Source organism: Pseudoxanthomonas mexicana, from assembly GCF_010093385.1.
GTDB lineage: Bacteria > Pseudomonadota > Gammaproteobacteria > Xanthomonadales > Xanthomonadaceae > Pseudoxanthomonas_A > Pseudoxanthomonas_A mexicana.
Genome location: NZ_PDWV01000003.1, coordinates 1 through 57,671 on the forward strand (window position 1 = coordinate 1; position 57,671 = coordinate 57,671).

General features: G+C 66.6%; 47 protein-coding genes (1 of these 47 running past the window's edge). 19 read left to right on the forward strand and 28 right to left on the reverse strand.

Features of this window, described 5'->3' with window-relative positions:
• The 6 genes from CSC76_RS01790 to CSC76_RS01815 form a co-directional block, all read left to right on the forward strand.
• Positions 1 to 1,039: NHL repeat-containing protein (locus CSC76_RS01790; protein ID WP_162108354.1), on the forward strand; the 1,039-nt coding region annotated here is incomplete at its 5' end.
• Complete coding sequence (locus tag CSC76_RS01795; protein ID WP_425500829.1) at positions 1,027 to 1,962, forward strand: peptidoglycan DD-metalloendopeptidase family protein; 936 nt, start codon at positions 1,027 to 1,029, stop codon at positions 1,960 to 1,962. The genes CSC76_RS01790 and CSC76_RS01795, both read left to right, overlap by 13 nt.
• Before the next feature lie 72 nt (positions 1,963 to 2,034).
• A complete protein-coding gene (locus CSC76_RS01800) occupies positions 2,035 to 3,651 on the forward strand; it encodes a peptide chain release factor 3 (RefSeq protein WP_162108355.1) in 1,617 nt (538 codons plus the stop codon).
• A 141-nt stretch (positions 3,652 to 3,792) separates the two neighbouring features.
• A complete protein-coding gene (locus tag CSC76_RS01805) occupies positions 3,793 to 4,035 on the forward strand; it encodes a hypothetical protein (protein WP_162108356.1) in 243 nt (80 codons plus the stop codon).
• A 108-nt stretch (positions 4,036 to 4,143) separates the two neighbouring features.
• Positions 4,144 to 4,839: a PAQR family membrane homeostasis protein TrhA gene (gene trhA, locus CSC76_RS01810; protein WP_162108357.1), complete on the forward strand. Its 696-nt coding sequence runs from the start codon at positions 4,144 to 4,146 to the stop codon at positions 4,837 to 4,839.
• Between the two features lie 88 nt (positions 4,840 to 4,927).
• Complete coding sequence (locus CSC76_RS01815; RefSeq protein WP_162108358.1) at positions 4,928 to 6,871, forward strand: AsmA family protein; 1,944 nt, start codon at positions 4,928 to 4,930, stop codon at positions 6,869 to 6,871.
• Between the two features lie 9 nt (positions 6,872 to 6,880).
• Here the strand turns inward: CSC76_RS01815 and CSC76_RS01820 are convergent, their stop codons facing one another.
• The 3 genes from CSC76_RS01820 to mtgA all read right to left on the reverse strand — a co-directional run bounded on the left by CSC76_RS01820 (position 6,881) and on the right by mtgA (position 9,076).
• Positions 6,881 to 7,309 carry a CBS domain-containing protein gene (locus tag CSC76_RS01820; protein ID WP_162108359.1) on the reverse strand — a complete coding sequence of 143 codons (429 nt, stop codon included), beginning with the start codon at positions 7,307 to 7,309 and terminating at the stop codon, positions 6,881 to 6,883.
• A complete protein-coding gene (locus CSC76_RS01825; RefSeq protein ID WP_162108461.1) occupies positions 7,269 to 8,240 on the reverse strand; it encodes a glycosyltransferase family 2 protein in 972 nt (323 codons plus the stop codon). Before CSC76_RS01825 ends, CSC76_RS01820 begins: the two co-directional genes overlap by 41 nt.
• Before the next feature lie 65 nt (positions 8,241 to 8,305).
• Positions 8,306 to 9,076: a monofunctional biosynthetic peptidoglycan transglycosylase gene (mtgA, locus tag CSC76_RS01830; protein ID WP_162108360.1), complete on the reverse strand. Its 771-nt coding sequence runs from the start codon at positions 9,074 to 9,076 to the stop codon at positions 8,306 to 8,308.
• Between the two features lie 145 nt (positions 9,077 to 9,221).
• Here mtgA and CSC76_RS01835 point away from each other — a divergent pair, with 145 nt between their 5' ends.
• From CSC76_RS01835 to CSC76_RS01850, 4 genes are all read left to right on the forward strand, one after another.
• Positions 9,222 to 10,460 (forward strand): aspartyl/asparaginyl beta-hydroxylase domain-containing protein, encoded by a 1,239-nt coding sequence (locus CSC76_RS01835; protein ID WP_238394846.1) that lies wholly within the window; start codon positions 9,222 to 9,224, stop codon positions 10,458 to 10,460.
• A complete protein-coding gene (hslO, locus tag CSC76_RS01840; protein WP_162108362.1) occupies positions 10,457 to 11,350 on the forward strand; it encodes an Hsp33 family molecular chaperone HslO in 894 nt (297 codons plus the stop codon). Before CSC76_RS01835 ends, hslO begins: the two co-directional genes overlap by 4 nt.
• A gap of 112 nt (positions 11,351 to 11,462) precedes the next feature.
• On the forward strand, positions 11,463 to 12,332 hold the full coding sequence (locus tag CSC76_RS01845; RefSeq protein ID WP_379605586.1) for an XOO1806 family protein: 870 nt from the start codon (positions 11,463 to 11,465) through the stop codon (positions 12,330 to 12,332).
• Between the two features lie 237 nt (positions 12,333 to 12,569).
• Positions 12,570 to 14,117 carry a tetratricopeptide repeat-containing sulfotransferase family protein gene (locus CSC76_RS01850; protein WP_162108363.1) on the forward strand — a complete coding sequence of 516 codons (1,548 nt, stop codon included), beginning with the start codon at positions 12,570 to 12,572 and terminating at the stop codon, positions 14,115 to 14,117.
• Between the two features lie 464 nt (positions 14,118 to 14,581).
• On the opposite strand, the gene CSC76_RS01855 is transcribed toward CSC76_RS01850, so the two are convergent.
• From CSC76_RS01855 to sucC, 6 genes are all read right to left on the reverse strand, one after another.
• Entirely contained in the window at positions 14,582 to 17,158 is a 2,577-nt protein-coding gene (locus CSC76_RS01855; RefSeq protein WP_162108364.1) for a TonB-dependent receptor plug domain-containing protein, read from the reverse strand.
• Between the two features lie 314 nt (positions 17,159 to 17,472).
• Positions 17,473 to 18,366, reverse strand: a complete 894-nt coding sequence (locus tag CSC76_RS01860) for a DUF4097 family beta strand repeat-containing protein (protein WP_162108365.1) — start codon at positions 18,364 to 18,366, stop codon at positions 17,473 to 17,475.
• Positions 18,367 to 18,376: 10 nt separating this feature from the next.
• Positions 18,377 to 18,859 carry a hypothetical protein gene (locus tag CSC76_RS01865; protein ID WP_162108366.1) on the reverse strand — a complete coding sequence of 161 codons (483 nt, stop codon included), beginning with the start codon at positions 18,857 to 18,859 and terminating at the stop codon, positions 18,377 to 18,379.
• Positions 18,856 to 19,431, reverse strand: a complete 576-nt coding sequence (locus CSC76_RS01870) for an RNA polymerase sigma factor (RefSeq protein ID WP_238394843.1) — start codon at positions 19,429 to 19,431, stop codon at positions 18,856 to 18,858. The genes CSC76_RS01865 and CSC76_RS01870 overlap by 4 nt, the downstream gene beginning before the upstream one ends.
• Positions 19,432 to 19,553: 122 nt before the next feature.
• Positions 19,554 to 20,432: a succinate--CoA ligase subunit alpha gene (gene sucD, locus CSC76_RS01875; protein ID WP_162108368.1), complete on the reverse strand. Its 879-nt coding sequence runs from the start codon at positions 20,430 to 20,432 to the stop codon at positions 19,554 to 19,556.
• A gap of 96 nt (positions 20,433 to 20,528) precedes the next feature.
• Positions 20,529 to 21,698 carry an ADP-forming succinate--CoA ligase subunit beta gene (gene sucC / locus CSC76_RS01880; RefSeq protein WP_162108369.1) on the reverse strand — a complete coding sequence of 390 codons (1,170 nt, stop codon included), beginning with the start codon at positions 21,696 to 21,698 and terminating at the stop codon, positions 20,529 to 20,531.
• 200 nt (positions 21,699 to 21,898) lie between these two features.
• Between sucC and CSC76_RS01885 the strand changes: the two genes are divergently transcribed.
• The 4 genes from CSC76_RS01885 (at position 21,899) to CSC76_RS01900 (ending at position 28,004) form a co-directional block, all read left to right on the forward strand.
• The gene (locus CSC76_RS01885) at positions 21,899 to 23,518 is read left to right on the forward strand and encodes a sensor histidine kinase (protein ID WP_162108370.1); all 1,620 of its coding nucleotides are present in this window, start codon (positions 21,899 to 21,901) and stop codon (positions 23,516 to 23,518) included.
• 187 nt (positions 23,519 to 23,705) lie between these two features.
• Positions 23,706 to 25,106 carry a sigma-54-dependent transcriptional regulator gene (locus tag CSC76_RS01890; protein WP_162108371.1) on the forward strand — a complete coding sequence of 467 codons (1,401 nt, stop codon included), beginning with the start codon at positions 23,706 to 23,708 and terminating at the stop codon, positions 25,104 to 25,106.
• A gap of 459 nt (positions 25,107 to 25,565) precedes the next feature.
• Positions 25,566 to 26,000 carry a pilin gene (locus tag CSC76_RS01895; protein ID WP_162108372.1) on the forward strand — a complete coding sequence of 145 codons (435 nt, stop codon included), beginning with the start codon at positions 25,566 to 25,568 and terminating at the stop codon, positions 25,998 to 26,000.
• A 66-nt stretch (positions 26,001 to 26,066) separates the two neighbouring features.
• A complete protein-coding gene (locus tag CSC76_RS01900; protein ID WP_162108373.1) occupies positions 26,067 to 28,004 on the forward strand; it encodes a hypothetical protein in 1,938 nt (645 codons plus the stop codon).
• Here CSC76_RS01900 and CSC76_RS01905 read toward each other — a convergent pair.
• The 3 genes from CSC76_RS01905 to CSC76_RS01915 are packed head-to-tail and all read right to left on the reverse strand — an operon-like array spanning position 28,001 to position 30,886.
• Complete coding sequence (locus tag CSC76_RS01905; RefSeq protein ID WP_162108374.1) at positions 28,001 to 28,948, reverse strand: lysylphosphatidylglycerol synthase domain-containing protein; 948 nt, start codon at positions 28,946 to 28,948, stop codon at positions 28,001 to 28,003. The two genes, CSC76_RS01900 and CSC76_RS01905, sit on opposite strands and share 4 nt — an antisense overlap.
• Complete coding sequence (locus tag CSC76_RS01910; protein ID WP_274382081.1) at positions 28,945 to 30,042, reverse strand: UDP-N-acetylglucosamine 2-epimerase; 1,098 nt, start codon at positions 30,040 to 30,042, stop codon at positions 28,945 to 28,947. Before CSC76_RS01910 ends, CSC76_RS01905 begins: the two co-directional genes overlap by 4 nt.
• Entirely contained in the window at positions 30,035 to 30,886 is an 852-nt protein-coding gene (locus CSC76_RS01915) for a glycosyltransferase family 2 protein (RefSeq protein WP_162108376.1), read from the reverse strand. Before CSC76_RS01915 ends, CSC76_RS01910 begins: the two co-directional genes overlap by 8 nt.
• Positions 30,887 to 31,102: 216 nt before the next feature.
• Here CSC76_RS01915 and pilB point away from each other — a divergent pair, with 216 nt between their 5' ends.
• The 4 genes from pilB (at position 31,103) to coaE (ending at position 35,849) form a co-directional block, all read left to right on the forward strand.
• Positions 31,103 to 32,845, forward strand: a complete 1,743-nt coding sequence (gene pilB / locus CSC76_RS01920) for a type IV-A pilus assembly ATPase PilB (protein ID WP_162108377.1) — start codon at positions 31,103 to 31,105, stop codon at positions 32,843 to 32,845.
• Positions 32,846 to 33,068: 223 nt separating this feature from the next.
• On the forward strand, positions 33,069 to 34,325 hold the full coding sequence (locus CSC76_RS01925) for a type II secretion system F family protein (RefSeq protein WP_162108463.1): 1,257 nt from the start codon (positions 33,069 to 33,071) through the stop codon (positions 34,323 to 34,325).
• 9 nt (positions 34,326 to 34,334) lie between these two features.
• Positions 34,335 to 35,198, forward strand: coding sequence for a prepilin peptidase (locus CSC76_RS01930; RefSeq protein WP_162108378.1), 864 nt, complete (start codon positions 34,335 to 34,337; stop codon positions 35,196 to 35,198).
• A 33-nt stretch (positions 35,199 to 35,231) separates the two neighbouring features.
• On the forward strand, positions 35,232 to 35,849 hold the full coding sequence (gene coaE / locus CSC76_RS01935; RefSeq protein ID WP_162108379.1) for a dephospho-CoA kinase: 618 nt from the start codon (positions 35,232 to 35,234) through the stop codon (positions 35,847 to 35,849).
• Positions 35,850 to 36,090: 241 nt separating this feature from the next.
• On the opposite strand, the gene CSC76_RS01940 is transcribed toward coaE, so the two are convergent.
• The 4 genes from CSC76_RS01940 to CSC76_RS01955 form a co-directional block, all read right to left on the reverse strand.
• Complete coding sequence (locus tag CSC76_RS01940; protein ID WP_162108380.1) at positions 36,091 to 36,597, reverse strand: REP-associated tyrosine transposase; 507 nt, start codon at positions 36,595 to 36,597, stop codon at positions 36,091 to 36,093.
• Between the two features lie 295 nt (positions 36,598 to 36,892).
• Positions 36,893 to 37,843, reverse strand: a complete 951-nt coding sequence (locus CSC76_RS01945; RefSeq protein ID WP_162108381.1) for a Nudix family hydrolase — start codon at positions 37,841 to 37,843, stop codon at positions 36,893 to 36,895.
• Between the two features lie 112 nt (positions 37,844 to 37,955).
• A complete protein-coding gene (gene secA, locus CSC76_RS01950) occupies positions 37,956 to 40,709 on the reverse strand; it encodes a preprotein translocase subunit SecA (protein ID WP_162108382.1) in 2,754 nt (917 codons plus the stop codon).
• Positions 40,710 to 40,977: 268 nt separating this feature from the next.
• Complete coding sequence (locus tag CSC76_RS01955; protein ID WP_162108383.1) at positions 40,978 to 41,931, reverse strand: M23 family metallopeptidase; 954 nt, start codon at positions 41,929 to 41,931, stop codon at positions 40,978 to 40,980.
• Positions 41,932 to 41,939: 8 nt separating this feature from the next.
• On the opposite strand from CSC76_RS01955, the gene CSC76_RS01960 reads away from it, so the two are divergent.
• Entirely contained in the window at positions 41,940 to 42,407 is a 468-nt protein-coding gene (locus tag CSC76_RS01960; RefSeq protein ID WP_162108384.1) for a DciA family protein, read from the forward strand.
• Between the two features lie 201 nt (positions 42,408 to 42,608).
• Here CSC76_RS01960 and lpxC read toward each other — a convergent pair whose 3' ends face one another.
• The 12 genes from lpxC to CSC76_RS02020 form a co-directional block, all read right to left on the reverse strand.
• A complete protein-coding gene (lpxC, locus tag CSC76_RS01965) occupies positions 42,609 to 43,523 on the reverse strand; it encodes a UDP-3-O-acyl-N-acetylglucosamine deacetylase (RefSeq protein WP_162108385.1) in 915 nt (304 codons plus the stop codon).
• 219 nt (positions 43,524 to 43,742) lie between these two features.
• On the reverse strand, positions 43,743 to 44,969 hold the full coding sequence (gene ftsZ / locus CSC76_RS01970; RefSeq protein ID WP_162108386.1) for a cell division protein FtsZ: 1,227 nt from the start codon (positions 44,967 to 44,969) through the stop codon (positions 43,743 to 43,745).
• Between the two features lie 84 nt (positions 44,970 to 45,053).
• A complete protein-coding gene (ftsA, locus tag CSC76_RS01975; protein ID WP_055940270.1) occupies positions 45,054 to 46,289 on the reverse strand; it encodes a cell division protein FtsA in 1,236 nt (411 codons plus the stop codon).
• Positions 46,286 to 47,068, reverse strand: coding sequence for a cell division protein FtsQ/DivIB (locus CSC76_RS01980; protein WP_162108387.1), 783 nt, complete (start codon positions 47,066 to 47,068; stop codon positions 46,286 to 46,288). The genes ftsA and CSC76_RS01980 overlap by 4 nt, the downstream gene beginning before the upstream one ends.
• Positions 47,065 to 48,027 (reverse strand): D-alanine--D-alanine ligase, encoded by a 963-nt coding sequence (locus tag CSC76_RS01985; RefSeq protein ID WP_162108388.1) that lies wholly within the window; start codon positions 48,025 to 48,027, stop codon positions 47,065 to 47,067. The genes CSC76_RS01980 and CSC76_RS01985 overlap by 4 nt, the downstream gene beginning before the upstream one ends.
• A complete protein-coding gene (gene murC / locus CSC76_RS01990) occupies positions 48,024 to 49,475 on the reverse strand; it encodes a UDP-N-acetylmuramate--L-alanine ligase (RefSeq protein ID WP_162108464.1) in 1,452 nt (483 codons plus the stop codon). The genes CSC76_RS01985 and murC overlap by 4 nt, the downstream gene beginning before the upstream one ends.
• Entirely contained in the window at positions 49,475 to 50,545 is a 1,071-nt protein-coding gene (gene murG, locus CSC76_RS01995; protein ID WP_238394847.1) for an undecaprenyldiphospho-muramoylpentapeptide beta-N-acetylglucosaminyltransferase, read from the reverse strand. The genes murC and murG overlap by 1 nt, the downstream gene beginning before the upstream one ends.
• Positions 50,546 to 50,616: 71 nt before the next feature.
• Positions 50,617 to 51,915: a putative lipid II flippase FtsW gene (ftsW, locus tag CSC76_RS02000; RefSeq protein ID WP_162108390.1), complete on the reverse strand. Its 1,299-nt coding sequence runs from the start codon at positions 51,913 to 51,915 to the stop codon at positions 50,617 to 50,619.
• Positions 51,915 to 53,000: a phospho-N-acetylmuramoyl-pentapeptide-transferase gene (gene mraY, locus CSC76_RS02005; RefSeq protein ID WP_162108391.1), complete on the reverse strand. Its 1,086-nt coding sequence runs from the start codon at positions 52,998 to 53,000 to the stop codon at positions 51,915 to 51,917. The genes ftsW and mraY overlap by 1 nt, the downstream gene beginning before the upstream one ends.
• Complete coding sequence (locus CSC76_RS02010) at positions 52,990 to 54,369, reverse strand: UDP-N-acetylmuramoyl-tripeptide--D-alanyl-D-alanine ligase (RefSeq protein ID WP_162108392.1); 1,380 nt, start codon at positions 54,367 to 54,369, stop codon at positions 52,990 to 52,992. Before CSC76_RS02010 ends, mraY begins: the two co-directional genes overlap by 11 nt.
• A complete protein-coding gene (locus CSC76_RS02015) occupies positions 54,366 to 55,850 on the reverse strand; it encodes a UDP-N-acetylmuramoyl-L-alanyl-D-glutamate--2,6-diaminopimelate ligase (RefSeq protein ID WP_162108393.1) in 1,485 nt (494 codons plus the stop codon). Before CSC76_RS02015 ends, CSC76_RS02010 begins: the two co-directional genes overlap by 4 nt.
• On the reverse strand, positions 55,847 to 57,671 hold the 3' portion of the coding sequence (locus CSC76_RS02020; protein WP_162108394.1) for a peptidoglycan D,D-transpeptidase FtsI family protein. 23 nt of this gene lie beyond the right edge of the window; only the last 1,825 of its 1,848 coding nucleotides appear in the window; the start codon falls outside the window, past its right edge; its stop codon occupies positions 55,847 to 55,849. Before CSC76_RS02020 ends, CSC76_RS02015 begins: the two co-directional genes overlap by 4 nt.

Sequence of the window (57,671 nt, forward strand, 5' to 3'; positions counted from 1 at the left end):
CTCCACCGCCCCCCTGCATACCTCCACGCCCCCCGCTCCGGCGCCGAAAACCGCCGCGGACGCCATCCTCCAGGAGGCCTGGGTCTCCGAGCCGGTCCCCGGCGACGAACTGGACTCACTGGTCGCGTGGCCGACGGAGGACGGCCGGGTCTGGCTGATCGCCACCGCCAAGGCCACCCACCATCTGGCCCTGTACGACGCCGACACCGGGCAACGCCTGCGCACGGTCGGCGGCCCGGGCACGGCCGTGGGCCAGTTCAATCGCCCCAACGGCATTGCGGTGTTCGGCGACCTGCTGTTCGTGGCCGAGCGCGACAACCACCGCGTACAGGCCTTCCGCCTGCCGGAGTTCGCGCCGCTGGGCGCCTTCGGCGCCGACGTGCTGCGCTCGCCCTACGGCCTGTGGGTGCACGAGCCCGCGCCCGGCGAACTGGAACTGTTCGTCACCGACAGCTTCATGGCCGATTTCCGCACCATGACCCTGCCGCCGATGGCGGAACTGGCGGGCCGGGTGAAGCGCTTCCAGGTACGCATCGAAGACGGCGGCAAACTGGAAACGCGGCTGCTGGGCCAGTTCGGCGACACCGGCACGGCCGGCGCGCTGCGCATGGTGGAATCCATCGCCGGCGACCCGGCGCACGGGCGCCTGCTGATCGCCGAGGAAGACCGCCGCGTGGGCTCCACGCTGCGCGACTACACCCTGGCCGGCCACTACAACGGGCGCAGCCTGGCCACGTTCGATGCCGACGCCGAAGGCATCGCGCTGTGGGCCTGCAGCGCCGAGGACGGGTACTGGGTGGCGGTGGACCAGCTGACGCCCACCCGCTTCCGCGTGTTCGACCGCGCCACGCTGGCCCCGGCCGGCGTGTTTTCCGGCAAGGTCACGTCCAACACCGATGGCGAGACCGTGTACGCGATGCCTACACCGCGTTTCCCCGCCGGCGCCCTGTTCGCCCTGCACAACGACGTATCGCTGGCCGCGTTCGACCTGCGCGACATCGCCCGCGCACTCGACCTGAAGGGCGATTGCCCGCGGTGAACGCGCGCGCGCTGGCCCTGGCCTGCGGCGTCGCCGTGCTGCTCGGCAGCCTGGGCGAGGCGGCCGCGGCGCGGCTGTATCGCTGGAAGGACAAGCAGGGCTACACCCAGTACGGCGACCAGCCGCCCCCGCCCGACCAGCTGGCCGGCAGCAGCCTGGATGTCCTGCGCTTCCGCAATCCGCCCAGCGCGCTGGTGCGGCTGCGCCTGGAGAAACAGGGTCTGCGGTACCAGGCCTGGGCCGACAACCTGATGCACGGGCCGGTGGAGGTGCAGTTGGACTTCCGCCGCCAGCGCGACGTGCGCAGCGCCCCCACACTGCCGGCACGCGCGGTGGTGCCGGCGCGCAGCAGCGTGCTGGTGGCCGACATCAGCGTGACCGACCCGCTGCGCGGGGGCGACTTCGAACTGACCCTGGACGGCATGCCGGGCGATCCCGCCAGCCGCCCCCAGGACTACGATTACCGGCTGCCGTTCGACTACGGCCGCGTGCGCGTGGACCAGGGTCCCGGCGGCCGCTTCAGCCATGGCGACGCGCAGAACCTGCACGCGGTGGATTTCGCGGTGCCCGAAGGCACGCGGATCGTGGCCGCGCGCGAGGGACTGGTGATGCAGGTCGAATCCGACTTCGACAAGGCCGGCCTGAATCGCGAGAAGTACGGCGGCCGCGCCAACTTCATCCGCATCCTGCACAGCGACGGCAGCATGGCGCTGTACGCACACCTGAGAGCCGAGGGCGTGCAGGTGCGCGTAGGCCAGTACGTGCGCAAGGGCCAGTACATCGGCCTGTCGGGCAACACCGGCTTCTCCACCGCGCCCCACCTGCATTTCGTCGTGCAGGCCAACCGCGGCATGCGGCTGGAGTCGGTGCCGTTCCGGATGTTCGGCCCGCTGGGCCAGCTGCAGTTCCCCTCGGCACGGTGACCGGCACCATCTCCGCAGCCGGTATAATCGCGCCCTTCCCGCTTCTTCCGCGCCCGTCCGGGCGCCCGCCCCATGTCCGATCCGAACAGCGCCGTGGCCCACGAGGCCAGCCGCCGCCGCACCTTCGCCATCATCTCCCACCCCGACGCCGGCAAGACCACGCTGACGGAAAAGCTGCTGCTGTTCGGCGGCGCGATCCAGATGGCCGGCTCGGTGAAGGGCCGCAAGGCCGCGCGCCACGCGACCTCCGACTGGATGGCGCTGGAGAAGGAACGCGGCATCTCGGTGACGTCGTCCGTGATGCAGTTCCCGTACGAGGGCAAGATCGTCAACCTGCTGGACACCCCGGGCCACGCCGACTTCGGCGAGGACACCTACCGCGTGCTGACCGCGGTGGACAGCGCGCTGATGGTCATCGACGTGGCCAAGGGCGTGGAAGAACGCACCATCAAGCTGATGGAAGTCTGCCGCCTGCGCGACACACCCATCATGACCTTCATCAACAAGCTGGACCGCGAAGGCAAGGATCCGATCGAGCTGCTGGACGAAGTCGAAAGCGTGCTGGGCATCCAGTGCGCGCCGGTCACCTGGCCGATCGGCATGGGCCAGCGCCTGAAGGGCGTGGTGCACCTGATCACCGGCGAAGTGCACCTGTACGAACCGGGCCGCAACTTCACCCGCCAGGATTCCACCATCTTCCCCTCGCTGGATGCGCCGGGGCTGGAGGAGAAGATCGGCACGGAGATGCTGTCCGCGCTGCGCGACGAACTGGAACTGGTGCAGGGCGCCAGCCACCCCTTCGACAAGCAGGCCTACCTGGACGGCAGGCAGACGCCGGTGTTCTTCGGCTCGGGCGTCAACAACTTCGGCGTGCAGCCGCTGCTGGACTTCTTCGTCGAGCACGCACCGTCGCCGCAGCCACGCGAGACCACCGGCCGCAAGGTGCAGCCTGCCGAGAACAAGCTGACCGGCTTCGTCTTCAAGATCCAGGCCAACATGGATCCCCAGCACCGCGACCGCGTGGCCTTCATGCGGGTGTGCTCGGGCCGCTTCGAGGCCGGCATGAAGACCTTCCACGTGCGCAGCGGCAAGGAGATGAAGCTGGCCAACGCGCTGACCTTCATGGCCAGCGACCGCGAGATCGCCGCCGAAGCGTATCCGGGCGACGTGATCGGCATCCACAACCACGGCACCATCTCGATCGGCGACACCTTCACCGAAGGCGAGGCGCTGTCGTTCACCGGCATTCCCAACTTCGCGCCGGAACTGTTCCGCCGCGCGCGTCTGCGTGACCCGCTCAAGCTCAAGCAGCTGCAGAAGGGCCTGGCGCAGCTCTCCGAGGAAGGCGCCACCCAGTTCTTCCGCCCGCTGATGAGCAACGACCTGATCCTCGGCGCGGTCGGCGTGCTGCAGTTCGACGTGGTGGCTTACCGGCTGAAGGACGAATACGGCGTGGATGCCTCGTTCGAGAACGTCAGCGTCGCTACTGCGCGCTGGATCCGCTGCGACAACGCGAAGAAGCTGGAGGAGTTCCGCGACAAGAACGCGATGAACCTGGCGCTGGACGCCGCCGGCCAGCTGGTCTACCTGGCGCCGACGCGGGTCAACCTGCAGCTGGCGCAGGAGCGCGCCCCGGACGTGCAGTTCCTGGCCACCCGCGAGCATGCGCACAGCGTCGACCTGGGCTGACCGCGCCGCCAGAGAACAGCCCCGCAGGCCGCGTCTTGCGGGTTACGTTCCCCCCGTCCGCCCCCTCGCGCCATTCCGCCCGCCACGGTGATCCGATAGGCTTCCCGAGCCGCCATCCGGCGGCGTCAAGGGGAGATGTCCATGTATTTTCTGGGGGCCGTACTGCTGCTGGCGGGGGCGATCTGGATGACGGTGAACGCGGCAAAGAAGGATGGTGCGCTGGCGGCCATCTTCTGTTTCATCTGCGGTTTCTACACGATCTATTACGGCATCAAGAACTTCGCCGAGAACAAGATCCCGCTGATCATGTTCGTGGCCGGCCTGGTGCTCTGCCTGGTGTTCCGCCCCGACATGGCGGCCCTGAGCGGGGGCGTCGCGATCTGATTGCGGCGGGCTTTCGGCGGACTGCCGGGACATCCGGCAGCCCGCTGCCGGCTGACCGGCCGCCGTGCGGCCGATGCACGGCGTGCTGCGTTGCGGTAACGTGACGGCATGAGTGAACAGACCTCTTTCGAAGCCCTGCGCGCCCGCAAGCGGGCCGACCATTTAATCGACCTGCGCGACGAGATCGCCAGCGCACTGACGCACGGCCTGGGCGCCGTCGCCGCCTTGGCCGGCGGCGCCGTCCTGATCACCCTCGCCGCGATCTACGGCGACGGCTGGCAGCTGGGCGCCTCCATCGTGTTCGGCGTGACCCTGCTGCTGCTGTACACCGCCTCCACGCTGTATCACGCCATCCAGCATCCGGTGGCGAAGGGGCGTCTGAAGGTCTTCGACCACTGCGCCATCTACCTGCTCATCGCCGGCACCTATACGCCGTTCACCCTGATCGGGTTGCGCGGACCCTGGGGCTGGGGCCTGTTCACCGCCATCTGGACGCTGGCGATCGCCGGCGTGATCTTCAAGCTTTTCTATACCGGCCGCTTCAAGGTGCTTTCCACCGCCATCTACATCGCGATGGGCTGGCTGGTGATCGTGGCGGTCAAGCCGCTGCTGAATGCCGTCGATCCGGTGACACTGGGCTGGATGCTGGCCGGCGGCCTGTTCTACACGCTGGGCACATTCTTCTATCACCGCGAATCGATCCGCTATTCGCACGCCATCTGGCACCTGTTCGTGCTCGGCGGCAGCGTCTGCCATTTCGTGGCGGTGACCCAGCAGATCCTCATGCCGCGCCTGTCGTCGTAGACGCCCCCTGCACGTTCGTGTCCCTCGCGTGAACCGCTGAGGCCGCGTTTCGCGGGGCCTGAACACCGCGCGTCCAACCATGCACGCCATGGACGACGCGCACCGCTCCCGCCGCCGCTCTGTCTTGCGCCCGCTGACGCGGACGCGCGCCATCGTCTTTGGCGCGCTGGCCGCGTTGCTGGCGGTGCTGGCCGTGCTGTTCCAGTGGAACTGGTTGCGTGGCCCCGTCGAGCGCCTCGTGGCATGGCAGACCGGGCGCAGCTTCGACATCGCCGGCGATCTGGATGTCGACCTTGGGCGCGTGACGACGATCCGCGCGGATGCGCTGCGCTTCGGCAACGCGGACTGGTCTCGGTCGCGCACGATGGCATCCGCCGATCGTGCGGAGCTGGATGTGCGTCTGTGGCCGTTGCTCAGCGGCGAGATCAGACTCGAGGCGATCCGCCTGACACGACCGCGGCTGCGGCTGGAGTTCGGTCCCGACGGACGCGGCAACTGGATCTTCGGCGAGCGCAAAGGCGAAAGCCGGGTCCGCTACACCGGCCTGTGGATCGACGACGGACGCCTGGTGTTCCTCGATCCGCGCCGGCGCACCAACTTCGACATCGCCCTGGACAGCGTCAGCACAGGCGACGCCTCGGCCTCGCCCGTCGACCCCGAGGGCAAGGGCCGGTGGGCAGGCAACGCGTTCACCATTGCGGGTCGGGTGGAATCGCCGCTGGCGCTGCGGCAGACGGACAGGCCGTACCGCATCGACCTGCGCGCCACCGCGGGCCCCACCCGCGCGCGCGCGCGCGGCACGCTGCTCGATCCGTTCCGCCTGCGCGACTTCGACCTGCGGCTGCGGCTCGTCGGCGAGGATCTGGAAGACCTGTTTCCGCTGATCGGTATCGCGACGCCGTCCACGCCCCCCTATCGCCTGGATGGTCGCTTCACCCGTGACGGCGATACGTGGCACTACGACGATTTCACCGGCCTCGTCGGCGACAGCGACCTTGGCGGGTCGGCCGCGGTCACCGTGGGGCGCAAGCGCCCCCTGCTGGAGGCCAATCTCGTGTCCAAGCGGCTGGATTTCGACGATCTTGCCGGCTTCGTGGGCGCACCGCCGCAGACGGGCGGCGAGGAAGCGGCCAATGCGGAACAGCGCGCGAAAGCAGCGGCGCTTGCGGCGGATGCGCGCGTGCTGCCCGACACACCGTACGACCTGACCAAGCTGCGCGCGATGGATGCCGACGTGCGCTGGAAGGCGCACCGCATCAACGCGCCCACGCTGCCCATCGAGGACATGGACGCGCACCTGCTGCTGGAGGCCGGGCTAGTGCGGCTGGAGCCACTGAACTTCGGCGTCGCAGAAGGCGACATCCGCTCGACGGTCCGCATGGATGCGCGCAGCGAGGTGATCCGTACGAAGGCCGACATCGCGGTGCACGGCCTCGACCTGGGCGAGCTGTTCCCCACCGCACAACTGACGCGGAGCGCCATCGGACGTGTCGGCGGCAACGCGTCGCTGGCCGGGACCGGCAATTCGGTCGCCGGCATCCTGGGCACCGCCGACGGGGAGGTGATGCTGGGAATGGGGCGCGGCCAGGTCAGCAACCTGCTGATGGAACTGGCCGGCCTGGATATCGCCGAAGCGTTGAAGTTCCTGCTGACCAAGGACCGAACCGTCGCGGTGCGCTGCGCGTTCGGGGATTTCGCCGTCGAGAACGGCGTGATGCAGGCGCGTACCCTCGCGTTCGACACCACCGACACGATCATCGTCGGCAACGGCAAGGTCAGCCTGAGGGACGAGACGCTGGACCTGGAACTGAGGCCGCGACCGAAGGATCGCAGCATCCTGGCACTGCGCTCGCCGCTGGTCGTGGACGGCACCTTCAAGGATCCCTCGTTCCGTCCGGACTTCAAGCGGCTCGGCCTGCGGGGCGCCACGGCCCTGGCACTGGGCAGCATCGCGCCGCCTGCTGCGTTGCTGGCCACGATCGAGCCGGGACCCGGCGAGGACAGCGCGTGCGGCGGCCAGTACGCGAAATGACGGACGGCGTCAGCTGGCGATGTAGCGCTGCAGCTGGTCCAGTTCGACCTTCTGGTCCTCGATGACCGCCTTCACCAGGTCGCCGATGGAGATGACGCCGACGATCGCATCGCCCTCGGCGACGGGCAGGTGGCGGATGCGGTGCTCGGTGACGACCTGCATGCAGTGGTCCACGCTGTCGTCGGGCCGCACCGTGACGACTTTCGCCGTCATGATGTCGCGCACCGGGGTGTTGGACGACGAGCGCCCCTGCAACACGACCTTGCGGGCGTAGTCGCGCTCGGACACGATGCCGCACAGGCGCGCGCCCTGCATGGCCAGGACGGCGCCCACGCCCTTTTCCGCCATCAGCTTGATGGCATCGAGGACGGAGGCATCGGGGGAAACGGCGAAGATCTCAGGAGTCTTGGACCCCAGCAACTGACGAACCGTGCGCATGGCGATCTCCTGGATGGGGAACGGGTCGATCTTGCGAGGGCAAGGATACTCCTGCCGTTGCGGGATGCCACGTATCCACCAGATAAAGCGGCCGCTGCTTGGATTCTTCGTACAGCCGCCCCAGGTACTCGCCGATCAGGCCCAGCGCCACCAGTTGCACGCCGCCCAGGAACAGGATGACGGTCATCATGGTCGGCCAGCCCGCCACCGGATCGCCGAACAGCAGCGCCTTGGCGACCACGTAAAGCGCGAAGGCGAACGCCAGCAGCGCCGTGACCACGCCCAGATAGGTCGCCACGCGCAAGGGCGCCGTGGTGAAACTGGTGATGCCTTCCAGCGCGAAGTTCCACAGCTTCCAGAATCCGAAGCTGCTGTTGCCCGCGACGCGTGCCTGGCGATGGTAGGGCAACGCCTTCTGGTTGAACCCCACCCAGCCGAACAGCCCCTTCATGAAACGATGCCGCTCGCGCAGTTCGCGCAGCGCCGCCAGCGCCCGCGGCGACAGCAGGCGGAAGTCGCCGGTATCGGCGGGGATGGGCGTCCTCGACAGGCGGCCGATCACGCGGTAGAACGCGTGCGCGGTGGCCCGCTTCAACCAGCCTTCGCCGTCGCGGGCGATGCGCGTGCCATGCACGTTGTCGTAGCCGGCCTGCCATTCGCGCACGAACTCGCCGATCAGCTCCGGCGGATCCTGTCCGTCGGCGTCCAGGATGATGGCCGCGCCGGCGTCCACCCGGTCCAGGCCCGCGGTCAGCGCCGCCTCCTTGCCGAAGTTGCGCGACAACCGCATGACCGACACGCGCGGGTCGTTCGCCGCCAGCGTACGCAACACGCTCCATGTGGCGTCGCGGCTGCCATCGTCCACATACAGCACGCGGCCCTGCACGTCCTCCAGCGCGTCCAGCGCAGCGATGATGCGTGGATGCAGCATCGGCAGGGCCTGTGCTTCGTTGTAGGCGGCCACCACCACGGTGACCTGCCATGGAGCGGGGCCGCTCACCGCAGCGCCTCCAGGTAGGCGGTGCCGCCGATCTGCACCACCTGCCGCTGGATGCGCTTGGCCCGCCGCTGCACGTAGGGGCCGGGCTTGGCCGCACTGTAGCGGCGCGGCGACGGAAGCACCGCCGCCAGGCGGGCACTTTCGGCGGGAGTCAGGCGCGTAGCGTCCTTGCCCCAGTACCGGCGCGCGGCTGCCTGTCCGCCATACACGCCATCGCCGAACTCGGCGATGTTGGCGTACACCTCCAGGATGCGCGACTTGGGCCATAGCGCTTCGATCAGCACGGTGTACCAGGCCTCCAGGCCCTTGCGCGCCCAGCGCGTGACGCGATGGCTGCCCTGCCAGAGGAACAGATTCTTGGCGACCTGCTGGCTGATCGTGCTGGCACCGCGCAGGCGCGTGACCGGCCGGCCCCGCTTTTCGGCGCGCTCGACCATCTTCCGGTTGTGGACGCGCGCCTTCTCGATCGCGTCCAGGTCGAAGCCATGATGGGTAGCGAAGTTCTGGTCTTCCGCCGCCACCATCGACAGCGGCAGGCTGGGCGCCATTTTGTCCAGGTCGCGCCAATCGTAGGCCACTCGGAACCCGAAAACGCCGCTCCCCCATGCCCCCAGCACCCGGGCCGCCATGAAGGCACTGAAAGGCGGGTCGACAAAGCGGAGCACCGCGACCTGCAGGATGCTCGCAGCCGCGAACAGGAACGGCAGGGCGAGCAGCCAGCGGAACCAGCGGCGTACGCGGCGGCGGGGGGCGAGCGGATGGGTCATCTTTGGTAATTCAGGTTACGGCAGCCGAAGATTCATTTATCGTTATTCTGGAGATTCTTTCCACCCCTGTCTCCTACTGATGTCCGCACCGCAAGCCTCCCTAACGCAAGCCGCCGCCCAGCTAATGGATCAGGGCGTGGAATGGATGCAGCAAGGACAGCCCGGGCGCGCCGCGGATTGCTGGCGGCGCGTCGTCGAAATGACGCCCGACTTCGCGCCAGCCCTCAACAGTCTGGGCGCCTACTACCTGTCCCAGGAAAGATTCGAAGAGTCACAGGCATTGCTGGAGCGGGCTGTCGCTGCTGCTCCGGATCTGGCGATTGCACACGCCAATCTTTCGCGTATCCACTCCCTTCGCGGCGAGGCGGAACTTGCGCTAAAGGCGATAGACCGAGCGATCCGAGCTGAACCCGCATCCTGGGGGCCGCACATGGAAAAGGCGCGCTTGCTGGAGGCAGCGGGACGCCACCGGGAAGCTTCAAGGTCCTGGAATAGTGCACTTGCCTATATGCCGGAGCAGATGCGGCGTTCGCCCCATCTTCAGACACTCATCGGACAGGCGAGCGCTGCCGTGCGTGAAGACCAAGAGCAACTGCGCAACTTCTTGCTCGACCGCTTGCACGGCGTGGGTGGTCGTGGCGACCATCGCGCACTTGAGCGGTTCAATCACTGTCTGGATATCGTCACGGGTCGCCGAAGCTTTGTCACCGCGCGCCCCCTGACGTTGCCCTTCCCTCGATTGCCTGCCATTCCCTTTTTCCACCCTGAAGACTACGACTGGGTCCCGAAAGTCGAGGCAGCGTTCCCCCACGTCCTACAGGAATTACAAGGAGTGCTCGATCAGCGGGATCGCTTTACCCCGTATGTCCAGACGCCGCCAGGACAGCCTAAGGGCCAGTTTGCCGCATTGGACCGCACCCTGGATTGGGGAGCATTCTTCCTTTGGAAGAATGGTGAGCGGATAGACGATCACGCCAACCTTTGCCCCCAGACCGAGGCAGCATTGATCGAGCATGCGCCTCTGAATACCGTGCGCGGCAGAGCGCCGGTCGCCTTTTTCTCGGCACTGAAACCGGGCACCCACATACCTCCCCACAACGGCGCTACGAACACGCGGCTGACGGTCCACCTGCCCCTTATCGTCCCCCGCGATTGCGCGCTCCGCGTAGGCGAAGAAACGCACGTGTGGCAGCCGGGCAAGTTGGTCATGTTTGATGACACGATCGAGCACGAAGCCTGGAACTTCAGCGACCAGCTCCGCGTCGTTCTGATCTTCGACATCTGGCACCCGATGCTCACGGACTTGGAAAAGCGCCTGGTGGCCCATACGGTGGAGGGCATCATGGCCTATTACGGCGAAGGCGCCGACCTTGGAGAACTGTGAGCAGTGATGCCCCCGACACCCTGACCCGATTCCTGCTGCCCGCCGCCGGTGTGCGCGGCGTAGCCGTTCGGCTGGACGCGACGTGGGACGCCGTCGCCGGGCGCGCGGACTACCCCCCGGCGGCACGCGAACTGCTGGGAGAGGCGGCCGCGGCGGCCGTCCTCTTCACCGGCCACACCAAGGTGGACGGACGACTGTCCATCCAGATCCGGGGCCAACGCGGCCTGCGCACCCTGTTCGCCGAATGCACCGCAGCCGGCACCGTGCGCGGCATCGTCCAGCTGACCGAAGCGCAGGATGCCCCGCGCGACCTGCGCGACCTCGGCCGCGACGCCCTGCTGGCCATCACCATCGAGAACCCGGGCCTGGACCCAAGGGAACCGCAGCGCTACCAGAGCCTGGTGGGGCTGGATGCCAGCCGGCTGGCGGAGGCCTTCGAGGACTACTTCCGCCAGTCCGAACAGTTGCCTACGCGCCTGCTGCTGGCGGCCGACGGGGGTCGGGCCGGTGGCCTGATGCTGCAGAAGCTGCCTGGCGACGAGGGCGACGACGATGGCTGGAACCGGGTCGGCACCCTGTTCGGCACCCTGGCCGAAGCGGAGCTGCTGGCGACGCCTGTCCCCGTCCTGCTGCATCGCCTGTTCCACGAGGAATCGCCCCAGGTGTTGACCCAGCGCCCAGTTCGCTTCGGCTGCTCTTGTTCCCGCGAACGGGTTGCGAGCATGCTGCAGTCGTTGGGGCAGGAGGAGGCGGTGGCCGCCCTGGCCGACGGCGTGGCCGAAGTCCGTTGCGAGTTCTGTGGGCAGCAGTACCGGTTCACGCCGCCCCAGATCGAGGAACTTTTCGACCATCCGGTGGTCGACATGGAGGCACCTGCCCGCCTGCAGTAGTCCGGCGGTCAGAAAGTCGCCCCGGGGACTTGTTAAAGAATCATAAACGGCATAGCATCGGTTTCCCTTCGGGAGGGGAACTCCAGGGCGTCCCAGGAGTCTGAAGCCAGCCATGAAACTGCGTAGCCTTTCACTGTCGCTTGCCCTGCTGCTCGCCACCGGCGTGGCGGCGGACGCGCATGCCCAGAAAAGTGCGCGCAAGCCGGCCGCGGAACCGCACGCCACTGCCCTTCCCATCTGGAACAACGACGGCAAGGTCGAGGCGGTTCTGCTGCTGGAACCCACAGGCCAGGCCGAAGCCGGCGCCCGCTGGCGGCTGGGTCGCAATTCGCTGACCACCGCCTTCGGACTGGAAAGTGGTGACGCGCTCGGACTGGTCTGCAACCGCAAGGCCGGCGTGGTGGGCAATATCGGCAATCTGGCCAGCCATTGCATGCTGGCCACCCTCGGCGACGATGATGACGACACGTCCAGCCAGCGCGTCAGCGCTTCGGCTGTGTTGAGCCGCCCGGGCGGCAAGCTCGGCCTCTCGGCCGGTACCGGCCGCGACACGCTGCCGGCCTGGCTGTCCTCCGGCCGCGGCACGGGGCGCGTCGAACAGAACGATCTGGCGGTGTTCGGCCAGAAGAACATCGGCCGCGAAGGTTTCGTGTCGATCGGCGGCGCCGTGGCCAAGGCCACCCTGGTGCCCGCCTCCGACCTGCCCGCCCTGGCGGACCGCTGGAACAGCCGCAGCCTGAGCGTCGGTGGCGGCTACGGCCCCTTCAGCGCCAACATCGTCGGACGTGTCGTCGATGTACCCGGCCAGCCCGGCAAGTTCGAGGGTCTGGGCGTAGGCCTGACCTGGCGCACGCCCTGGAGCGGACAACTCACCGTCGGCGCCGAGAACGTCATCACCCGCGGCAAGAACCCCTTCTCGCTGACCAACGAGAACGCCGACGAAGGCACGGTTCCTTACGTGCGGTACGAGCAGGATCTGTAGCCAGCTCCTCCTATCGCGGAGGGAGCTGCCAGATTTCTGCGCGCACGTACCATATACTCCAAACCACTTCGCGAGTCCGCGAAGACGTCGCCGTGTTGCACTCATGATGCCGTCCCTTTCGGTACGGCGCTTAATTCAGCGGGATTCGAGCTCCGTCATCGCGCCGCAGCCAGTCAGCATGGCATGCTTGCAACTCACCAGCCATCAGAAGTTCGATCTAAATTTCCTTTCGGCCCAATGAACTCACTCACCAGTCTGCTAGCGACTGCGGGCGCGCACTTGAAAGCAGGGCAACTACCCTCCGCAAGGCAGCTGAATGCGCAGGTTCTGACGACAAGCCCTTTCTCAGTTCCAGCCCTGCTACAGGCCTCTTATATCGAGGGGGCGGCGGACAACTATAGGCTGGCGCGCGACTATGCTGTCCGTGCCTACAACTGCCATGCCGGCGACATCCGAGATGTCGCCCCTCTGCTTAGGCGCCTGCGCATCTTCCATTTGGGCCGCGAAGCACGTGCTCTCATCGATGCGGCCGAATACCTGGATGCGGCAGCGCCGGCGGTCGTGTTCGACGAGATAGCCACGGTACTGAACCAACTCGGCGACCCGGAAAAGGCGCTGGAATTTCTCGAAAGAGGATTGAAGCGGCACCCATCTGCCGCGGAACTGCGTCTGACACACGCCCACACGCTTATGTTTGTCGGCCGCCTTGAGGAATCTGAACGCGAATTCGACCGCTGTGTGGCGGCGTATCCAAATGTCGCATTCGCGTGGTGGATGCGCTCCCGCTTACGCCGTCAGAGTGACGACATGAATCATGTCGACGCTCTGCGAAGGCAGCTGGCAATGCCTATGCAACCTCCGCAGAATCGGCCACTGCTTGCGTACGCCCTGCATAAGGAGCTCGACGACCTTGGCAGGGTGCAGGAATCCATCGATGCACTCGATTTGGCATGCAAAGCTAAGCGCGCGCAGATCAAGTACTCCACCCAGGAAACGAGTCGTCTGTTTAGTAAGCTCAGAGGACTTTCCATAAGCTCGTCCCACCACAACATCGCAGGCCCCACTCCGATTTTTATCGTGGGCATGCACCGCTCAGGCACAACACTTCTTGAGCAGCTCCTTGATGGCCATCCAGACATACGTGGCTTGGGGGAACTGTACGATTTCACCAGCCAGATGCGTAATGCGACAGATCATTTCTGCCGCGGAGTCATCGACACGACAATCGTCGAGCAATCATGTTCTCTGGACTATGCGCAGATCGGCCAAGGGTACATGCAATCGATCTCATGGCGACTCGGCCCCGAGAGTCACTTCACAGACAAACTTCCGTCGAACTTCCTCAACATCGGCTTTATTTGCCAGGCGCTACCCAACGCGAAGATTCTGCACATGGTGCGAGACCCCAGGGAGACGGGCTTCTCAGCCCTCAGGGAACTCTTCTCTGACACCAGCAGCCTTTACTCATACGATCAGACCGAACTCGCGGCCTATCACGGAGAATATCGGGATCTCATGGCGCACTGGCACCTGCAGTTCCCCGGACGCATACATGACGTTTCCTATGAGGAACTGACGCGCGACACCGAGCATGCATTAAGGCGTGTCATGGCTTTTTGCCACCTGCCATATGCCCCCTCCATGCTGTCCCTTACCGCCAATCGCCGGAGCATCACTACCGCAAGTGCGGTTCAGGTGCGACAAGCAATCGAGTACCGTGATACGCCGAAGTGGCACGCTTATCGGGAATATCTCGCCCCTCTGCTGGCCGGCCTTCAAGCCTGAACATTCCGCCACCGGGTGGTCACCAAGTGCAATGCCGGCGTCGAATTGACCTGACGATTGCCGGTGACTTGGCTCCCAGTTGTCGGAAATGAGCCAGCTCTTGATGCGCAGATGCAGCAGCTGGCCGAGCGACGCGTACTCGTAGCGATCCTCTGAGACTGCAGGCTCCAGTTCGGCCGAGCGATGCAGACCAGCGCGCCGCAGTAGCCGGGCGATGGTGCTTGGGGCAACAGGCAGTTGCTCGGCGATCCGCCAATACGTCTGCAGTGAGCGGCCGCTCGATGATCCTCTGCACTAGTACCTGCGGCGCGGCATGCGGGCAGGAGTGCGGACGAGAGCAACGGCCTACCAAGCCTTCTGACCTTGCGATCGACCGCTCCCGTCCGATCATCCAATACTTCTTAAAACAAAGGGGCCTTTCGGCCCCTTTGTTTCAAGCTTGCAGGGCTTTTACGCCCGGTAAATCAGAAGCTCTGCGTGTAGCGCACGTAGATCTGACGACCCCACGCGTTGTACACCGTGTTGTTGTACCCGGGGGTGTAAGCCTGATCCAGACGCGGCTTCTTATCCGTCACGTTGACCGAGCCCAGCGTGATCTTGCCGTTCCACGGGGTGGTGTAGCTAGCCTGCAGATCGTGCGTGAAGTAGTTCTTCTCGCACTTGTACACGTACTCGGCGTCGATCGCGTCCTGGCAGCTGTCGAAGAACTGCTCGTAGTACTCCGGCGTGGCGGCGATACCATTGACGGTCCAAGACAGGGAGAAATCGCCCTTGGTCCAGGTGTTGACCAGGGTGGCCCTCCAATCCGGATAGTCGGAGTCACCCACGTAGTCATAGGGACCGGTGTACGGATCGATGACTTCGAACTTGTTGACATAGCTGATCAGCAGCTGGCTGCGCAATGCACCCCAAGCACCGAAGTCGAAGTTGGTACGGGCGGAGAAATCATAGCCGTCCGTCTTGATCACGCCTTCATTGCCGTAACCCGCACGGACCTGCAGGATGGCCTGCGTGGCCGGGTCACGCGTTACGAACAAGTTGGCGGGCAGGAACTGACCCAGGCGGCTGCGATTGACGACGGTCTGGGCCGAGTAGAAACGGATCTGGTTCTCGATCTCGGAGTTGTAGTAGTCCAGGCTCATGTTCAGCCAGTCGGTCGCATCCCACACGACACCAGCACTCCACTGCTTGGACTCTTCCGGCTGCAGATTCGGGGCTGCAACACGCAGGCCGTTGATCTGGATCGAGGTCGTGGGCGACACACCGATCTGTGCGGCGGTAGCGGCGTCGACGACGCTGTCCGCAGAGAAGGAATCCTTCTGGTTCACGATGTTCAGCGGGGGAGCACGGAAACCCTCGCCATACGAAGCACGCAGCGTCAGGTTATCGAGCGGCTGGTAACGGAAAGAAACCTTCGGTGAAGTCGCGTCGCCGAAGTCGGAGTAGTCGTCGTAGCGAGCCGCCAGGTCGACTTCGAACTGGCTGGTGATCGGCAGGATCCATTCCGCGTACAGCGAATTCAGTTCACGCGTACCGGCCGAGGAGTTACCCGACGAGCCACCCACGTTGCCGGCAGCAGACTGGGCGTCGTAGATATCCGCATAGTCTTCTTCGCGACGCTCGGCACCGATGGCCAGCACCGACGTGCCACCGCTCAGCTGGAACAGATCGATCGTGGCCTGAGCGTACAGTTCATCAGCCTTGAAGAAACTGTTGCGGCTCGTCGTGGTGCGGATCTGGTCCAACACATCGAGCGAGTTGGACTCCGGATCGAACACGTTGTAGTCACCGGAACCGATCAGGAGCTCGGCCACAGGAATGTTGACGTAGTTCTCGCCGAAGGAGACGAAGCGCGATTCCGAGCGACGCAGGCCGAAGTCCAGCGCAACCTTGTCGGTAGCCTGCCAGTTGAAGCCGAGCGTCGTGTCGTACACGTTGCTCTCGTCGTAATTGTCGCGCGGACCGAGCGCGGCGAAGCGGTGCTTCAGCAACGCATCCGTACCGGTGGTGTTGCTGACGCTATCGCCAGCGACGAAGATGAACTCCGGCGTCGGGGCGAAGCGGCCGAAGCTCTCGACGCGCGTCACGCTGCTGGCGAAGTAGGTGCTCCAGTCGTCGTTGATCTGGTAGTCGCCGCGCACGAACAGCGACTTCTGGTCGACCGACGCGGTGTCCGCGGCCACCAGGTTGAAGTCGTACAAGCAGACTGCGCCGGGCTGATAGAAGCCGGTGTTGGTGCAGCCACCTGGGACAGCGGAACGGAAGCTGGTGGGCGCCCGGTTGCCGTTGGCGTCGACGCCGAAGTTGTAGTAGTTGTTCGAGTACGACGAAGCACCCGGACCCACCCACTCCAGATCGGAGATGAAGTTGATGCCGCGACGGTTGTAGGCCGCGCCGCCGAGCAGGCGACCACGGTCGCCAGACACACCGAAGATTGCCGAGCCTTCCTCGGTATCGCCGCCGCGCTTGCTGGCGCCCTTGCCCAGCATTACTTCAACGCCGTTGAAGTCTTTGCGCGTGATGATGTTGATCACGCCACCCAGGGCGTCGGCACCGTAGATGGCCGATGCGCCGTCGGTGAGGATTTCGACGCGCTCCACGGCCGCCAGCGGAATGGTGTTGAGGTCCTGACCCGCCTCGTTGAACTGCGGCGAATTCGGCGCGCGGCGTCCGTCGATGAGGATCAGCGTACGACCACTACCCAAGCCACGCAGGCTGATACCGCTGAACGACTGCGCCGAGCTGCCCGAAGCGGGCGTGGTGGAGCCGAACGAGTTGAAGGTGGAGTTCTGCAGCAGTTCGGCCACGGAGACCTTACCGCTGACTTCGATGTCCTGACGCGAGATGACGGTGACCGGCAGGGCACCTTCGATCTCTGCACGCTTGATGCGCGAACCCGTCACTTCGATGCGATCGAGGGTCTTGGTGTCGGACGCGGTGCTTTCGGCTTCCTGGGCGAAGGCATTGCCGGTGGCCAGCGAGGCGGCGCTGGCGAACAACGCAAACTTGATCGCGTTGGGCAGCTTCTTGAGGTTAGTCATTAGAGGCTCTCTCTCCAAATGTTCACAGAAAAGCCTAAGCCTCGCGGCCTGGGCCAATGGTTCAGACGCATGAATGCTGCGCGACTGGTGCCCAGAGCATAACGTAAATTTTACGGCGATGAAAAGAACCCGATGATTTATTGAAGAATTCCGTTTTTTTCAGCCCAATCAGTTACTTGCGAAACCTTTTTCCGCCGGGCGTTCGACCATCCGTCGGATTCAGGCCCAAACAGGAAGGGCGCCGACGGGCGCCCTCCCTGTTCATGTTTCAGGCCGACGCAGGCCTTCCGTTACGTCACGCGTGCGGATGACCCCTACTCCACGCGTACCTCCGCACTGCCCGAGAACGTCTCCACCGTGACACGACCGCTGCCGCTGCCGTAGCGCGTGGAGAAGCTGCTGCCGGGGCCGCGGCGCTTCTCGATGGTCACACCCGTGGCTTTAAGACGGCCACTGAAACTCTCACCGCTCACCTGCGCCGACACGTCCGCCGGCAGGTGCAGCACCAGGTCGCCGCTGACCGACTCCATGCTGATTTCGCCACCTGGCGCCAGCGCCGTGCTGACCTCCACACGGCCGCTGACGGTGCTGGCGCTGAGGTCGCGCACCTTCTCACCGTTGACTGCCACCTGGATGCGTCCGGATACGGTTTCCGCATCGATCTCGCCGGCCAGGCGGCCGCGCAGCTGGATAGCGCCGCTGACGGTGGCGACACCCACGTCGTCGCTGTTGAGGGTGAGGGTGGCATTGCCGCTGACGGTCTCCACGTCCGCCTTCCGCGGTGCGGCGGCGGCCACCACGCTTCCGCTGACCGTATTGACGGACAGCTCGCCCGACGCCACGCCGGTGACATGCACGTCGGCGGCGACCGTTTCGATCTCCAGGTCGGCGCGCAGGGGCACCATCACCACCAGGTCGGTGGGGCCGGCCCGATCGCCTCCCCAGCCGCCCTTGGGATAGCGCACTTCGATGCTCACCTGGGGTCCCGACCCGTCGATGTCCAGTTTCTCCACGCCCTTGCCCAGCGTGCCGGTGACCTGGACTTCGTTGCGTTCCCAGCCGCGCACTTCGATGCGCCCCTTGAGGTTGCTGATGTCCACGCGTCCGCGGGCATCCAGCGGGCGCGTCTCGTTGATGGCCGTCTGCGCCAGCGCAGCCGGCGCAAGCAGGAAGGTGGTCAGAAGCAAGGGAAGGATGGAGGTACGCATGGGGAACTCCTCAGGTCATGGCCGCGCGCTGGGTCAATTCCAGGCGACGGGCGTAGGTTCGGCGCAACTGGTCCAGCAGGAAGTGCGCATTGGGCTCGGTGGCGATGGCGCGGCGGATCTGCGCGGCGCTTTCGTCCAGCGTATGCAGGGCCGGCGCGATCTCCGGCGGCGCGGCCACCTGGCGGTCGAGCTGCGCCAGCGCGCCGGCGTAGTCACGCGTCAGCGCGGCGGCTTCGCGCTGGATCAGCGGATCGCCGGTCGGCGCCTGTTGCAACTGCCAGGTGACGGTGACGGCCAGCAGTACCGAAGCGGCCAGCGCGAATGGCGTCCAGGGCCGGCGCGGGCGCATGGGCGCCTGATGCCGGGGCGATGTCGCCAGCCGCGCGGCGATGCCGGGCCACAGGTCGCGCGTCGGCGGCATGTCCTGGCGCAGCGCGCGCAGCGGCCAGCGCAGGGCCTCGTCGGGCGGGGAAATGGGATCGTGGGAGGTCATGCATGTACTCCTAGACGCTCGCGCAGCAGGTGCCGCGCGCGGTGCAACTGGGCTTTCGAACTGCCTACCGCCATGCCCAGCTCGGCGGCGATCTCTTCGTGCTTCCAGCCCTCGACGTCGTACAGCACCAGCACGGCCCGGGCGCGCGGCGGCAGGGTGGCGACCGCCCGCTCCAGGTCCATCGACAGGGCGGTGCTGTGCCCCGCGCTGTCGGCCAGGCCCAGCCCTTCGATGGCATCCTCGTCTTCGTCGAAGCGGGGGCCGTTGCGTCGGCTGCGCAGCTCCATCAGCGCGGTGTTCACCGCCAGCCGGTGCAGCCAGGTGCCGAAGGCGCTCTCGAACCGGAAGGCCGGCAGCGCCTGCCAGGCCCGCACGAACGCTTCCTGGGTGAGGTCTTCGGCACGCACTCCATGGAAGCCCACCAGGCGCTGGATGACGCCATGCACGCGGCCGGCGTGGCGACGGTAGAGCGCCTCGAAGGCCTGCATGTCGCCGCCGGCGGCGGATCGCGCCAACGCGCTGTCCACGGCGGCGGCCGCATCCGGGGAGGTGCTGTCGGCGATCGGTTCCATAACGGTGGCATTCAGCATACTGACTACGATGCTGCCGCGGGAGCAAAGGTTTAGACGTCCCTCCCCCAAAACGCAGAAAGCCGCCCGGGGGCGGCTTTCCACGCGGCCGGTGACGGCTGGCCTTACTTCTTCAAGCGCGCCGCAATCGCCGCACCCAGGTCACCCGGCGAACGCACCGTGGTGACGCCCGCGGCTTCCATCGCCGCGAACTTGCCTTCGGCCGTGCCCTTGCCGCCCGAGGCGATCGCACCGGCGTGGCCCATGCGCTTGCCGGCCGGAGCCGAGGCGCCGGCGATGAAGCCGACGACCGGCTTCTTGATGTACTGCTTGATGTACTCGGCGCCGGCTTCCTCGGCGTCGCCGCCGATCTCGCCGACCATGATGATGCCTTCGGTCTGCGGGTCTTCGTTGAACAGCTTCAGGCAGTCGACGAAGTTCAGGCCGTTGATCGGGTCGCCGCCGATGCCGATGCAGGTCGACTGGCCCAGGCCCACTTCGGTGGTCTGCTTGACCGCTTCATAGGTCAGGGTGCCGGAGCGCGACACGATGCCGATCTTGCCCGGCATGTGGATGTGGCCCGGCATGATGCCGATCTTGCACTCGCCCGGGGTGATCACGCCGGGGCAGTTCGGCCCGACCAGCACGGTGTCCGGATGGGTGCGGGTCAGCACGTTCTTGACGCGCAGCATGTCCAGCACCGGGATGCCCTCGGTGATGCAGACGATGACCTTGATGCCGGCCGCGGCCGCTTCGAGGATGGCATCGGCCGCGAACGGCGGCGGCACGTAGATGACGGACGCATCGGCGCCGGTGCTCTTGACCGCATCGGCGACGGTGTCGAACACCGGCAGGTCGATGTGGGTCGTGCCACCCTTGCCCGGGGGCACGCCGCCGACCACCTGGGGGCCGTACTCGATCATCTGGGTGGCATGGAAGGTGCCCTGCTGGCCGGTGAAGCCCTGCACGATCACCTTCGTGTTCTTGTTGATCAGAACGCTCATGGAATCTGTCTTCCTGTAGGGCGGGCCCTGGCCCGCCGTCTTGATGTCTGGATCGGTCGATGGCGGGCCGGGGCCCGCCCTACGACACGCGTGGGATCAGGCAGCGGCCTTGACCGCTTCAACGACCTTCTTGGCGCCGTCGTTGATGTTGTCGGCCGGGATGATGGCCATGCCGCTGTCGCGCAGCAGCTGCTTGCCTTCTTCCACGTTGGTGCCTTCCAGGCGAACGACCACGGGCCCCTTGACGCCCACTTCCTTCACCGCGGCGATGATGCCCTCGGCGATCATGTCGCAGCGGACGATGCCGCCGAAAATGTTCACGAAGATGCCCTCCACCTTGTCCGAGGACAGGATGAGCTTGAAGGCTTCGATCACGCGCTGCTTGTTGGCGCCGCCGCCCACGTCCAGGAAGTTCGCCGGCTCACCGCCGTTGAGCTTGATGACGTCCATGGTGGCCATGGCCAGGCCGGCGCCGTTGACCATGCAGCCGATGTTGCCGTCCATGGTCACGTAGTTGATGTCCATCTCCGAGGCCAGCACTTCGGTCTCGTCTTCCTGGCTCTTGTCGCGCATGGCGACCAGGTCCTTGTGGCGGAAGCTGGCGTTGTCGTCGCTGTTGAACTTGCCGTCCAGCGCGTACAGGTTGCCGTCGTCCAGGATCGCCAGCGGGTTGATCTCGACCAGCGCCAGGTCCTTCTCGTTGAAGATGCGGTACAGGTTGACCATGATGTTGGCGAACTGGCCGGCCTGCTTGGCGGTCAGGCCCATCTTGAAGCCGAACTCCCGGCCCTGGTACGGCTGTACGCCTTCGACGAAGTCGACGTTGAGCGTATGGATCTTGTCCGGCGTTTCGGCCGCGACCTGCTCGATCTCCACGCCGCCTTCGGACGAGGCGATGTAGGTGATGGTGCGGGTGCCACGGTCGACCAGCACCGACAGGTACAGCTCCTTGACGATCTCGCCGGCGGTGGTCACCAGCACCAGGTTGACCGGCAGCTCGACGCCGGCGGTCTGGTAGGTGGCCATCTTGGTGCCCAGCATCTTGCCGGCGGCCGCCTTCACGTCATCGACGGTCTTGCAGAACTTGACGCCGCCGGCCTTGCCGCGGCCGCCCGCATGGATCTGGGCCTTGACCATCCAGGGGCCGTTGCCGAGGGACTGCGCGGCCGCGACCGCTTCGTCCGCCGTGGCGGCGACTTTGCCGGCCGGGACCGGGATGCCGTACTCGGCCAGCAGCTGCTTGGCCTGATATTCGTGGAAATTCATGCGTCACCGTGGGTAGGGAACAGAAGACACCGCCCGGACCGGGGCCACGGAGGCGGCGGCTGGGCGAGCCCCCTATTGTCGCCGACCCGGCCGGGGGGCGCAAAACCCGGGGCCTAAGTCTTTGGTGTAAAAGGCCTGGCTGGCCCGGACAGAGTGTGACATGCCTATACTGTCGGCCTCGCTTACGGGGAAATAAGCGTTTGCGTCAGGCCCAGTCGCTCCTGTCCCGCATCGAATCGGTGCCGCGCCGCGAACTGTATTTCTTCGCGCTGTACCGCCTGCTGGAAGCCGGCATCCTGGCGGCGCTGATGTTCAGCCCGCTGGGCGAGGTGCTGGGCCAGCCCCGGCACCCCGAGCTGGGTACGGCGGTCACCCTCGGCTACCTTAGCTTGGCCCTGGGGCTGTTCTTCCTCGGCCGCAGCGGGCGCTGGCTCACCTGGATCGTCTTCGCCAGCGTGTGCATCGACGTGGTCGCGGCCGCCCTCGCCACACACGCCGTGCCCGGTGCCACGGCCGGCATCGCGATGATGCTGCTGTTCAACGTCTCGGCTGCCGCACTGCTGCTGCCCTCCACACGGATGGCGCTCGCGGTGGCGCTGCTGGCCATCGTGGCGCTGTTCGGCGAGTACTTCTTCACCACCTTCCACGACCGGGCCAGCCGTTCGGTGGCCGAAGTCATCATGTTCGCGGTCAGCTACCTGGCACTGGCCTATCTGGCCCATCAGGCCGGCCTGAAGGCGCGGGCCAGCCAGGCGCTGGCGGACAAGCGCGGGGAGGAAGTCGCCAACCTGTTCGAGGTCAACGAACTGATCATCCGCCGCATGCGTACCGGCGTGCTGGTGGTGGATGCCGACAACCACATCAAGCTGGCCAACGAGGCCGCCAGCCTGCTGCTGGGCGACGGCGCGGATGGCCAGGGCGCCGATGGCAAGGGCGCGTCGCTGCTGCATGCGGCGCCCGAACTGGCCCGCCGCCTGCAACGCTGGCGCAACGGCTGGCAGACCGACGAGACCCCGCTGCAGCTGTCGCCCGAGCAGCCCGAAGTCCAGCCGCGCTTCGCCCGCCTGCTGGCCGACAGCGAGACCTCGCTGATCTTCCTGGACGACGCTACCGTGGTGTCGCGGCGCGCGGAGTCGCTGACCCTGGCCGCCCTGGGCCGGTTTTCGGCCAGCCTGGCGCACGAGATCCGCAACCCGCTGGCGGCGATCAACTATGCCGTGCAGCTGCTGGAGGAATCCCAGCAGATCACCGATGGCGACCGCCGGCTGCTGCAGATCATCCACCAGCAGTGCCAGCGCACCAACGGCATCGTCGAGAGCGTGCTGGGGCTGGCCCGGCGCGAACGCGCCACGCCCGAGCACGTGGACCTCAACACCTTCGCGCGCCGCTTCGTCGACGAATACCAGCAGACGCTGTCCATCGAGACCGACACGCTGGAACCCATCATCGGCGCCAAACCGGTACCGGCCCTGGTGGATCCGCGACACCTGCAGCAGGTCGTGACGGTGCTGGTGCAGAACGCGTTGAACTACGGCCGCCTGCCGGGCGAATCCGCGCGCATCCGCGTGCGCGTGTTCAATGCCGAGGGGCGACCCACCCTCGACGTGATGGACCGGGGCCCCGGCATTCCCGAGGCGGTGGCCGCGCAGCTGTTCCGGCCGTTCTTCACCACCTCCGAACACGGCACCGGACTGGGCCTGTACATCGCCCGCGAGCTGTGCCGCGCCAATCAGGCCACGCTGGAGTACGTGCCGGTCCCCGGCGGCGGCAGCTGCTTCCGTATCACCCTGCCCGGACCGAGCGCCCTGCTGCCGGCATAGCCCCTTCTGTAGGAGCGGGCCATGCCCGCGATGCTTTCCCGGATGGCCCCAACAATCAAAAGCATCGCGGGCATGGCCCGCTCCTACAAGGGCACCTCTCGGGTCGCGGGCGTCCTGTCGGGGCCTCGCCTACCATGTTTCACATTCACTCGGTACACTGCCGGCACAGGGGCATGAGGGGGAATGCATGAATCAAAGCCGTAGCGCCCTGATCGTCGACGACGAACGCGACATCCGAGAACTGCTGACACTGACGCTGGGCCGCATGGGCCTGCGCATCGACACCGCCGCCAACGTGGGCGAAGCCCGCGAACTGCTGGCCCGCAACACCTACGATCTCTGCTTCACCGACATGCGCCTGCCCGACGGCAACGGCATCGACCTGGTCGGCGAGATCTCGCGCAACTATCCGAATACGCCGGTGGCGATGATCACCGCCTTCGGCAACATCGAGCTGGCCGTGGAGGCGCTGAAGGCCGGCGCCTTCGATTTCGTCAGCAAGCCGGTGGACCTGGCCGTACTGCGTGGTCTGGTGAAGCATGCGCTGGAACTGAACAACGCCGACCGCGCACCGCCACCCCCGCCGCCCCCGGAGCAGGCCAGCCGTCTGCTGGGCAGTTCGGCGGCGATGGACGCGCTGCGCGAAACCATTGCCAAGGTGGCCCGCAGCCAGGCGCCGGTCTACATCATGGGCGAGTCCGGCACCGGCAAGGAGCTGGTGGCCCGCACCATCCACGAACAGGGCGCGCGCGCGTCCGGTCCCTTCGTACCGGTCAACTGCGGCGCCATTCCGGCCGAGCTGATGGAAAGCGAGTTCTTCGGCCACAAGAAGGGCAGCTTCACAGGCGCGCATGCCGACAAGCAGGGCCTGTTCCAGGCGGCCAACGGTGGCACGCTGTTCCTGGACGAGGTGGCCGAGTTGCCGCTGCCCATGCAGGTGAAGCTGCTGCGCGCCATCCAGGAGAAGGCGGTGCGTCCGGTCGGCGCCTCCGGCGAGGTGCAGGTGGACGTGCGCATCCTCTCGGCCACGCACAAGGACCTGGGCGAGCTGGCGGCCGATGGCCGTTTCCGCCATGACCTGTACTACCGCATCAACGTCATCGAGCTGCGCGTGCCGCCGCTGCGCGAGCGCACGGGCGATCTGGCGCAGCTGACCAGCGCCATCCTGGATCGCCTGGCGGCCCAGCACGGGCGGATGGCGCCGTCGGTGTCGCCGGAAGCGATGGAGGCGCTGGGGCGCTATCCGTTCCCGGGCAATGTGCGCGAGCTGGAGAACATCCTGGAACGCGCGCTGGCCATGTCCGAGGGCCACAGCATCGAGATCGACGATCTGTACCTGCCCCAGGCCCCGGCCGGCAGGAAGTTCGGCGGCGACTTCAGCCCCGGCGAAGTGGTGCGCGACGCGCCCGGCGCTGTCGACGTGGACCCGGCCGCGGGCGCCCTGCCCGACTACATCGAGCAGTTGGAGCGCGCAGCCATCCAGAAGGCCCTGGAAGAGAACCGCTGGAACAAGACCAAGGCGGCGGCCCAGCTGGGCATCACCTTTCGCGCGTTGCGCTACAAGCTGAAGAAGCTGGGGATGGAGTAGGCAAGGGCACGCCTGCCCGCGTCGAAGATCCGTCGCCGCTGGTTTTCAGCGGCCTTGAAGGAAACTTCTGAAAACCCTCCCCGCCCTCGCTCCGCGAAGCCAATTCGCCCTTCCGCGTCACAATGTGACGCTTGACGTCACATTGCCGTTTCCGCGTCAGCCCTTTGACGGAACCGGCGGCTGCGGACGTGTTGCCGAATCTGTGATCGCGCCCCGGAATGGCCGCCTTTCCCGATACACAACGTCTTCGAATGATGCGATAGTCGCCCCCGACTTCGGCGTCTGGGTTCCATTCCGGGGAAGGTTTGGGGGAACCGTCGAGGGCACTGAAAGTTGGCACACATCCTGCTCCACTACCTGGCCACGTGCAGCCGTCAACGCGGCGCCCACGGTCCACGCTAGGGACACGGGGCATGTGTGTCCCTACCATCCAAGCCACATCCTGAAAGGGGAATTGTTATGAAGAAGAACATGCAGGGCTTCACCCTGATCGAACTGATGATCGTCATCGCCATCCTGGGCATCCTGCTGGCCATCGCCATTCCGGCCTATCAGGATTACACCGTCCGCGCCAAGGTCTCGGAAGCCATGACCATGGCCGCTCCGGCCAAGCTGGCCGTGGCTGAGACGGTCTCCTCCGTCGGCTCTCTCGCTGGCATCACCGCGACGAACACCGGTTATGCGTTCCCGGGTGCGACAAGCTATGTAAGCACCATCGCCATTACTCCGGGCACCGGCGCGATCACCGTGACCACTCAGAACACCGGCGCCACGGGCGGTAATGGCACGCTGATCCTCACCCCGACTGCAACCGCGTCGAACCCCGGGCAGCTGACTTGGGCTTGCAACACCGGCACGATCGAAACGAAGTATCGTCCTTCGAAGTGCCGCTAATCTCTAGTCTGATCACAAAGAAGGCCTCGGCTAACCCCGAGGCCTTCTTTGTTACGGGAACTCGCCTTGACCAGACCCAGCCTACTGCTACTGTTGATTGCTCTGACTACCGTTGGCGTCTACGCGCATGGCCTAAATGGGCCGCTTGTTTTTGACGATCATCAGAACCTCACCCCCTTGCAGGAGTGGCTAGCAGGCAATATCAGCGCCTGGCGCGTGATTGTGGATAACGGGGCCGGCTTGCTCGGCCGCCAGGTATCGATGGCCAGCCTGGTACTTAACGTGCAATTGCTGGGGCCGGCAATCTGGGGCCTGAAGCTCGGCAATTTGTTCATTCACCTTATCAACGGGGTACTGGTCTACCTGCTTCTGACACGCATCGTGCGCGCGCAGGCCCCTGTCCAGGGCGCACAGGACGTCGTTCGTAGATGGATGCCGTGCGTCGTTGCGGGCATCTGGCTGCTCCACCCGCTCCAGGTGAGCACCACGCTCTATGTCATCCAGCGCATGGCCATGCTGTCGGCACTGTTCACGCTGGCTACGCTCATCTTGTACGTCATGGCGCGCCAGAGCCTGCAGGCGCGGCGACGCGGGCGCGCCATCGCCCTGCTCGGCGCCGCCGTAATCTGCACGCTGCTGGCATCCTTTTCCAAAGAGAACGGCGTACTGGCCCCTGCCTTGTGCGCGCTGATCGAATTCTGGGTCTTCGCGCCCGTTGCGGGCGCGTCGCGGCATCGACTGTCCCGGGCATTCATCTTCGCAGCACTGGTCGCACCCGCTGGACTTGCCTTGGCCCTCACCCTGACGCAGTCGCCCCTCATCGTGGCCGAGTACGCCAACCGCCCCTTCACGCTGGCCGAGCGGCTGATGACGCAGGGGCGGGGGCTGTGGGATTACATCGGCGCCCTGCTGCTGCCGTACGGCCCCCGGCTGGGCCTGTACCACGACGATTACATCGTGTCCCGCGGATGGCTGTCTCCCGCGACCACGCTGCTGGCCTGGCTGGGCTGGTTGATCGCGCTGGCAGCCGCATGGCGGCTGCGACTACGCGCCCCCGGCGTCGGACTCGGCTTGGGCATCTATCTGCTGGCACAGGCGCTCGAATCGAGCGTATTCCCACTCCTGATGTACTTCGAACATCGCGCCTACCTGCCTTCCGTGGGCGCGCTGTGGGCCATCGCCAGTGTTGCCGTATTGGGAGCCCAGCAGGTCGCATCGCACATGCACCACCCACGCCGCTTGTTCACTGCGGCAATCGCTGCCTTGTTACTGGTACTCGCCGCGGCCACGTATGCCCGCGCGATGGTCTGGCAGTCCGAGCAGACGCTACTCGCACAAGGCCTGGAGCATCATCCCGGCTCGCGGTGGTTGCGCTCCGACGTGGCACAAGAACTCATGCGGCGGAACCCGCCCGACCTGGAAGGCGCCAGGGAGCAAATGAACGCCTTGGCCGTATCCCCGCAGGAAAGTACACGCAGGCTAGCCGGAGTCTGGCAATTGTTGATCGACTGCTCGGCGGGCAAACCGGCGCAGCCATCCAGCAAGTCGCTTGCCTTTGGTGGAACCGCATCGGAGATCGAAGCGGATCTCCTGCTGGCCATGGAATCCCTGGTCAATGGGGTTTCCAGCACACCCTGCGCGGGCCTGTCACCCCTGGACATGGCCGACGCACTTCATCGCGTAACGTCCAGCAGCTCGGTGCCGGACACCCATTTCAACATTCGCCGCCTGCGGTTCAAGGAAGCGCAGCTTTACGCGGCAAGCGGTGAGGCCAGCAAGGCACTCGACGCTGCCCGGCTCGCATATACCGGCACGCGCGAGGACGCTCCGATTGGAGCGTTTCTTGCCCAGCTGGAGCTCAACGCCGGCAATGCCGATCGCGCCCGCGACATCGCCACTCGACTGGATCGTCAGATTCCAGCGGATGATCGAACCGGACGAGAGATCCTGCGCGGGCTGATGGATCAAGTGGACTCAAACGCACACCCGCAAGATCGACCCTAACGCGTCAGCGCGCCCCTCAACCTGGCGGCATAAGCGACGACACCCGTCGCGCCATCAAACACCGTGAACACCAGCCTGAGTGCGGCAAGAAAAGCGATCGCATCGGCGCCTTTAAACTGACCTCCGCACAACAGCAGGAATGTCGCCTCCCGCACCCCGATGCCGCCGGGAACCAGGATGGACAGGATACCCACCACAATCGCGATGCCGTACACGGCCGCAATCGCGATGGAAGGCAGCCAAGGAAGCTGGAGACCCCAGTGCGCGAAAGCCGCAATAAATGCCAACTGAGCCAATTGCATGACGACCGACAGCGCCCCTGCATGGAAGGCAGCGGATGGCGTAAGCACTGGCGCCTCGCGCAGGAGAGCCAATTTGGCAAGGAGTCGGGCATGTATGGCGTTAGCCGTACCAATGAGGATGCGCCAGCCGAAGCCCGTCACGAACGGGATCACCGGGACGAATAGCATCGCCGTGGCATGCACCTCCACAGCAACGTAAAGCACGGCGGCCAAAACGAAGAGCGTGACCACACCCAAGTACTGCTCAAACAGTCCTGCTACCAGCGCCTGCGCACCATGGGCCCGCAACGAAGCGTGCCGCGCCAAGAACCCCCAAACCCCGCCCGGCAGATACTTGCCAAGCAAGAGTAAGGCCAGATGCGAGGCTGCGTCCGCAAAACCAGGCCTGGGAATACCATGTGCTTGCACGGCAGACCGCCAGACGGCGATCGAGGAATACCAGAAGCATCCGAGCAATACGAGCAAGACCAGCCAGAGCGCTTCCGGAATCCGATGCAGTGCATCTGCGGAAGCCTGCCAATTCTCCGCGAGCACCCATATGCAACTAGCTAAACCAAGCCAGAATATGGCGGTCAGCGCGTAGCGCCACCACTTTCGCGGCGCTCGATTTCTTGAATCCGCGCCTTGCGGATCACGCTTCATGACGCGTGCGCCAGCACGCTGTCCACGATGCGCCTGGATGGCCCGTCAGCACGCAGCGGCATGCAATTCCTCCGAAGCGCCCGATGCTTGCCGTCGCGCACGAACGCGGCCACCCCCTCATGGACGTCCGCCTCCATGATGGCATTGGCACCCAGGCCGTCGGCACGCTCCGTGCGAGGCCGCATGATGATGGTGGGCACTCCTAGCGCAGCCAACTCCTCCTGATTGGACCCGCCATCGGTCAACACACAATCCGATGCTGCGGCGAGACTCAGGAACGCCACGTACCCCATCCGAGGGTGCAGGATGACGTTCGGCGCTTGATCGAGACACTGCATCAAGGAGAGTTGCGACAACCGCTTACGTGTCGCCGGATGGAGCACGAAATGGACCTCCATAACCTCCGCAACAGACACCACCGTCTCAACGAGCGCCGTCAGTCGACCTATATCGTAAAGATTCTGGAAACGATGGAGGGAGACCACTGCGTAAGAAGCTTTCGCAGGAATGGGCAAAGCCTTCAAGGCGCAGCGCACTGCGTCGAGAATGGTATTTCCTTGCGTATCGATGCATTCAACTTTCCGGTATCGCGCCATGTGCTGCATTGCCGACTCGCTTGGACACATCGCCATGTCCGTCATGCGAAAAACGAGCCGCCTGCAGATCTCTTCAGGAAACGGATCCAGCACCTTTCCAGACGTCAAGCCGCTTTCCAGATGGACGACGCGCGCACCTACGGACCGTGCAGCCGCCGCACCAACAAGCGTGGACAGCGTGTCGCCATGCACGAGCACAAAAACATTGGAGCCACGTTTGTTCCAGCGCCGCAGAAACTTACGAACACCCAGGAACGCACCTGGCAACCACGCCATCAGGCCCCAGATGGAATCGCGCTCGGTCGATGACATTGCGAAGTCAGGAGATGCTCGTATACCGAACTCGGCGACCAGGTCATCCATGGTTTCCTTATGCTGACCGGTCATCAACAGCTTAACCTCGCAGGCGCGCGACTCGCATTCCAGTATTACGGGCGCAACCTTGATGAGCTGAGCCCTTGTGCCGACTACGAAAACGAGAACTTGCACCTCAGGCATCACGCTTGTAAGTGAGACTGGTGATTTGCTCCGATACCAGTCCAATCAAAAAAATAATCACTGCCGCACTGAACAGCAACACGCTCATGTTGGTGAAGCGACCCTGCGTTACGTAAGTCCAAGCGTAGTAGCCCAGCCCAATCAAGAAGAATGAGACGGATGCCGGTGCAAACAGCTTGAGCGGAGAGTACAAGGTAGCGATCTTGAAGATAATCAACAGGAATCGCACCCCGTCCCGAAGGGGCCGGATGTGGCTGCGACCAATGCGCTTCGCCACCGGAATGGGGATATAGGCCACGGGATAGGCACTGCGGAAGAACGCCATCGTGCTCGTCGTGGGGTAGGAGAATCCGTTGGGTAGCAAATGCAGGAACTCCTTGAACTTGTCCGCCCGTACCGCACGGAAACCCGAGGTAAGGTCCTTCACCGCAAAGCCGGTCATCCGCGAGGCCAACCAGTTGTAGAAGGTGTTGGCCAAGCCGCGGCTCACGCCCGCCTGTCCGCCCCAGTCACGTGCGCCCACGACCATGTCGTAGCCCTCATCCAGCTTCTGCAGAAGACGAGGGATGCAGGACGCATCGTGCTGGCCATCAGCGTCCATGAACACGATCACGTCCCCCGTCGCCGCACGGGCGCCACGCTTGATCGCTGCGCCGTTACCCATCGAGTACGGCGAGCGGATAACGCGGGCACCGAGAGCAGCGGCCAGCCCAGGCGTGTCGTCGCTTGAGCCGTCGTCGACCACGATCAGCTCGACCCCGGGCATGACCGATCGCACCCCCTCGAGCGTACGCGGCAAGCCGCCCGCCTCGTTCTTCGCCGGCAGAACCACACTGACCTTCATCGACACCCCGCGCTGTTGCCCCTACTCAGCTTACTGCATCCGCCGCGCGGGGCTGCCCAAGCTCGCATGTAGCGTGCCGCGCTGCGTCAGCTTGTGACCTACGCACGCTCTGGAACCGACCCACCCCTCGCTCCGGTCCTCGACCTTGAAGTAAAGTCACTCATGGCCCGGATCTTGCTGCACTGTGGGCCGTACCCCCGTTGCACGGACACTCCCATGAACGCCGTCACCTCCCCCACCCCCAATCTCGTCGGCATCACCGGAATAGCCCGCCGCCTGGTCCAGGACGGCGCGATGGACGAAGCCACCGCCCGCAGCGCGATGGCCAACGCCTCCGAGGCCAAGGTGCCATTGGCGCAGTGGGTGGCGGAGAAGCGGCTGGTGGCCCCGGCCCACCTGGCCGCCGCCAACGCCATCGAATTCGGCATGCCACTGATCGATGTCACCGCGTTCGACCCCGCCCATCACGCCGTCAAGCTGGTCAGCGAGGAGCTGATCCAGAAGCACCAGGTGCTGCCGCTGTTCAAGCGCGGCGGCAAGCTGTTCGTCGGCACCAGCAATCCCACCCAGACCGCGGCCCTGACGGAGATCCAGTTCCACACCAACCTGGTGGTGGAACCCGTGCTGGTCGACGAGGACCAGCTGCGTCGCACCCTGGACCAGTGGCTCAACGCCGCCAGCAACCTGTCTGGCAGCTTCGGCGGCGACGACGACGAGGGCCTGGACAACCTGGAGGTGGGCACCGACGACGACATGGGTGCCGGCAGCGACAGCGCCGTCGACGCCAAGGGCGACGACACCCCGGTGGTCAAGTTCGTCAACAAGGTGCTGGTGGACGCCATCAAGCGCGGCGCGTCGGACATCCACTTCGAACCCTACGAGACCGACTACCGCGTACGCCTGCGCATCGACGGCATCCTCAAGCAGGTGGCCAAGGCGCCGGTGAAGCTGAGCTCGCGCATCGCCGCGCGCCTGAAGGTGATGTCGCAGCTGGACATCGCCGAGAAGCGCGTGCCGCAGGACGGCCGCATCAAGCTGAACCTGTCCAAGACCAAGCAGATCGACTTCCGTGTCAGCACCCTGCCCACGCTGTTCGGCGAGAAGATCGTGCTGCGCATCCTGGACGGCAGCGCCGCCAAGCTGGGCATCGACAAGCTGGGTTACGAGCCGGACCAGCAGAAGCTGTTCGAAGAGGCCATCCAGAAGCCCTACGGCATGGTGCTGGTCACCGGCCCCACCGGCTCGGGCAAGACCGTGTCGCTGTACACGGCGCTGGGCATCCTGAACGACGAGGTCCGCAACATCTCCACTGTCGAGGACCCGGTGGAAATCCGCCTGCCCGGCGTGAACCAGGTGCAGCAGAACACCAAGCGCGGCATGACCTTCGCCGCGGCCCTGCGCAGCTTCCTGCGCCAGGACCCGGACATCATCATGGTCGGCGAAATCCGCGACCTGGAAACCGCCGAGATCGCCATCAAGGCCGCCCAGACCGGCCACATGGTGCTGTCCACCCTGCACACCAACGACGCCCCGCAGACCATCGCGCGTCTGATGAACATGGGCATCGCCCCGTACAACATCACCAGCTCGGTGACCCTGGTGATCGCCCAGCGCCTGGCGCGGCGGCTGTGCCCCAAGTGCAAGAAACCGGTCGAACTGCCCAAGCCCGCCCTGCTGGCCGAAGGCTTCACCGAGGCCGAGATCGACGCCGGCTTCACCCTGTACGACGCGGTCGGCTGCGACGAGTGCACCGAGGGCTACAAGGGCCGGACCGGCATCTACCAGGTCATGCCGATGTCGGATGAGATCCAGGCCATCGTGCTGGAAGGTGGCAACGCCATGCAGATCGCCGCCGTCGCCCAGAAGGCCGGCATCCGCGACCTGCGCCAGTCCGCACTGATGAAGGTCCGCAACGGCGTCACCAGCCTGGCCGAGATCAACCGCGTCACCAAGGACTGAGGCCGGCGTCCTCCGGACGGTCGCGCCGCCATTGGGGCGCCCACGCCATGAGCGGTATCGGGCGCCTCGATCCGTCCAGGGTGGTGCGGCCGGCGCGCCTCCGCCTTGTGCATATCACCGAAACCCGGCCCCCGTCACAGGCGGGGTGCTTCCCTCCACGCCATAACCGGCTACCATGGGTGGAGACAGTCCGGGTGGGGAAAGCCGGACAGGGGAAAACCGAATGGCCGTCACTCGTTCCGCCGTCAAGAAAGCGCCCGCGCCCGTCCGCGAGAACCCGCTGAACCTGTTCGTCTGGGAAGGCACCGACAAGCGCGGCGTCAAGATGAAGGGCGAGCAGTCGTCCAAGAACGCCAACTTCCTGCGCGCGGAACTGCGCAAGCAGGGCATCACGCCCACTGTGGTCAAGGTAAAGCCGAAGCCGCTGTTCGGCTCGGCGGGCAAAACCATCACACCGAAGGAAATCGCCTTCTTCAGTCGCCAGCTGGCGACGATGATGAAGTCCGGCGTGCCGATCGTGACGTCCCTGGAGATCATCGAGGGCGGACAGAAGAACGTCCGGATGAAGAAGTTGGTGGAGGAGATCCGCTACGACATCGAGAGTGGCTCGTCGCTGTCGGAGGCCATTGGCAAACATCCAGTCCAGTTTGACGAGCTGTACCGCAATCTGGTCCGCGCCGGCGAGAGCGCGGGCGTGCTGGAAACCGTGCTGGACACCATCGCCAGCTACAAGGAAAACATCGAGACCCTCAAGGGCAAGATCAAGAAGGCGCTGTTTTACCCCGCCGTCGTGATCGCCGTCGCCATCTTGGTCAGTGCCATCCTGCTGATCTTCGTGGTGCCGCAGTTCGAAGGGGTGTTCAAGCAGTTTGGCGCCGATCTGCCTGCATTCACCAAACTGATCGTGGCGGCGTCCCGATTCATGGTGTCGTACTGGTGGGCGGTATTCGGCACCTTGTTTGCGGTCGTTTTTGGCTTCCTATTCTTCAAGAAGCGGTCAGTCGCCCTCCAGCACTTTCTGGACCGGGCGGTGCTGAAGATCCCGGTGGTCGGCCAGATCATGCACAACTCCTCCATTGCCCGTTTTTCCCGGACACTGGCGGTGACCTTCAAGGCCGGCGTGCCGCTGGTGGAGGCGCTGGACACGGTGGCCGGTGCCACCGGCAACACCGTCTACGAGAAGGCCGTATACCGTGTGCGTGACGACGTGGCAGTGGGCTATCCGCTGAACATGTCGATGAAGCAGGTCAATCTGTTCCCGCACATGGTCATCCAGATGACCGCTATCGGCGAAGAGGCCGGCGCGCTGGACGCCATGTTGTTCAAGGTAGCCGAGTACTACGAAGAAGAGGTCAACAACGCGGTGGATGCGCTGTCCAGTCTCATCGAACCGATGATCATGATCTTCATCGGCGGCGTGGTCGGTGCGATGGTGGTCGGCATGTACCTGCCCATCTTCAAACTCGCCGCCGCGATTTAAAATCGTTCGATGGCATTCCTGGATCAGCACCCCGAATTGGGGTACCCGGTGGTGGCAGGCTTGGGCCTGCTGGTGGGCAGCTTCCTCAACGTGGTCATCCTGCGGCTGCCGCGACGGCTGGAGTGGGAGTGGAAGCGCGACGCGCGCGAGGTGCTGGAGGAGCCGGAGATCTACGATCCCCCGCCGCCCGGCATCGTGGTGGAGCGCTCGCACTGCCCCCACTGCAAGACGCCGCTGTCGTGGTACGAGAACATCCCGCTGTTCAGCTGGCTGGTGCTGCGCGGCAAGTGCCGCCACTGCAAGGCCCCCATCTCGCCGCAGTATCCGCTGGTTGAGCTGCTGACCGCGCTGCTGGCGATGGCCTCGGTCTGGCGCTTCGGCTTCGGCTGGCAGGGGTTCGGTGCGGCCCTCTTCAGCTGCTACCTGGTGGCACTGAGCGGCATCGACCTGCGCACGCGCCTGCTGCCCGACCAGCTGACGCTGCCGCTGATGTGGCTGGGCCTGATCGGCAGTCTGGACAACCTGTACATGCCGGCCAAGCCGGCGCTGCTGGGCGCGATCGCCGGCTATGTCTCGCTGTGGCTGGTGTGGTGGCTGTTCAAGCAGATTACCGGCAAGGAAGGCATGGGGCGGGGCGATTTCAAGCTGCTGGCGGCCATCGGCGCCTGGGTGGGACTCAACGGCGTGCTGCCGACGCTGCTGTTGTCCTCAGTGGTCGGCGCGGTTATCGGTTCGGTGTGGCTGGCCACGCAGGGCCGCGACCGCGCCACGCCGATTCCGTTCGGCCCCTATCTGGCCATCGCCGGCTGGATCGTGTTCTTCTGGGGCCCGCAGATCATCGATGCCTACCTGCGTTTCGCCGGGCTGAAATAGACCCCAGGCTCCCCGGCCCGGCATGATCGGCGCATGAGCGACTACTTCATCGGACTGACCGGCGGCATCGCCTCGGGCAAGAGCGCGCTGGAAAAGGCGTTCGCCAAGCAGGGCGTCGTGGTGGCGGATGCCGACCTGCTCGCGCGCGAGGTGGCCGCCCCGGGCGAACCGGCACTGGCCGCGGTGGTGGAACGGTTCGGGGGCGACGTGCTGCAGGCCGACGGACAGCTCGACCGCGCGGCGCTGCGGGTGCGCGTATTCGGCGACCCGGACCAGCGGCGCGCACTGGAGGCCATCCTGCACCCGGCCATCCGCGCACGGCTGGAGGCGATCTGCCGGGCCGCGCCGGGGCCCTATGCCATCGCCACGGTCCCGCTGCTCACCGAGGGCGGCGGCCGCGCAGCCTATCCGTGGCTGCACCGCATCCTGGTGGTGGACACTCCCGCTGCCGTGCAGAAGGCGCGGCTGATGCAGCGCGACGGCATCGACGCCACCCTGGCCGACCAGATGATGGCCGCGCAGGCCTCGCGCGCGGAGCGGCTGGCGCTGGCCGACGACATCGTCGTCAACGACGGCGACCTGGCCCATCTGCAACGCGCGGCCGATCAACTGCACGCCCGCTACGTGGCCCTGGCCTCCAGCACGCCGTAGGAGCGGGCCATGCCCGCGATGCTCTTTCGAGCACGGATGGGAAAGCATCGCGCCCAAGGGCGCTCCTATAAACCCCTCGCTACACCTTGTAGGAGCGGGCCATGCCCGTGATGCTTCTTGTCCACGCGCACCGAAAAGCATCGCACCCCAGGGCGCTCCTACAGACCCCACCACACCACACTGTAGGAGCGGGCCATGCCCGCGATGCTTTTTGCCAACACGCACCGAAGAGCATCGCGCCCTAGGGCGCTCCTACAGCGCCTTCGCTCCGATCCCCAATCCACACCGCATTCCAGAACGGGTAGTCGCCCACGCGTTTCACCAGCCCTGCCCTGACGGGATTGGCGACCAGATAACGCGCGGCTCCCCTCACGTCATCGTCAACGCGTAACAAGCGCTCGTGATAAGCCCGTGCCCAGAGCGCGCCGGTACGCCCCGATTCTTCGTTGTAGGCACGCGCTGTAGCGGACTTAATCCGATTCATGATCGAGGCAAGATGATCGCCGTCGCCAATCTGGACCAACCAATGCCCGTGGTTCGGCATCAACACCCACGCCAGCAGTCGCGAATCGCGGCAGACATGGGGGTCGAGATGGCGGCGCGCGGCCGCGCAGGCCGGGGCGAATTCGCTGAAGAAGGATTGGCGCGCCAGGGTGGTCGCGGTCACTAGGTACGCATGGCCTGGCATATGGACACGATGGCGCCGGAGCGCTCCATGACCGGCGTGCGGGAAGACAAGAGGCGGCATGAACGCCAGCTTCTTGGCTGGCGTGCGGCACGAACATCAGGGACTGCCGCGCTGAACCGTCAGATTTGGGAGCGGGTCATGCCTGCGACGCTCTTTCACCGAGGATAAAAAAGCATCGCGCCCGAGGGCGCTCCTACAAAGCGCGCCGCACCACCCTGTAGGAGCGGGCCATGCCCGCGATGCTCTTCGAGCACCGACGGGAAAGCATCGCGCCCGAGGGCGCTCCTACAGAGCACCGCCGCATTGTAGGAACCGTGCGCGCGATGCGCGTCGAACGCGGAGCGTCCGCGATGCGTTACATCGCCGGCCACAACCCCCGGATGGCGGCGATGCCCTGCGCGCCATGCCGGCGCGCATCGGCGATGTCGGCGGCCGCCATGCCGCCGATGGCATAGATCGGCAGTGAGGCCCCTTCGCGCAGGCGGGCGAAGCCGTGCCATCCGAGCGCCTCACCGCCGGGATGGCTGAGCGTGGGATGCACGCTGCCCACCACCGTGAAATCGCAGCCCAGCGCCTCCGCCTGCCGCAGGTCCTCGGGCGTGTGGCAGGACGCCGCCACGGGCGCGCCCTGTTCAAGCGGTCGCGCCACCAGACCGGCCAACTGGTTCGCACGCAGGTGGACGCCCACCTGCAGTTCGCGCGCCAGGTCGATGTCGCCATTGAGCAGCACCTCGACGCCCGCCTGCCGGCACCGCGCGACCGCCTGGGTCGCCAACGCGCGCCAGGCGTCGCCCGACAGCCCGCGCGCGCGCACCTGCACGCGGCGGACTCCCTCCGAGAGGACCTGCTCGAACGCTGCAAGCCATTGCTCCGTATCCTCCGGTTCCGGCGTGACCAGGTAACGGTCCGGCTGCAGCAGCGCCGCCACCACCGGCCGATCCGCGGGCGGCATGTCGTAGCGCGTCAGCTTGTCCGCCGGCACCCACGCCAGCGCCTGTCCTTCGTGCCCCCGCGGCGTACCGCTCCAGCCCGTCAGCTGCCGCACCTCCAGGCACAGCCGCTTGTCGGGGTACTGCTGCGGGACGCTGATGAGGTGCGCGCCCACGCGCGCCTCGATGCCCAGCTCCTCGCGCAATTCCCGCCCCAGCGCGTCCCCGGGCTGTTCCCCCGGCTCCTGCTTGCCGCCGGGAAACTCCCAGCGCCCGGCCAGGTCACGGCCTTCGGTACGGCGGGCCAGCAGGATGCGGCCACGCGCATCGGTGATGACGGCAGCCATGACATGGATCGATCGCAACGGAGTCTGCATAGCGGAAGCTTGCCGGGAACCCGCGGGTAGACGCAAATAGCCCTCACCCTCGCCTCCCCAAAGAAAAAGCCGCGCAGTGCGCGGCTTCTCCCTCGGACGATGCGGCCAGGCCTCAGGCCAGCTGGCCGTGGCAGTGCTTGTACTTCTTGCCGCTGCCGCACGGGCAGGGATCGTTGCGGCCGACCTTGGGCGCATCGCGGTGCGCCGGCATGGGGCCGGACTGCACGTAGCCGCCCTGGGCCGCCGCCAGCCGCTGCGCTTCCTCGGCTTCTTCGTCGGCGCCGTAGCCGCCGGCATCCTGATGCTGGAACTGCATCTGCCGCGCCTGCGCCTCGGCCATGGCACGCTCCTGCGCCTCCAGCGCGGCGACTTCTTCCTCGCTGCGGATGCGGACGCGCGACAGCAGGGTCACCACTTCGCTCTTCACCCGCTCCAGCATGCTGGAGAACAGTTCGAAGGCCTCCTTCTTGTACTCCTGCTTGGGCTGCTTCTGCGCGTAGCCACGCAGGTGGATGCCCTGGCGCAGGTAATCCATGCGCGCCAGGTGCTCCTTCCAGTTCTTGTCGAGCACCGTCAGCATGATGTGCTTTTCCAGCGCGCGCATGGTCTCCTCGCCGATCACCGCTTCCTTGTCGGCGAAATGCTTGTCCATGGCTTCCTGCACGCGGCGCTCGATGGTCTCGGCATCCAGTTCCTCGGCTTCCTCGCGCCAGCGGCTGACGGGCAGGTCCAGGCCCATCTCCTCGGCCAGCTCGCGCTCCAGGCCCTGCAGGTCCCACTGCTCGTCCACCGAGTTCGCCGGCACGAAGCGGGCGACGGTCTCGGCGACCACGTCGCCGCGGATGCCGTCGATGTTCTCCTTCACCGATTCGGCTTCGAGCAGCTCGTCGCGCTGGGCGTAGATCACCTTGCGCTGGTCGTTGTTGACGTCGTCGAAGTCCAGCAGGTTCTTGCGGATGTCGAAGTTGTGCGCTTCCACCTTGCGCTGCGCCTTCTCGATCTGCCGGCTGACCAGCCGGTCCTCGATGACGTCGTCTTCCTTCATGCCGATCAGCTTCATCGCCTTCTGGACCCAGTCCGAGGCGAAGATGCGCATCAGGTTGTCTTCCAGCGACAGGTAGAAGCGGGACGAACCCGGATCGCCCTGGCGGCCCGAACGGCCGCGCAGCTGGTTGTCGATGCGGCGGGATTCGTGGCGTTCGGTGCCGACGATGTGCAGGCCGCCGGCCGCCTTCACGGCTTCGTGGCGCTTCTGCCATTCGGCTTTCACCGCGGCGCGGGCGGCCTCATCGGCGTCTTCGCCCAGTGCTTCGTATTCGGCTTCCAGCGAGCCGCCCAGCACGATGTCGGTACCGCGGCCGGCCATGTTGGTGGCGATGGTGATCGCGCCCGGACGGCCGGCCTGCGCCACGATGTGCGCCTCGCGCTCGTGCTGCTTGGCGTTCAGCACTTCGTGCGGCACGCCCGCCTTGCCGAGGAAGTCGGACAGCATTTCCGACGTCTCGATCGAGGTGGTGCCCACCAGCACCGGCTGGCCGCGCTGGTAGCAGTCCTGGATATCGGCCAGCACCGCCTTGAACTTGCCCTGGCGGTTGAGGAACACCTGGTCCGGCGAATCCTTGCGCACGGTCGGACGGTTGGTCGGGATGACGATGACTTCCAGGCCGTAGATGCTCTGGAACTCGAACGCTTCGGTGTCGGCCGTGCCGGTCATGCCGGACAGCTTCCTGTACATGCGGAACAGGTTCTGGAACGTCACGCTGGCCAGCGTCTGGTTCTCGCGCTGGACCGGCACGCCTTCCTTCGCCTCGACCGCCTGGTGCAGGCCGTCGGACCAGCGGCGGCCCGGCAGCGTGCGGCCGGTAAACTCGTCGACGATGACCACTTCGCCATCGCGCACGATGTAGTCCACATCGCGCTGGTAGATGGCATGCGCGCGCAGCGCGGCATTGAGGTGGTGCACGACGGACAGGTTGTTGGCGCCGTACAGCGGTTCTTCCTCGCTGATGATGCCGGCCTGCAGCAGCAGCTCCTCGGCGTGCTCCATGCCCGCTTCGGACAGGTGCACCTGCTTGCCCTTCTCGTCGACCCAGTAGTCGCCTTCGGCTTCCTCGTTCTCCTGCTTGACCAGCTGGGGCACGATGCGGTTGACGCGGATGTACAGCTCCGGCGATTCGTCGGCCGGGCCGGAGATGATCAGCGGGGTGCGCGCCTCGTCGATCAGGATGGAGTCGACTTCGTCGACGATGGCGTAGTGGAGGCCGCGCTGGAAGCGGTCGGCCTTAGACATCGCCATGTTGTCGCGCAGGTAGTCGAAGCCGAACTCGTTGTTGGTGCCGTAGGTGATGTCGGCGGCATACGCGGCGTGCTTGTCGCCGTGCGGCATGCCCGGGTAGACGACGCCCACGCTCAGGCCCAGCCAGTTGTACAGGCGGCCCATCCAGGCCGAGTCGCGGCGGGCCAGGTAATCGTTCACGGTGACGACGTGCACGCCCTTGCCTTCCAGCGCGTTGAGGTAGGTGGGCAGCGTGGCCACCAGCGTCTTGCCTTCGCCGGTGCGCATTTCGGCGATCTTGCCCAGGTGCAGCACCATGCCGCCGATCAGCTGCACGTCGTAGTGGCGCATGCCCAGCACGCGGCGGCTGGCCTCGCGGCAGACCGCGAAGGCTTCGGGCAGGATCTTGTCGAGGGCTTCCCCGCCGGCGATGCGCTGCTGGAACTCCGGCGTCTTCGCCTTCAGCTCCTCGTCGGACAGCTTCTGCAGCTCCGGCTCCAGCGCGTTGATCTTGTCGACGATGCGTTGCAGCTGCTTGAGCAGGCGCTCGTTGCGACTGCCGAAGACACGGGTAAGCAGTTTGTTGATCATGTAGGGAACCGGATGGGAAAGGAACGCCGCGGCCCCGCGGTGTCGCGGGCCGAAAACGAAACAGGGCGCAAGGCGCCCTGTCTGGCAACACCGTATTGTAGCTTGGGGCGCCGCCCGGGGAATCAAGGCGGACCGTCAGACCGACTGCGCCTGGGATGGTTCCCGAACGCCGGCACTGGCGTCGAGCCTGCTCGACGCCACATGGCAGACACGGCCAGTCCAGGGCCGGAGGGCAGCGGAGCAGGCTCCGCGCCGCGTCAGATCGCGGTCAGCCGCGCTTGACGGACTGGCCCACCGGCGTGGGACCTTCGCCCAGGAACTTGCGCGGATTGACCACGCGCCCGTTCTCCCACACTTCGAAGTGCACGTGCGCACCGGTGGAGCGGCCCGTCGAGCCGGCCTTGGCCACTTCCTGGCCCACGCGGACCAGATCGCCCGCGCGCACGGTCAGGCGCGAGTTGTGCGCATAGCGGGTGACATAGCCATTGCCGTGGTCGACATCCACGACGTTGCCGTAGCCGCCCTTCACGCCGGCGAAGCTGACCACACCGTCGGCCACCGCCAGCACGGGATCGCCGACGCTGGCCTTGAAGTCGATGCCCTTGTGGTACTGGCCACCGCCACCGAAGGGATCGGCGCGGCCGCCGAAGCCGGAGGTGATGTAGCTGTTGGCGATCGGCAGGCGGCCCGGCGTGGCGTTCCGGTCCAGTTCGCGATTGAACAGCAGCGCCTCGAGCACGGACAGCTGGCGGCCCGAGGCGGCGAACTGCTGCTCCAGCTTGTCCACGCCGGCAACCAGTTCGGCGGGCTTCATGTCGTAGGACACGTCGTTGCCGCCCACGCCCACCGGCTCGTTGAAGTCGAACTCGCCGTCCTGCAGCTGGCCCACGCGGGTCAGGCGTTCGCCCAGGGCGTTCAGCCGGTTGGCCTGCGCCTGCAGCTCGCCCAGGCGCGCGGCCATGGCGTTGATTTCCTGCTGGGCACCGCGGCGCACCTGGTCCAGTTCGGCATCGCGCTGCTCGGCCTTGGCCTGCAGCAGCGAAACCTGCGCCATGCCGGCGGCGCTGCGCCCGGCCACGCCGATCAGCAGACCGGCGGCGACCAGCACCGAGGCACTGGCCAGCGGACGCGCATGGAAGGCAAGGCGGATGCGGTAGGCACCATGGGCGGACGCATGGGCCCACCAGGTACGCGAATTGTTTACGATGGTCTTAAAGCTCATAGATACCGATGTCTGATTCGAAGTCCAAGCCGCGCCGTACCGGCATCGCACAACCTGCCCTGCAGGCTGCCCTGACGGATGCCGCCACCGACCCGGTGCGTCGCGCCATGTGGCTGGACGCCTTGGAACAGCAGCTTCGCCCCTGCCTTCCCCCTGCCCTGGCGCCGCATTGCCGATTGGCGAACGTGGCGGGCAAGCGGCTCGTTTTTATCGTCGACTCCCCGGTGTGGAACGCCCGGCTACGCCTGGCGGCACCCGAATTGATCAACGTGGCCCAATCCATCGGACTGGCGGTCACCGAAGTCACCGCCAAGACGCGCCCCGCGCCGGTCGTGAAGCCCGCGCAGGCAGCGGTCGTACCCGTATCGGAGGCCTCCCGCAGAGGGCTGCAAGCGGCCCTCGACCTCCTGTCGGCCCCGGACTCCGCCGGTACCCCCACCCCGCAGGGCGGTCATCGCGGGCGCCGGAAAAATTGACCCGGCCATCACGAAGGACGGGGCATGGTACCGGCCACCGTTGGTCGGGACGTTAGCCAAACGTTAGAAAAAGGTTATTTTCGGGCCTGAAATTCGACGCAGTTCACAGTTTCGCCAAGGCGTAACCATTTCCGCACCACCGCGTGACGGGGGTGGGGAACCGGGCGACAGCAGGGTCACCGTCCGGAGGGGACGCGCGTCTCAGACCGCCAGGGCAGGCGTCGCATAGGTGACCGGGGACGGCGTGGCGCGGTCCTCGAAGGTCACCTCTTCCCAGGCCGAGGTTTCGGCCAGCAGGGCCCGGACCAGCTTGTTGTTCAGCGCATGGCCCGACTTGAAGCCCTCGTAGGCACCCAGGATCGGGCGGCCGGCGAGGTAGAGGTCGCCGATGGCGTCCAGGATCTTGTGGCGGACGAACTCGTCCGTGTAGCGCAGGCCGTCCTCGTTCAGCACGCGGAACTCGTCCAGTACGATGGCGTTGTCCATCGAACCGCCCAGGCCCAGGTTGCGCTCGCGCATGTATTCCAGGTCGCGCATGAAGCCGAACGTGCGCGCGCGCGCGACTTCCTTGATGTAGGCGCCGGTGGAGAAGTCCACCTCGGCACGCGACTGCGAAGCCGGGATCATCGGGTGGTCGAACTTCACCGTGAAACCCAGCTTGAAACCGTCGTACGGCTCGAAGCGCGCCACCTTGTCGCCTTCGGTCACTTCCACCGGGCGGGTTATGCGGATGAAGCGCTTGGGTGCGTCCTGCTCGGCAACGCCGGCGGACTGGATGAGGAACACGAACGGGCCGGCGGAGCCGTCCATGATCGGCAGCTCGGCCGAGGACAGTTCCACGTAGGCATTGTCGACGCCCAGGCCGGCCATCGCCGACATCAGGTGCTCGACCGTCTGCACCTTGGCGCCTTCGCAGGTCAGGCCGGTGCACAGCGTCGTCTCGGTGACCAGCGCGGCGCTCGCGGGGATCTCGACCACGGGATCCAGGTCGATGCGCCGGAACACGATGCCGGTATCGACCGGCGCCGGACGCAGCGTCATGTAGACCTTTTCGCCACTGTGCAGCCCCACGCCCGTCGCGCGGATCACGTTCTTGAGGGTGCGTTGCTGGGCCATCGGCAGGAATCGCAGGTGGGGGGAACCTGAGCGGGCAGCGAGAATATCACGCAATTCGCTGAATCTTAACGAAAGAACCGGTCTGTCCCACGCCTGCAACAACGACCTGTTAAGGCCGCCGGAAAGGGCTGCCGGGCCGGCGAAGGCCCGGCAGCAAAGAGACATGGCGGTGTCGTTCGGTCTTGCTCCCTCCCCTCGTGGGGAGGGCACGCGGGTGGATCAGTCCGCCTGGCGGCGCAGGAACGCCGGGATGTCCAGGTAGTCCGAGGGCAGTTCCGCCGCCACCGGCGCGGAGGCCGGGGCCGACGGCGCGGGCGAAGCCGAACCCCGGCGCAGGCCCAGGCCGCTGGTGGCGGCACCGATCGGGTCCATCGAGAAGCCGTCGTCGATCGGCATGCCGGTGGTGGCGTCGCGGACCAGCTTGATCGGCGCGCGCATCGGCTCGCGCAGGTCGCCGCCGCGGCCGACCGGCTGGCGGGCGGCGTTGCGGTTCAGGCCGGTGGCCACCACGGTCACGCGCACTTCGTCCTGCATGTCCGGGTCCAGCACGGTGCCGACCACGACGGTCGCGTCTTCCGAGGCGAAGCCTTCGATGGTGCGGCCCACTTCGTCGAACTCGGCCATCGTGAAGTCCGGACCGGCGGTGATGTTGACCAGGATGCCGTTGGCACCGTTGAGGTTGACGTCATCCAGCAGCGGGTTCTGGATGGCGGCCTCGGCGGCGGCCTGCGCACGGTCGTCGCCGCGGGCGGAGCCGGTGCCCATCATCGCCAGACCCATCTCGCTCATCACGGTGCGCACGTCGGCGAAGTCGACGTTGATCAGGCCCGGACGCACGATCAGGTCGGCGATGCCCTGCACGGCGCCGAGCAGCACGTCGTTGGCGGCACGGAACGCCTGGATCATCGTCGCGTTGCGGCCCAGCACGGTGATCAGCTTCTCGTTGGGAATGGTGATCAGCGAATCGCAGTGGTGGCTCAGTTCCTCGATGCCCTTCAGCGCGACCTGCATGCGGCGGCGACCTTCGAACGGGAACGGCTTGGTGACCACGGCGACGGTCAGGATGCCCATCTCCTTGGCCAGCTGCGCCACGACCGGCGCCGCGCCGGTGCCGGTGCCGCCGCCCATGCCCGCGGTGATGAACACCATGTCGGCGCCGTCCAGTGCGTCGATGATGCGCTCGCGGTCTTCCAGCGCCGCCTGGCGGCCGACTTCCGGATTCGCGCCCGCGCCCAGGCCCTTGGTGACGTTGCTGCCGAGCTGCAGCTGCAGCTTGGCGCCGCAGTTCTTGATCGCCTGCGAGTCGGTGTTGGCAGTGATGAATTCCACGCCATCGACGCTGCCGTTGACCATGTGCGCCACGGCGTTGCCGCCGCCGCCGCCCACGCCCACGACCTTGATCACCGCATTCGGGGCCATCTTTTCAACCAGTTCGAAATGTGCCATGTCCTTGTCCTCGTTTATTTAGTTATGTGGTGCTGGTGGAACGAACTCGTGATGCCTTCAACTTCGCGGTAGGTGTCGCCTCACTCAGAACTCGCCGCGATACCAGTTCTGCAGTTTCTTGAACCAGCTGCCCGCCTTGCCCGTGGGCAGCGACGGACGCCGGGGGTGTTCGATCTGGCTGCCCATCAGCAGCAGGCCGACGCCGGTGGCGTGCACCGGGTTGCCGACCACTTCGCCCAGGCCGGTGACGTGCTGCGGGATGCCTACGCGCACGGGCATCTGCAGCATCTCTTCGGCCAGTTCGACCACGCCTTCCATCTTCGCGGCGCCGCCGGTCAGCACCATGCCGGCGCGCACGCGCTCCTCGAAGCCGGAGCGGCGCAGTTCGGCCTGCACCATCTCGAAGATCTCCTCGTAGCGCTGCTGCACGGCCTGCGCCAGCGCGTGGCGCGGCAGGCGGCGCGGCGGACGGTCGCCCACGCTGGGCACCTGGATGCTTTCCTCGGCCGTCGCCAGCTGGGCCAGCGCGCAGGCATAGCGCACCTTGATCTGCTCGGCTTCGGGCGTGGGCGTACGCAGCATGTGCGCGATGTCGTTGGTCACCTGGTCGCCGGCGATCGGCAGCGAAGCGGTGTGGCAGATCGCGCCCTGCACGAACACCGCCAGGTCGGTGGTGCCCGCGCCCATGTCGACCAGCACCACGCCGAGCTCGCGCTCGTCGCTGGTCAGCACGGCGACGCTGGAGGCCAGCGAGGAGAAGATCAGGTCGTCGATCTGCAGGCCGCAGCGCTGCACGCACTTGCTGATGTTGGCGGCCGCAGACTGCGCGCAGAACACCAGGTGAGCGTCCACTTCCAGGCGCACGCCGGTCATGCCGACCGGATTGCGGATGCCTTCCTGCGAGTTGTCCAGCTTGTACTCGCGCGGGATGGCGTGGAGGATCTTCTGGTCGGCCGGGATGGCGACGGCCTTCGCCGCTTCCAGCACGCGGTCCAGGTCGCCCCACGTGACCTCACCGTCGCGGATCGGCACGATGCCGGGCGAGTTGCGGCACTGCACGTGGTTGCCGGAGATCGAGGCGTAGACCGAGCGGATCTCGCAGCCGGCCATCAGCTCGGCCTCCTCGATCGCACGCTGGATCGACTGCACCGTGGATTCGATGTCCACCACGACGCCGCGCTTGAGACCGCGCGACTCGTGCGAGCCGATGCCGATCACTTCGATCGGATTGCCGGGGGCGTATTCGCCGACCAGCGCCGTCACCTTGGACGTGCCGATGTCCAGCCCGACGATCAGCGATTTGTCACCCTTGCGATTCATGTAATGCCCTGCAGAAGACGACCTGCGGCCGCGATCGGCGCAGGCAATGGAGTCGGTGTGGGGGCCGGCGGCGGCGCCTTGGGCGCCTCGCCCCAGCTGAGCGCGAAGCCGTTGGTGTAGCGCAGGTCCGCGCGCACCAGCGGTTGCGCCTGCGCGGCCAGCAGCTGCGGCAGCATCCGCGCGAACCGGCCCAGGCGCGGACGCGCGTCGGTGCGGCCCACCACAACCTGCGTGCCGTTGCCCAGCAGCAGCGACCAGCTGCCGCGTGCGTCCATCATCAGCGTGGTGACGTCCAGGCCCATCGGCGCGAACAGCTGGCGCGACTCGTTGTAGAGCGCGGTCACTTCCTGCACCTGGGATTCGGGCCCACCGAGCTGCGGCAGGTCCAGGCCGGACAGTTCCTTCGGCATCGGGAACAGGCGGCCGTGCTCGGACAGCAGTTTGTCCTCGCCCCAGCGCGCGAACGGCTTGTGTTCGGTGATGCGGACCTCCAGCACGTCGGGCCAGCGCTTGCGCACTTCGGCGCGTTCCACCCAGGGCAGTTGCTCAACCGCGCGCTTGGCCTCTTCCAGCCTGACCGCGAAGAACCCCCTGCGCGCATACGGCAGCACCGCGGCCTGCAGCTGCGCCGGCTGCACGCGCGCCAGTTCGCCCTGCACCCGCAGTTTGCTCAGCGGCCAGCGCTCGGCGCCGATCCAGCCGTTGACCACGGCCACGACCGGCAGCGCGACCAGCGCCAGCGCAAGCAGCCAGGTCAGGATGCGCAGGGCGGCGTTCATGGGCCCGCCACCTCCGGCACCGTCTGCTCCAGGATGCGCCAGCACAGCGCTTCGAAGCCGATGCCGACCTGTGCGGCGGCCTTCGGCACCAGCGAATGGCTGGTCATGCCGGGCGCGGTGTTGATTTCCATCAGCAGGAAGCGGCCATCGGCATGGCGCATCACGTCGACGCGGCCCCAGCCGCTGCAGCCGGCGGCGCGGAAGCCTTCCAGCGCCAGCGTGCGGATCCGAGCCTCGTCGTCGGCATTGTCCAGGCCGGGGCACAGGTACTGCGTATCGTCGGCGATGTACTTGGCGTGATAGTCGTACCAGCCCTGCGCCGGCACGATGCGCACCGAAGGCAGCGCCACGTCGCCCAGGATGCCGACGGTGAACTCGCCGCCGGTCAGCATCTGCTCGGCCAGCAGTTCGCCGGCATAGGAGGAGGCGAACGCGACGGCGGGCGCCAGATCCTCCTCGCTCTCGATCTTGAACACGCCGACGCTGGAGCCCTCGGTCGAGGGCTTGACGAACACGGGAAAGCCCAGTGCACGCACCGCCGCGGCCAGATCGCCGCCGGGCGCGATGCGCACGAAGCCCGCCGTCGGCAGGCCCGCCGCCTGCCACACCTGCTTGGTGCGGATCTTGTCCATCGTCAGCGCCGAACCCAGCACGCCCGGACCGGTATACGGCACGCCGAGCGACTGCAGCAGTCCCTGCAGCACGCCGTTCTCGCCGTCGCCGCCATGCAGGATGTTGAAGACGCGGTCCACCCGGCCGGCACGGATCGCCTCCACCAGGGCCGGCACACCGTCCACCGCGAAGGCCTGCACGCCCTGCGACAGCAGCGCCTCCAGGACGTTCTGGCCGGAGTTCAGCGACACTTCGCGCTCGCTGGACGTGCCGCCCATCAGCACGGCAACGCGGCCGAAGCGGGCGGGATCGTCGAAGCGTGGCGGCGCGACGTTCACGGCGCTCATGCGGATGCCTTCCCGCTGAAGCCGTGCGCGGCGATGTGCTGCGACATGTGGCCGATGTCGCCTGCGCCCATCATCAACAGCAGATCGCCGTCCTGCAGCACGTCAGGCAGCACGTCGACCAGGTCGGCGACCTGGCTGACGACCACCGGCTCGTTGCGGCCGCGCGCACGGATCGCGCGCGCCAGCGACTTGGCATCGGCGCCTGCGATGGGCTGTTCGCCTGCCGGGTACACCTCGCTCAGCACCAGCGCGTCGGCTTCCGACAGCACCGCGGCGAACGCGTCGAACTGGTCGCGCGTACGGCTGTAACGATGCGGCTGGAACGCGACCACCAGACGCTTGTGCGGCCAGCCGCCGCGCGCAGCGGCGAACACGGCCGCCAGTTCCTTCGGATGATGGCCGTAGTCGTCGACCAACTGCACGCGCGCACCTTGCGGCGTAGTGATCTCGCCCAGGTCGTTGAAGCGGCGGCCGATGCCGGCGAACTTCTCCAGCGCGGAGGCGATGTTCTGCGGCGACACGCCCAGCTGCCAGCCCACCGCAGCGGCGGCCAGCGCGTTCTGCACGTTGTGGCGGCCCGGCAATGCGAGGCTGACGCGGATGCTGGCGTCTTCCGGCAGACGCAGGGTGAAATGCATGCGCCCGCCTTCCTGCTCCACGTCTTCGGCACGCACGTCGGCATGCTCGGCGAAGCCGTAGCTCATCACGTGGCGCGGCGTGTCGGTGGCGATGGCGGCGACTTCCGGGTCGTCGATGCACAGCACGGCCAGGCCGTAGAACGGCAGGCGCTGCAGGAACTCGGCGAACGCCGCCTTCACGCGTTCGAAGTCGTTGCCGTAGTTCTCCAGGTGATCCGCATCGATGTTGGTGACGATGGAGATCAGCGGATTCAACCGCAGGAAGCTGCCGTCGCTCTCGTCGGCCTCGGCCACCAGCCACTGGCCGTCGCCGAGCTTGGCGTTCGCGCCCGCGGCCAGCAGCTGGCCGCCGATCACGAAGGTCGGGTCCAGCCCGCCCTCGCTCAGCACCGCCGCCGTCAGGCTGGTGGTGGTGGTCTTGCCGTGGGTGCCGGCCACGGCGATGCCGCGGCGGAAGCGCATCAGCTCGGCGAGCATCGCCGCACGCGGCACGATGGGGATGCGCTGGCTGCGCGCTTCCATCAGCTCGGGGTTGTCGTGCTTGATCGCGCTGGAGACCACCACGCAGTCGGTGCCCAGCACGTTGGAGGCGTTGTGGCCGCGCATCACGCGCGCACCCAACGACGCCAGCCGGCGGGTCGCGGCGTTGTCGGCATTGTCCGAGCCTGACACTTCGTAGCCCAGCGTGCACAGCACCTCGGCGATGCCGCTCATGCCGGAGCCGCCGATACCGACGAAGTGCACCCGGCGGAACTCCTTCGCCAGGTTGCCGGTGTGCTGCAGGCGGCGCTCGCGTGCGGCGGCCATCATCATGCCTGCGTCCTCATTTCGATAGCTTCCTCAAGAATGATGTCGGCGATGCGGTCGGCCGCATCGGGTTTGGCCAGCGCGCGCGCGGCCTCGGCCATCGCCATGCGCGCAGCGGTGTCGCCGGACAGCCGGCGCAGCGTGGTCGCCAGCGCATCGGCCAGGGCGTCGTCCTGCTTCAACAGCACGGCGGCGCCGCGCTCGACCAGGTACTCGGCATTGCGGGTCTGGTGGTCGTCGACGGCCTGTGCGAACGGCACCAGCACGCTGCCCACGCCCACTGCGCACAGTTCGGCCAGCGTGGAGGCGCCGGAGCGGCAGACGACGAGATCGGCCCAGGCGTAGGCTTCGGCCATATCGGTGATGAACGCTTCCACGCGCGCCACCACGCCGGCGTCCGCATAGGCCCTGGCCGCTTCGTCGCGCAGCTTCTCGCCGCACTGGTGGCGCACATCGACGCTGCCTGCCGGCAGCGTGGCAAGGGCTCGCGGCACCGCCATGTTCAGGGCGCGCGCACCCTGGCTACCGCCCAGCACGAGCAGGCGCAGCGGGCCTTCACGGCCGGCGAGGCGCGATGCCGGTGGCGCGATGGCGGCGATCTCTTCGCGCACCGGATTGCCCACTACTTCCTCGCGCTGCGGGAACGCACCGGGGAACCCGGTCATCACGCGGCGCGCCACCTTCACCAGCACACGGTTGGTGAAGCCGGCCGCGCGATTCTGCTCATGCACCAGCAACGGCGTGCCCATCAAGCGCGCCGCCACGCCACCGGGTCCGGAGGCGAAACCACCGAAGCTGACCACGGCTCGAGGCGCCCGGCGACGCAGCACGAAACCCGCCGCACGGATCGCACGCAGCACACGCACCGGCGCGCCTAGCAAGGCGAGCTTGCCCTTGCCGCGCAGGCCGGTGATCGCGAGCGTGTCCAGTTCGATGCCGTGCTGCGGCACCAGCCGTGTTTCCATCGCACCGTCAGCGCCCAGCCATACAACCGGCACGCCGCGCGCGCGCAGCACCTTGGCCACGGCCAGCGCGGGAAAGATATGACCGCCGGTGCCACCGGCCATCATCATCACGGGCGCAAATTGAGTTCCCGCACATGGATGTGCGGGCTTTTGCGAGGGATTCGCAGCATGCGCGGTGCTCATGCGATCCTCTCGAAGGTGGGTTCGACGCGCGCGCGCAGGCGACTGGTGCCACGCAGCGTCTCGGACGGCGACGGCGCCGGCGTCGCCGGCGCGGCATCGGCGGGCGACCGCGTTTCGCCACTCGGCGTGGTCTGCAGTGCTTCGCCACGCAGGGCGACCTGGCGCTGGGTGCGCTCGAGTTCGTACGACACCCGCAGCAGCAGGCCCATCGCCACGCAGGTCATCAGGATGCTGGAGCCACCGGAGGAGATCAGCGGCAGGGTCAGGCCCTTGGTCGGCAGCAGACCCAGGTTCACCCCCATCGAGACGAAGCTCTGCATGCCGATCCACAGCGCGACGCCGAAGGCGACATAGCCGGCGAAATGGCGGCGCATTTCCACGCAGCGCAGGCCAATGACGAACGCGCGGCCGACCAGCAGCGCGTACAGCGCCACCACCAGGCAGACGCCGACGAAGCCGAGCTCTTCACCGATCACGGAGAAAATGAAGTCGGTATGCACTTCGGGCAGGTAGTTCAGCTTCAGCACGGAGCCGCCGAGGCCGATGCCAGACCACTCGCCGCGACCGATCGCCATCAAGGCATTGGTCAGCTGGTAGCCGCTGCCGAACGGATCGGCCCACGGATCGGAGAATGACGTCAGGCGACGCATGCGGTACGGCTCGGCGATCGCGATCACGGCAAGGATGGGCAGGCCCACCAGCACCGGGCCGAACATGCGCGGCATGTTCACGCCGCCCAGCACCAGCATGCCGGCGGTGATCGCCAGCAGCAGCGAGGACGAACCGAAGTCCGGCTGCATCAGCAGCAGCGCAACCAGCAGCACCACCACGCCCAACGGCTTAAGCATCGCCGCCCAGGTCGCGTTGACCTCGTCGCGGAAGCGCACCAGGTAGCTGGCCAGCCAGACGATGAAGAACACCTTCACCACTTCCACGACCTGGAAGTTCGACACGCCCAGGTTGATCCAGCGGTGCGCGCCCTTCACGCTCACGCCCAGTCCCGGCACGAACACCAGCAACAGCAGCACCACGCAACCGAGCAGCAGCAAGTGGTTGCGCGCCTCGATGCTCTTCAGCTCGGTGCGCGTCACCCACCACGCCAGGCCCGCGCCCGCGACCAGGAACATGCCGTGGCGGATCAGGTAGTAGAACGGATTGCCGTGCTGGTAGATCGACGCCGAGGCGACCATCACCACGCCCAGCGACGCCAGCGCCAGCATGGCGCCGAGCAACCAGGGGTCGAAGCGGCCCCCGATGGCTTCCAGTCGCGTGGCCTGGCGCGGCGTGTCGTTCATCAGCGCACCTTCAACGTGGCCAGACCGACGAGCACCAGCACGACGGAGATGATCCAGAAGCGCACGATCACGCGCGGCTCCGGCCAGCCTTTCAGTTCGAAGTGATGATGGATCGGCGCCATCCGGAACACGCGCTTGCCGGTCAGCTTGAACGACGCCACCTGGATCATCACCGACAGCGTCTCGATGACGAAGATGCCGCCCATGATCACCAGCACCAGTTCCTGGCGCACGATCACCGCGATGGTGCCCAGCACCGCGCCCAGCGCCAGCGCGCCGATGTCGCCCATGAACACCATCGCCGGATAGGTGTTGAACCACAGGAAACCCAGGCCCGCGCCCGCGATGGCGGCACAGATGATGGTCAGCTCGCCGGCGCCGGGCACCTGCGGGATCTGCAGGTAGTTGGAGAACACCGCGTTGCCGGAGGCGTAGGCGAACACGCCCAGCGCGCACGCCACCAGCACCGTCGGCATGATCGCCAGGCCATCCAGGCCGTCGGTCAGGTTGACCGCATTGGAGAAGCCGACGATCCAGAAGTACGCGATGGCGACGAAGCCGACGCCGGCCAGCGGCAGCGCGATCGACTTGAAGAACGGCACGTAGAAGGTCGTCGCCGCCGGCACGTCGGCGTACAGATACAGGTACAGGCCCGCGGCCAGGCCGAAGATCGACTGCAGCAGGTATTTCCAGCGGGATTTCAGGCCGTTCGGATCGCGCCTGACGATCTTGATCCAGTCGTCGTACCAGCCGATCACGCCGAAGCACAGCATGACCAGCAGTACCACCCACACGTACTTGTTGCGCAGGTCGCCCCACAGCAGCACCGACGCGGCCACCGTGATCAGGATCAGCGCACCGCCCATGGTCGGCGTGCCGGCCTTGGAGAAGTGCGACTGCGGGCCGTCCTTGCGGATCGGCTGGCCGCCCTTCAGCTGGCCCAGCCGGCGGATCACCGCCGGGCCCAGCCACAGCGACAGCGCCAGCGACGTCAGTGCGGCCAGGATGCCGCGGAACGTCAGGTAGCCGAACAGGCCGAAGAAGTTCTCCAGGCTCTGCAGCCAGCGAGCCAGTTCAAGCAACATGCGGTGTGTCCTCCCCGGTGGACAGCAAGGCGGCGACGATCCGGTCCATCGCGCTGCCGCGCGACCCCTTGACCAGACAGCGCACGCCGGCCCGCAGGTCGGCGCGCAGCGCGGCCGCCAGCGAAGCGTGATCTTGGAATGAATGCGCGCCCTCGCCGAATGCGGCGGCGGCGGCGGCGCTCAACGGTCCCAGCGTGTACAGCCTGCGAAGCCCAGCGGCCCTCGCGCGCGCGCCCATGTCGGCGTGCAGGGCTTCTTCGTCGGCGCCCAGTTCGCGCATGTCGCCCAGCACCAGCCAGCCTTCCCCGCCGTCCTGCGCACTCGCGGCGGCGAGCGTCTCGATGGCCGCGATCAGCGAACCGGGGTTGGCGTTGTAGCTGTCGTCGATCACCACCGCGCCGTTGGACAACGTGTGTGCGACCTGGCGCCCGGCAACCGGCTGTGCGGCCGACAGACCGTCGGCGATGGTCGCCAGCGATACGCCGCAGGCCATGGCGAGTGCCGCGGCGGCGAGCGCGTTCCGCACGTTGTGACGGCCCGGCAGATGCAGGCTGACGGCGACGTCGCCATGCGGGGCCACCAGCACGAAATCCGACCCGGCCGCGGTCGCGCGGATGTCGCGCGCCGTCAGGTCGGCCGTGGCATCCAGCCCGAAGCGCAGGATGCGGCGATCCGGCACGCGGCTGGCGAAATACTCGGCGAACGCGTCGTCGGCATTGATCACCGCGGTGCCGTCGGCCGGCAGCGCGTCGTAGATGGCGCCCTTGGTTTCGGCCACGCCGACCAGCGAACCCATGCGCTCCAGGTGGGCGGCGGCGATGTTGTTCACCAGCGCCACTTCCGGCGTGACGATGTCGGTGAGGTAGGCGATGTCGCCCGGCTTGCCGGCCCCCATCTCGTAGACGGCGAAGTCCGCATCGTCGGGCGCGTCGATGACCGCCAGCGGCAGGCCGATCTCGTTGTTGCGGTTGCCGGGATTGAAATAGGTGACGCCGGCCCGCTGCAGGATGGATACCACCAGCGTCTTGACCGTGGTCTTGCCGTTGCTGCCGGTGATGGCGACCGTCTTTTCCACGCGGTCGCGCTGCAGGCCGGCGGCGATGCGCGCCAGCGCCAGCAGGGTGTCCGGCACGACGACCTGCGGCACGTCGACCTTTACCTCGTGGTCGACCAGCACCGCGGCGGCACCGCGCATGGAGGCGTCGTAGGCGAAGTCGTGCCCGTCGAAGCGCTCGCCACGCAGCGCCACGTACAGGCTGCCCGGCACCAGGGTGCGGGTGTCGTTGGTCAACGAGCCGATCACCAGATCATCGCCGATCAGTTCGCCACCGGCCCAGTGCGCCAGCAGGGAAAGGGGAAGCCGCTTCATCGACGGTCCTCCAGGGCGTGGCGCGCCACGGCGGTGTCGTCGAACGGGTGTTTCACGCCATGGATGTCCTGGTAAGGCTCGTGACCCTTGCCGGCCACCAGCACGATGTCGTCCGGACCGGCCTGGGCGACGGCCTGCGCGATGGCCTGCGCCCGGTCGCGCTGCACGAGCACGGCAGCCGGCTTCGCGAAGCCGGCCATGATGTCGGCCACGATGACGTCGCCGTCCTCGGTGCGCGGGTTGTCGTCGGTGACCACCACCACATCGGCCAGGCGTTCGGCGATGGCGGCCATCTGCGGACGCTTGCCGGTATCACGGTCGCCGCCGCAGCCGAACACGCAGAACAGCCGGCCCTGCACGTGGTCGCGCAGGCTGGCCAACGCCTGCTCCAGCGCATCCGGCGTGTGCGCGTAGTCGATCACCACCAGCGGACGACGGACGCCGGCCGCGTCGGTATCGCCCCCCAGCCGGTTCATGCGGCCATGGATCGGCGCCAGCCGCGACAGCGTGCGCGCGATGTCGGCGGTGCTGTCGCCCAACGCGCGCAGCGCACCGGCGACGGCCAGCAGGTTGTCCACGTTGAAGCGGCCCAGCAGGCGCGACTGCACCGGCTGCACCTCGTCGCCGATCCCCAGGTCGAAACCGATGCCGTTGCCGTCCAGGCGCAGCGCATCCGCGCGCACGCTGGCATCGGCCTGCCCGCGCGAGCTGACGCCGATGCGCTGCACGCCGTGCGGCAGCCGGGCGAAGAGGTCGCGGCCGTAGGCATCGTCCAGGTTGACCACGCCCGCCTTCAGGCCGGGGCGGAAGAACAGCAGCGACTTGGCCGCGCCGTAGCGCTCCATGTCGCCGTGGTAGTCCAGGTGGTCGCGGGTGAGGTTGGTGAACACACCCACATCGAAATGCACGGCGTCGACGCGGCCCTGGTCAAGCGCATGCGAACTGACTTCCATCGCCACCGCCTTCGCACCCGCATCGCGGAACTGCGCCAGCAGCGCATGCATCTGCAGCACCAGCGGCGTGGTGAACCCGGTCGGCACCACCTCGCCATACATGCCGGCGCCCAGCGTGCCGACCGTCGCGCAGCGGATGCCGCGCAGATGCCAGGCCTGCGCCAGCAGCTGCACCGTGGACGTCTTGCCGTTGGTGCCGGTCACGCCGACCATCTTCATGTCGTGCGAGGGCGCGGCGTGGAACCGGTCGGCCATCACGCCCATCCGGGCGCGCAGCCCCGGCACCGCGATCGCGTCGCGTGGCGCTTCCAACCCGTCCGGTACGGGCGGCTCGAACAGGACCGCACTGGCGCCGTTCTCCTTCGCCTGTGCCGCAAAGTTCAGCCCGTGCGCACCAAATCCCGCAATGGCCACGAAGGCGTCGCCCGGCTGCACGCTGCGGCTGTCCAGGGTCAGCCCGCGCACCACGATGTCGCGCGGCACGTCCACGTCGGGCAACAGTTCGGCCAGGGCCATCATCCGCCTCATCGCGTCGCTCCCGTGGCCGGCAGCGTGGCGTGCGGGGCGTCGAATGCGGACGGGTCCGTGGTGTCGACCGCATCGTCGGCGATCGGCGGCGACACGGGCGCTTGCGCGGCGGCACCCGGCTTGCCTGCGTTCTTGGCCTGCGCGGCCAGCCAGGCTTCGATGTCGTCCGGCGGCACGTCCATCAGGCGCAGCGCGCCCTCCATCACGTCGTGAAAGACCGGCGCAGCGACCAGGCCGCCGAAGTAGCCGCCTTCCTGCGAATCGGTGATGACCACGACGGCCGCGAAGCGCGGATTGCTGGCAGGCACCAGGCCGGCGAAGAAGGACGCGTAGCGACCCTTCGCGTAACCGCCGCCGGAGGCGATGCGGGCGGTGCCGGTCTTGCCCGCCACGCGATAGCCCAGCACACCGGCGCGCTTGGCACCGCCCTGCGTCACCACGGTTTCCATCATGCCGACGACTTCGCGTGCGATGGCGGGGTCGAGCACCTGCGGCGCTTCGCTGCGCTGGCCCTTCACGAACGTCGGCGTCACCAGCCTGCCGCCATTGCCCAGCGCCGAGTAGGCGCGTGCGATCTGCAGCGGCGTCACCGACAGGCCGTAGCCGTACGACATGGTCGCCTTCTGCAGGCCGTTCCAGCGCTCGGGTTTGGCAAGAATGCCGGCGGACTCGCCCGGGAATCCGCTACCGGGCTTCTGCCCGTAGCCGAAGCTGTGGATGCTTTCGTAGAAGTAGTCGTTGGGCAGCTTCTCGGCGATCTTGATCGAGCCGATGTTCGAACTTTTCGTGATGACGCCGGTGACGGTCAGCACGCCGTTGTTCCGGGGCACGTCGCGGATGGTGTAGCGGTTGTTCAGGGCCATGTAGCCCGGATTGGTGTTGACCAGCGTCGAGGGCGTGACCACGCCGGCCTTCAGCGCCGTCGACACGGTCAGGGGCTTCATCGTGGAGCCTGGCTCGATCATGTCCGTCAGCGCGCGGTTGCGCCGCGCGTCCGGCTTCACCCGGTCGATCGCGTTGGGGTTGTACGTGGGCAGGTTGACCATCGCCAGCACTTCGCCGGTGGCCACGTCCATGATCACGATGGAACCGCTGCTGGCCTGGTGTTCGAGCAGCGCATTGCGCAGTTCGCGGTGCGCCAGGTACTGGATGCGACGGTCGATGCTCAGCGTCAGGTCCTTGCCCGGCTGCGCGGAGCGGATCAGGTCGACGTTCTCGACGATGCGGCCGCGGTTGTCGCGGATCACCTTCTGCACGCCCGGCGTGCCGCTGAGCCATTCGTCGAACGCCAGTTCCAGCCCTTCCTGGCCGCGGTCGTCGATGTTGGTGAAGCCCAGCACGTGGGCCATCGCCGGCCCCTGCGGGTAGAAGCGGCGGAACTCGCGCTGGGAGAACACGCCGGGAATCTTGTGCGCCAGGATCTTCTGCGCCTCGTCCGGATTGATCCGGCGCTTGAGGTACAGGAACTCCTTGTCGGCCTTCTGCGACAGGCGGTTGGTCAGGTGGTCGAGCGGCACGCCGAGCGCCTGCGCCAGCTCGGGCAGTCGGTCGGGCGTCTTCAGCAGCTCCTGCGGATTGCCCCACACCGATTCCACCGGCGAGGACACCGCCACCGGCTCGCCGTTGCGGTCAGTGATCATGCCGCGCGAGGTCGGGATGGGGATCTCGCGCAGGAAGCGCGCATCGCCCTGGCGCTGGTAGAAGTCGTGGTTGATCAGCTGCACGTAAGCCGCGCGGCCGACCAGGCTGACCGAGCACAGGCCCATCGCGCCCAGCACCAGGGCCAGGCGGCCGCGCAGGTTGAAGCGCGCACGGTTGCGG

Bases quoted from the DNA above. Each gene is read 5' to 3' on its own strand.
- CSC76_RS01800 (WP_162108355.1), top strand. From the start codon at position 2,035: ATGTCCGATCCGAACAGCGCCGTGGCCCACGAGGCCAGCCGCCGCCGC.
- CSC76_RS01805 (WP_162108356.1), top strand. From the start codon at position 3,793: ATGTATTTTCTGGGGGCCGTACTGCTGCTGGCGGGGGCGATCTGGATG.
- trhA (WP_162108357.1), top strand. From the start codon at position 4,144: ATGAGTGAACAGACCTCTTTCGAAGCCCTGCGCGCCCGCAAGCGGGCC.
- CSC76_RS01815 (WP_162108358.1), top strand. From the start codon at position 4,928: ATGGACGACGCGCACCGCTCCCGCCGCCGCTCTGTCTTGCGCCCGCTG.
- CSC76_RS01820 (WP_162108359.1), bottom strand. From the start codon at position 7,309: ATGCGCACGGTTCGTCAGTTGCTGGGGTCCAAGACTCCTGAGATCTTC.
- CSC76_RS01825 (WP_162108461.1), bottom strand. From the start codon at position 8,240: ATGCTGCATCCACGCATCATCGCTGCGCTGGACGCGCTGGAGGACGTG.
- mtgA (WP_162108360.1), bottom strand. From the start codon at position 9,076: ATGACCCATCCGCTCGCCCCCCGCCGCCGCGTACGCCGCTGGTTCCGC.
- CSC76_RS01835 (WP_238394846.1), top strand. From the start codon at position 9,222: ATGCAGCAAGGACAGCCCGGGCGCGCCGCGGATTGCTGGCGGCGCGTC.
- CSC76_RS01845 (WP_379605586.1), top strand. From the start codon at position 11,463: ATGAAACTGCGTAGCCTTTCACTGTCGCTTGCCCTGCTGCTCGCCACC.
- CSC76_RS01850 (WP_162108363.1), top strand. From the start codon at position 12,570: ATGAACTCACTCACCAGTCTGCTAGCGACTGCGGGCGCGCACTTGAAA.
- CSC76_RS01855 (WP_162108364.1), bottom strand. From the start codon at position 17,158: ATGACTAACCTCAAGAAGCTGCCCAACGCGATCAAGTTTGCGTTGTTC.
- CSC76_RS01860 (WP_162108365.1), bottom strand. From the start codon at position 18,366: ATGCGTACCTCCATCCTTCCCTTGCTTCTGACCACCTTCCTGCTTGCG.
- CSC76_RS01865 (WP_162108366.1), bottom strand. From the start codon at position 18,859: ATGACCTCCCACGATCCCATTTCCCCGCCCGACGAGGCCCTGCGCTGG.
- CSC76_RS01870 (WP_238394843.1), bottom strand. From the start codon at position 19,431: ATGGAACCGATCGCCGACAGCACCTCCCCGGATGCGGCCGCCGCCGTG.
- sucD (WP_162108368.1), bottom strand. From the start codon at position 20,432: ATGAGCGTTCTGATCAACAAGAACACGAAGGTGATCGTGCAGGGCTTC.
- sucC (WP_162108369.1), bottom strand. From the start codon at position 21,698: ATGAATTTCCACGAATATCAGGCCAAGCAGCTGCTGGCCGAGTACGGC.
- CSC76_RS01890 (WP_162108371.1), top strand. From the start codon at position 23,706: ATGAATCAAAGCCGTAGCGCCCTGATCGTCGACGACGAACGCGACATC.
- CSC76_RS01895 (WP_162108372.1), top strand. From the start codon at position 25,566: ATGAAGAAGAACATGCAGGGCTTCACCCTGATCGAACTGATGATCGTC.
- CSC76_RS01905 (WP_162108374.1), bottom strand. From the start codon at position 28,948: ATGAAGCGTGATCCGCAAGGCGCGGATTCAAGAAATCGAGCGCCGCGA.
- CSC76_RS01910 (WP_274382081.1), bottom strand. From the start codon at position 30,042: ATGCCTGAGGTGCAAGTTCTCGTTTTCGTAGTCGGCACAAGGGCTCAG.
- CSC76_RS01915 (WP_162108376.1), bottom strand. From the start codon at position 30,886: ATGAAGGTCAGTGTGGTTCTGCCGGCGAAGAACGAGGCGGGCGGCTTG.
- pilB (WP_162108377.1), top strand. From the start codon at position 31,103: ATGAACGCCGTCACCTCCCCCACCCCCAATCTCGTCGGCATCACCGGA.
- CSC76_RS01925 (WP_162108463.1), top strand. From the start codon at position 33,069: ATGGCCGTCACTCGTTCCGCCGTCAAGAAAGCGCCCGCGCCCGTCCGC.
- CSC76_RS01930 (WP_162108378.1), top strand. From the start codon at position 34,335: ATGGCATTCCTGGATCAGCACCCCGAATTGGGGTACCCGGTGGTGGCA.
- coaE (WP_162108379.1), top strand. From the start codon at position 35,232: ATGAGCGACTACTTCATCGGACTGACCGGCGGCATCGCCTCGGGCAAG.
- CSC76_RS01940 (WP_162108380.1), bottom strand. From the start codon at position 36,597: ATGCCGCCTCTTGTCTTCCCGCACGCCGGTCATGGAGCGCTCCGGCGC.
- CSC76_RS01945 (WP_162108381.1), bottom strand. From the start codon at position 37,843: ATGCAGACTCCGTTGCGATCGATCCATGTCATGGCTGCCGTCATCACC.
- secA (WP_162108382.1), bottom strand. From the start codon at position 40,709: ATGATCAACAAACTGCTTACCCGTGTCTTCGGCAGTCGCAACGAGCGC.
- CSC76_RS01955 (WP_162108383.1), bottom strand. From the start codon at position 41,931: ATGAGCTTTAAGACCATCGTAAACAATTCGCGTACCTGGTGGGCCCAT.
- CSC76_RS01960 (WP_162108384.1), top strand. From the start codon at position 41,940: ATGTCTGATTCGAAGTCCAAGCCGCGCCGTACCGGCATCGCACAACCT.
- lpxC (WP_162108385.1), bottom strand. From the start codon at position 43,523: ATGGCCCAGCAACGCACCCTCAAGAACGTGATCCGCGCGACGGGCGTG.
- ftsZ (WP_162108386.1), bottom strand. From the start codon at position 44,969: ATGGCACATTTCGAACTGGTTGAAAAGATGGCCCCGAATGCGGTGATC.
- ftsA (WP_055940270.1), bottom strand. From the start codon at position 46,289: ATGAATCGCAAGGGTGACAAATCGCTGATCGTCGGGCTGGACATCGGC.
- CSC76_RS01980 (WP_162108387.1), bottom strand. From the start codon at position 47,068: ATGAACGCCGCCCTGCGCATCCTGACCTGGCTGCTTGCGCTGGCGCTG.
- CSC76_RS01985 (WP_162108388.1), bottom strand. From the start codon at position 48,027: ATGAGCGCCGTGAACGTCGCGCCGCCACGCTTCGACGATCCCGCCCGC.
- murC (WP_162108464.1), bottom strand. From the start codon at position 49,475: ATGATGGCCGCCGCACGCGAGCGCCGCCTGCAGCACACCGGCAACCTG.
- murG (WP_238394847.1), bottom strand. From the start codon at position 50,545: ATGATGATGGCCGGTGGCACCGGCGGTCATATCTTTCCCGCGCTGGCC.
- ftsW (WP_162108390.1), bottom strand. From the start codon at position 51,915: ATGAACGACACGCCGCGCCAGGCCACGCGACTGGAAGCCATCGGGGGC.
- mraY (WP_162108391.1), bottom strand. From the start codon at position 53,000: ATGTTGCTTGAACTGGCTCGCTGGCTGCAGAGCCTGGAGAACTTCTTC.
- CSC76_RS02010 (WP_162108392.1), bottom strand. From the start codon at position 54,369: ATGAAGCGGCTTCCCCTTTCCCTGCTGGCGCACTGGGCCGGTGGCGAA.
- CSC76_RS02015 (WP_162108393.1), bottom strand. From the start codon at position 55,850: ATGAGGCGGATGATGGCCCTGGCCGAACTGTTGCCCGACGTGGACGTG.